This window comes from Streptomyces altiplanensis, assembly GCF_053591575.1.
The window spans coordinates 1-57,374 of sequence record NZ_JBSFUB010000004.1 but is presented as its reverse complement, the minus strand read 5'-3'; the positions used below and the strand labels follow the sequence as shown (position 1 = coordinate 57,374).

Sequence of the window (57,374 nt, the reverse complement as noted above, 5' to 3'; positions counted from 1 at the left end):
TGAGCGCGGCGAAGATCCTGAAGAAGTGGAAGGACGCCCCGGTCACGGCCGAGGGCAACCACGTCAACGGCAGGCCGGCCGACCTCGTGGCCGCCCACAACGCCGCGAACCCCGGCGACCTGCTCCGCGAGGGCGCCGGCTGGACCCCGGCCCTGCGCACCCGGGTCGACCGGCCGCAGGCCGTCCCGTCCCTGGTCACGCGCCGAGCGGGCGCGCCCCGAACCCACTGATGCACCCAACAGTCTGTCAGGAGCCGCAATGACGCACCCTCACAGCAAGCGGTCCAGAACCCGGGTCCTCGGCCTGTTCGTGGCCCTGGCCGCGGCCGTGGCCGGACTCCCCGCGACGGCGACGGCGGCAGCACCCGCCGGCGCCGCCGGCCCGGCGCCGTCCTCGCACCGCGCCTGGTCCGACACCCCGCACGGCTTCGCGTCCCTCGACGGGGGCACCACCGGCGGGCGGGGCGGCAAGGTCGTCACCGTCAGGAACCAGGCCGACCTGGCCAGGTACGCGGGCGCCGAGGAGCCCTACATCATCCGGGTGGCGGGCACGATCGCCGTCGAACCGTTCGGCTCGGACATCGACGTCGCCTCCGACAAGACCATCGTCGGTGTCGGGAACACCGCCGAGCTGGTCCACGGCGAGCTGCACCTGAACCCCGGCACCCACAACGTCATCATCCGCAACCTCACCATCCGGGACTCCTACGTCGAGGGCGACTGGGACGGCAAGACGACGGACTTCGACGGCATCCAGATGGACTCCGTCCACCACGTCTGGATCGACCACAACCGCTTCACGCACATGGGTGACGGACTGCTCGACGTACGCAAGGACAGTGAGTACATCACCGTCTCGTACAACCGCTTCGACCACCACAACAAGGCGTTCGGGATCGGCTGGACACCCCACGTCAAAACGCAGATCACCATCGACCACAACTGGTTCAGCGGCACCAAGCAGCGCAACCCGTCCGCCGACAACTGCGCCTACGCCCACCTCTACAACAACTACCTGTCCGCGCAGGTGGCGGACGGCGACCCGGTCTTCTCGTACGGGAACTGGGCGCGCGGCAGGACGAAGATGGTCATCGAGAACAGCTACTACGAGGACGTCCAGCACCCCTACCAGGCCGACGCCACGGCGGAACTGGTCCAGCGCGGGTCGGTCACCGAGAACACCACCGGCCGGCACGACGCCTGGGGTACGGCCTTCGAGCCGCGCGACTTCTACCCGTACCGGCTGGACCCGGCGGCGGCCGTCCCGGCGCTGGTGACGAAGTTCTCCGGGCCGCAGAAGTCGATCGGCACGGACACCGTGCTGCGCCTGAAGGCGGACGGCAGCGGCGACTACCCGACCCTGCAGGCCGCCGTCGACGCGGTCCCGGCCGGCAACGACGGCCGGGTGACCCTGTCCCTGGCGCCGGGTACGTACCGGCAGAAGGTGCGCGTCGGCAAGGAGCAGCACCGCATCACCTTCGCCGGCACCGGCAGGCACCGCGACGACACGCTGATCGTCTTCGACACCCCGTCGGGCGAGGCGAAGCCGGGCGGCGGGACCGTCGGGTCCTGGGGCAGTGCCACCGTCGTCGTCGAGGGCGACGACTTCACCGCGCGCAACCTGACCTTCTCCAACGACTTCGACGAGGCGGCCGTCGAGATCAACGGCGAGCAGGCACTCGCCGTGAAGACCACCGGCGACCGGCTGCTCTTCGAGAACACCGGTTTCCTCGGCAACCAGGACACGCTGATGACCGACACCCCGGTCCTCACCGAGACCGCGCGCGTCTACGTCAGGGACTCGTACATCGAGGGCGACGTCGACTTCATCTACGGACGGGCCACGACCGTCGTCGAGCGGTCCGTCATCAGGGCGCTGAGCCGCGGCTCCGCCACCAACAACGGTTACATCACCGCGGCCAGCACCTGGAAGGGCAACCCGTACGGCTTCCTGATCACCCGCAGCAGGATCGTCAGCGACGCACCGGCCCAGTCCTTCCACCTCGGCCGGCCGTGGCACCCCGGCGGGAACCCCGACGCCGTCGGCCAGGTGCTGATCCGCGAGACGGCGCTGCCTGCGGCGGTCAAGTCCGCCCCGTGGACCGACATGAGCGGGTTCCCGTGGCAGGAGGCCCGGTTCAGCGAGTACCGCAACCACGGCCCCGGCGCGGCGGTCACCCCGCAGCGTCCGCAGATGCCCGCCGGCGAGGCGGCCCGCCACCAGGTCTCCGACTACCTGGCGGGCCAGGACGGCTGGGCACCGCACCGCACCCGCGCGCGTACCGCCTGAGAGGGCCTGAGAGGGCCTGAGAGAGTCCGAAAATGCCCGGGCCGGCTTCGCGGCGCTCGCCGTGAAGCCGGCCCGGGCCGGTGGTGTTCCCGCCGTCAGGCCAGGCGGATCATGTTCCAGGACATCGGCTCCAGGGTGGCGCTCAGCGTGCCGCCCCGCAGCGTCGTTCCCGTGGCCTCGCGCGGGGTGACGCGATCGGGTTCGGCGAGGGTGTTGCGGGCCTCCGGGTCGGTGTCGGCCAGCACGCTGTGTTCGACGACCGAGGCCGGCGACAGCCCGTGCAGGGCCACTTCGAGCGGCAGCGACTCGCTCTGGCTGCGGTTGACCGCGAAGACGGTGACGGCGCCGTCGTCGCCGCGTACCGCCGTGGCGTGCAGCAGGGGCACCTCGCCGTACTTGCGCGTCTCGTACGTGGGTGAGTCGACCCGTACGTCGAGCACGCGGCCCCGCCCGTACCGGGACGCCTGCGCGAACGGGAAGAAGGTGGTCTGCTTCCAGGCCGGTCCGCCGGGTTCGGTCATGATCGGCGCGATGACGTTGACGAGCTGGGCGAGGCAGGCGACCGTCACCCGGTCGGCGTGGCGCAGCAGCGCGATCATCAGGGAGCCGAAGACGACGGCGTCGGTGACGGAGTAGTTGTCCTCCAGCAGCCGCGGCGCCTCGGGCCAGTCGAGCGGTTCGGCGTCGGCCTGCTCCTGGAAGCGCCTCATGTACCAGACGTTCCACTCGTCGAAGGAGAGGTTGATCTTCTTCGACGACTTGAGGCGGGCGCCGACGTGGTCGCAGGTGGCGACGACGCTCTCGATGAAGGACTCCATGTCGACGGCGGAGGCGAGGAAGGAGTCCCGGTCGCCGTCCAGCTCCTCGTAGTAGGCGTGCAGCGAGATGTAGTCGACGAGGTCGTACGTCTCGGCCAGTACCGTCGCCTCCCACTCGGCGAACGTCTCCATGGCCCGGCTGGAGCTGCCGCAGGCGACCAGCTCGACGTCCCGGTCGATCTGCCGCATCGCGCGCGCGGTCTCGGCGGCGAGCCGCCCGTACTCGGACGCGGTCTTGTGACCGGTCTGCCAGGGGCCGTCCATCTCGTTGCCCAGGCACCACAGCCGGATGCCGAAGGGGTCCTTGTCGCCGTGCGCGATGCGGCGCTCGGAGAGTTCGGTGCCGGCCGGGTGGTTGGCGTACTCCTGGAGCTCCAGCGCCTCGGCGACGCCGCGCGTGCCCAGGTTCAGGGCCATCATCGGCTCGGCCTGCGGGCCGATCTTCTTCAGGAAGGCGATGTACTCGCTGAGGCCGAAGCGGTTCGTCTCGGTGGAGCGCCAGGCCAGGTCGAGGCGGCGCGGCCGCTCGTCGGCCGGGCCGACGGAGTCCTCCCACTTGTAGCCGGAGACGAAGTTGCCGCCGGGGTAGCGGACGGCGGTGACGCCCAGTTCGCGGACCAGGCCGAGCACGTCGGCGCGCAGTCCGGCCTCGTCGGCGGTGGGGTGGCCGGGCTCGTAGATGCCGGTGTAGACGCAGCGGCCGAGGTGCTCGACGAACGAGCCGAACAGCCGGGGGTCGACGTCGCCGACGGCGAAGGCCGGGTCGAGGGTGAAGCGGGCGGCGGCGGGGTCCGCGGGGCGGGTCATGCGTGCGGTTCCTTTCATGGCTGTCATGGGGGGCACGGCGCTCATGGCGGCGTTACTGGCCGGCCAGACCGGTGTGGGCGACGCCGCGCACGATCTGGCGCTGGAAGAGCGCGAAGACGATCAGCAGCGGGAGCCCCGCGATGACGACGGAGGCCATCATCTGGGCGTACCGGAGCCCGTAGCTCGACTGGACGTTGACGAGTCCGACGGGGAGGGTCATGCCGCCCGGGTCGGTGGTCACCAGGAACGGCCAGAGGAAGTTGTTCCAGGTGGAGATGAACGTGAAGATCGCGACGGCCGCGAGGACCGGCCGGGACAGCGGCATGACGATGGTCCAGAAGACCCGCCAGCGCCCGGCGCCGTCGACGAAGGCGGCCTCCTCCAGCTCGCGCGGCACGCCGTCGAAGAACTTCACCAGGATGAACACCATGGCGGGTACGGCGACCTGGGGCAGGATCACGCCCCAGTACGTGTCGACGAGGCCGAGCTGGACCATCTCGGCGAAGAGGGGGGCGATCAGCACCTGCGGCGGCACCATGATTCCGGCGAGCACCAGTCCGTAGAGCGCTTTGCGCCCCCGGAAGTCGGTGCGGGAGAAGCCGTAGGCCGCCATCGCGCACAGGACGACGGTCAGCACGGTCGTCATCACCGAGATGTAGACGGAGTTGAACAGCCACTGGGTGAGGTCGCCGGACTTCCACACCTGCCGGTAGGCGTCGAAGGTGATGGTCGAGCCGATCCACTCCAGCGGTGTCTTCGTCGTCTCGCCCTCCGGCTTGAGGGAGGTGGCGACGGCCCAGGCGAGCGGCAGCACCCACACCACCACCAGGGCGAGGGCGGCGAGCAGCATCGCGGCGCGGCCCGGGGTCCAGCGGGCCCGGCGGCCCGTGGTGTCGGCCGGGGCGTGGGCGCTCATCGGGCGTTCTCCTCGCGTGTACGCCGGGACAGCCGCAGCTGCACCAGGGAGACGATCAGGATCAGGGCGAAGAAGATGTACGAGACGGCGGACGCGTAGCCGATCCGGTAGCCGGTGAATCCGGCCTGGTAGACGTACTGGAGGATCGGCCGGGTCGAGTCGTCGGGGCCCCCGCCGGTCATGATGTAGACCTGGTCGAAGATCTTCAGGGAGGCGAGCACCTGGAGGACGACGACCACGCCCGTGGTGCGGCTCAGCAGGGGCAGGGTGATGTGGCGCAGGCGGTGCCACGCCCCGGCGCCGTCGAGTTCGGCGGCCTCGTAGAGGTGCTGCGGGATGGCCTGGAGCGCGGCGAGGTAGAGCAGGAAGTTGAAGCCGACGGTCCACCACACGGTGGTGAGGACGATGGAGAGCATCGCGTAGCGCTCGTCGGTGAGCCAGCCGATCCCCGGGTTCAGTCCGACGGCGGCGAGTGCCTGGTCGGCGAAGCCGAAGTCGGACGGGAAGATCACCCAGAGGAAGAGCAGGCCGACGACTCCGGAGGGCAGCAGGAACGGCGCGAACCAGCTGAGCCGCCACAGCCACTGGACGATCCGGAGGTGGTGGGAGAGCAGGGCGAGGACCAGTCCGGTGACGACCAGGGGCACGGTGGACAGGACCGTGAACCAGACGGTGTTCCAGAGGGAGGACCAGACGTTCGGGTCCTGGAGGGCTTCGGCGTAGTTGTCGAAGCCGACGAATTCGCCTCCCGTACCGGCGATGTTGTCGCTGGTCATGCTCATGCCGATGCCGGAGAGCAGCGGCCACGCCAGGAAGAGGCCGTAGAAGAGGAGGAAGGGCGCGACGAAGACGAGCCCGTGCTCGCTCCAGTGGCGGCGTACGGTCATGGGCCTGGCGGCGGGCTCTGTCGCGGAGGCCCGCGCTCCGGCGGCCGGCGGCACGGTGGCCGGGTGGGTCACGCTCATGCCGCGCCTCCGAAGGGGTTGGGGGTCTCCAGCAGGGTGCGGACCCTGGCCTTGGCCTCGGTCAGGGCGTTCTCCGGCGTACGCGATCCGGTGAGGACGCCGGAGAAGACGGCGCCGAGTTCGATCCACATCATGGAGGCCGAGCCGGCGAACCAGGCGGGCTCGTCGAGTGCCACGTCGTCCACCACCGACCGGTAGGCGGACTGCGGGGTGAGCTTCAGGTAGTCCGGCCTCTCCAGGGTCGGCAGGTAGGCGGGTACGTGGCCGCCCTTGGCCCACTCGACGGTGTTCTTGAGCATCCAGGCGACGAAGGCGTGCGCCGCCTCGTTGGTCTTCCCGCCGCGCTCCTTCTGGTGGGGCAGGACGAAGGCGTGGCAGTCGGCCTGGGCGGTGGGGCGGCCGAAGAGGTTCGGTACGCGGGTCATCGAGAACGGCAGTTTGGTGGTGAGGAAGGAGCTGATCTCCCATTCGCCGTTGAGGTAGAAGCCGGTCTTCGCGTTGTTGAAGACGCCGATGGCGCCCGTGTAGTCGACCCGGCGGACGGCGAGGCCCTCCTCGACGAGCATGCGCATGTACTTCAGCGCGGTCAGCGCCTTGGCGTCGTCGACGGCGAGGGACTTCCCGTCGGGCGACAGCATGGTGCCGCCCTGCTGGGAGTAGAAGGTGGAGAAGAGCCGCCAGGGGCCGATGCAGTCGGCGCCGAGCGTCTCGGTGACCAGGGCCAGCTGCCCGGTGACCTTCTTGACGGCGCGCAGCGCGGCGGTGAACTGTTCGGCTCCCTCGATGGGCCGGAGGGTCTTGTCGGCGGCGAGCAGTCCGGCCTTCTCGCAGACCTCGGTGTTGTAGAAGAGCACCATGGGGTGGGTGTCGAGCGGGATCGCGTACTGCTTGCCGTCGACCGCGCCGCGCCGCCAGATGTCTTCGGGGAAGTCGTCCGCGTGGACGCCGTGCTCGGCCAGCAGGTCGAGGTCGAAGGGGTCGAGCAGCTTGCCGGGCCCGAAACCGGCGAGGCGGGCGAGGTGGAGCGCGGCGACTTCGGGGGCCCGGCCGCCCGCGCCCGCCATGCCGAGTTTGGTGTAGTAGGGGGCGCCCCACTGGAGGGTGGCGGATTCCAGGGCGATGTCCGGGTGCCCGGCCCGGAAGGCGTCGAGCATCACCTGCATGTTGACGCCGTCGCCGCCGCCGAAGAGGTGCCAGTAGCGGAGCCTGGTCTTTCCGTCGGCGACCGCCTGTGGCGCGGCGCATCCCGTCGCACCGGCCGCGAGAGTGCCGGCTGCGGCCAGTCCGCCCATCCCGGCAAGCACATTCCTGCGGCTCAGGAAAGGTCGTGCCATCCCCACCCCTAGTGTTCGGTATTTCGAATGGTGCTCGTAACTTCGAACGGGACCGTAGATTCAAACACCACGCACGTCAATGGAGTCGCACGGATTTTCTTCAAATCTCCGGACGCCGTTCGAAGTTACGAACAACCGGCCGCGATGCCCGCGGTGCGGGGAGGGCGTCTACGACGCCGCCGTCGCGGACCTTGCCGGAGGCCACGTCGTAACGCCGCGGTGAGCAGGGGAATCGGCGGTCGGCACCGTGGAACGGAGAGCCCGGGAAAAGCCGCAGGGCGCTGTGTGTACGGGCGGCCTCCGCCACGGCCTCTCCCGCTCGCCCGGCGAGCCGCGTACCGGTGACGAGCAGCGAGTTCCGGGCGAGAACGGCGAGCAGTACGGGGATGAGGCTTCCGCCCCAACGAGCCGGACAGCCACTCGCCCGCCAAGCCGTCGGGGGACGGCATGCCGATCGCTACGGCGGAGGCGGACGGCCCGCTCGGCCGCGACCTCCCTGAAACGCGGCACAGAAGAGGAACGCCGAGGTCCCGGGGGCGGGGTGGAATCCCCTGCCCCCGGGACCGCTCCCGTGCCTGTGCCCGCGCCCGCCTCTATGCCTGTGCTCGCGCCCGCTCCGTGTCCGTGTCCGTGTCCGTGTCCGTCAGAAGAAGACCCCGCAGCGCAGCAGTACGTTCGCGTACGGCCGTGCCTCCCCGGTCCGTACGATCAGGCGGGCCCCCGCCGACAGCGCCTTGAGTTCGTCGTGCGGGACCAGGGTGAGGTCCGGCAGACAGCCCTCCAGCAGCCGCGCCGCCGCCGGGTTCGCCTCCCGTACCTCGTGCGCCGCCGTCGCGCCCTCGATCACCAGCTCGGCCAGCAGTCCTTCCAGTACGTCGGCGAAGGACGGTATCCCGGCCCGGAAGGCCAGATCGACGACGCGCGGACCGGCCGGGACGGGCATGCCCGCGTCGCAGACGAGGACCCCGTCGCCGTGGCCCAGTTCGGCCAGTGCCCCCGCCAGGTGGCGGTTCAGAATGCCGGCCCTCTTCACAGCGCGGAGACCTCCTCGGCGGTCGGGAAGGACGCCTGCGCGCCCTCCCTGGTGACGGCGGCGGCGCCCACCCGTACCGCGAAGGCCGCGGCCTTCGCGAGGTCCTCGCCCAGGCTGAGCCGCCAGGCCAGGGCCGCGGTGAACGCGTCACCGGCACCGGTGGTGTCGACGGCGTCGACCCGGGGGCTCGGGACCCGTACGGCGGAAGCGTCCGTACCGCCCTCGGCGACCAGCGCGCCCTCCGCGCCCAGCGTGACGACCACCGACCGCGGGCCGAGCGCGAGCAGCGCCCGCGCCCAGTCCTCGGGGTCGTGCCCCGCCGCGTCGCCGAGCACGAACCTGGCCTCGTGCTCGTTGACGACCAGCGGATCGCAGGCGGCGAGCACGTCCGGGGGCAGCGGCGCGGGCGGCGACGGGTTCAGTACGAACCGGGCGCCGGCCGCCCGCGTACGCACCACCTCGGCCACGGTCTCCAGGGGGATCTCCAGCTGCGCCGAGACGACCCGGGCGCCGGCGAGGAGTTCCCCGGCGGCGCGGACGTCCCCGGGGGTCAGCCGTGCGTTGGCGCCGGGCGAGACGACGATGCTGTTGTCGCCCGACGGGTCCACGGTGATCAGCGCGACCCCGGTGGGCGCCCCGCCGACCAGGACGCCACTGGTTTCCACACCGGCCGCGCGCTGCGATTCCAGCAGCAGCCGCCCGTGGGCGTCGTCGCCGACCCGGGCGAGCAGCGCGGTCCTGGCACCGAGGCGGGCGGCGGCGACGGCCTGGTTGGCGCCCTTGCCGCCGGGGTGGACGGCCAGGTCGGAGCCGAGCACGGTCTCACCGGGCGCGGGGCGGCGCTCGACGCCGATCACCAGGTCGGCGTTGGCCGACCCCACGACCAGCAGGTCGTAGTCGTTCATGCTCTCCTGCTTTCGCTGTTCGTCGCGGTCACGATCGCGGACGACGTCACCGTCACCGTCATGAGAAGTCGGCGACGTTCTTCTCCGTCACGACCTTGACCGGCACCTTGACCATGCTGTCGATCTTCTTGCCCCGCGCGGCCTCGACCGCGTTCCGGACGGCGATCTTCCCGAGTTCCCTGGGCTGCTGGGCCACGGAAGCGTAGAGCGTGCCGGCCTCGACCGCCTTGAGACCGTCCGGCGTCCCGTCGAACCCGACGACGTCCACGGACTTGCCCGCCCTGCCGCCGAGCGCCTTGGCCGCGCCGAGCGCCATCTCGTCGTTCTCGGCGAAGACGCCGGTGATCCTGGGGTGGGACTGGAGCAGGTTGGTCATGACGTCCAGGCCCTTGGTGCGGTCGAAGTCGGCCGGCTGGGTGGCGACCACCTTGATTCCCGGGTACGCCCGGAGCCCCTCGGCGAAGCCCTTGCCGCGCTCGCGGCTGGCGGAGGTGCCCGCCGTGCCCTGGAGGACGACGATCTCGCCCTTGCCGCCGAGCTTCTCGGCCAGTGCCTTCGCCGCGAGCCTGCCGCCCGCGACGTTGTCGGAGGCGACGAGCGTGGCGGTGTCCGCCTTGTTGACGCCACGGTCGGCGGCGACCACCGGGATGCCGGCCTTGTTGGCCGCCCGCACGGCGGGGCCCGCCGCGTCGGAGTCGACCGGATTGACGATGATCGACTTCACGCCCTCGCCGGTGAAGTTCTGGAGCTGGTTGGCCTGCTGGGAGGCGTCGTTCTGCGCGTCCGTCACCGTGAGGTCGATGCCCGCCTTCCCGGCCTCCGCCTGCGCGCCCTCCTTCATCTGTACGAAGAAGGGGTTGTTGAGGGTGGAGAGCGACATGCTGACCTTGGTGGCCGTACCGGTGGAGCCGGAGTTGAAGAACGACACGGCACCGACGACGGCGGCCACGCACACGGCGGCGACCGCGAGTTTCACCGCGCCCTTGCGGCCGGACCCGGACGCACCGGCCCCGGACGAGGCCGCGGGGGCCGCCGATCCGCCGCCGGCCCGGCGCCGCAGCGTGTCCAGCAGGACCGCGAGCGCGATCACGACACCGATGACGACCTGCTGCCAGAAGGCCGAGACGGACAGCAGGTTGAGGCCGTTGCGGAGCACGGCGAGTATGAGCGCGCCGATCAGCGTGCCGGACGCCTTGCCGACGCCGCCCGCCAGGCTGGCGCCGCCGATGACGACCGCGGCGATCGCGTCGAGTTCGTACCCCTGCGCGGCCTGCGGCTGCGCGGAGACCAGGCGGGAGGCCAGGACGATGCCCGCGACGGCGGCGAAGAGGCCGGACAGGGCGTAGATGACGAGCTTCTGCCGCTTGACGCGCAGTCCGGAGAGCCGGGCCGCTTCCTCGTTGCCGCCGATCGCGTACATCGAGCGTCCGATGTACGTACGGCCGAGGACGAGCGCGGTCACGAGTCCCATCACGGCCATCACGAGGACCGGCACCGGAAGCCGGCCGCCGAGTGTGTCGCCCAGCACCGACACCGACTCGGGGAAGGCGATCGGGCTGCCCTGCGAGATGACCAGGGACAGTCCGCGGCCGATCGAGAGCATGGCCAGCGTGGCGATGAACGGCGGGAGTTTGCCGTACGAGACGAGGGCGCCGTTGACGAGGCCGCAGGCGATGCCCGTGGCGACGGCGAGGATCACCGCGATCCACACCGGGACGCCCTCGGACGTGGCCGTCCAGGCGAGCACGGTCGCCGAGAGCGCCGCCACCGACCCGACGGACAGGTCGATGCCCGCCGAGACGATGACGAAGGTGACGCCGAACGCGAGGATCGCGGTGACGGCGGCCTGCACTCCCACGTTGAGCAGGTTCTGGGTGGTGAGGAAGTCGCCGGAGAGCAGCGACATCGCCGCCACCAGGACCACCAGGGCGCTCAGCGCGCCGTTGTCGAGCAGGACGCGGCGGACCGTACTCGCGGCGCTCGCGCCCGTGTTGCTCTTGAGCGTGTCAGTGGCCACGGGGGCCCTCCACTTCGTTCTTCGCTGCGTTCGGGTTCGGGGCGCCGGCCGCCGGGGCGCCGACGGCGAGCGCCATCACCGCGTCCTGGGTCGCAACGCGTGCCGGGAGTTCGCCGGCGATCCGGCCCTGGGCCATGACCAGCACCCGGTCGCTCATGCCGAGGACCTCGGGCAGGTCGCTGGAGATCATCAGGACGGCGTGCCCGGAGGCGGTCAGTTCGTTGATCAGCTGGTAGATCTCGACCTTGGCGCCGACGTCGATGCCACGGGTCGGCTCGTCGAGGATCAGCACCCTCGTGTCGGCGAGCAGCCACTTCCCGATGACGACCTTCTGCTGGTTGCCGCCGGAGAGGGTGCGGACGTGCTGGCCGAGTCCCGCCATCCGTACGCCGAGCTGTTCGGCGATCCGGGCGGCGGCCGTGCGCTGCCCCTTGAGGTCCACGAGGCCGGCGCGGGTGGCCGAACGCAGCGTGACCAGGCCGAGGTTCTCCTCCACGGAGGCGTCGAGCACCAGGCCCTGGCCCTTGCGGTCCTCGGGCACGAGGCCGATCCCGGCGCCCATGGCGGCGTTCACGTCGCCCTTGGCCAGCCGCTCGCCACGCACCTCGACGCTCCCGGCGTCGTAGGGGTCGGCGCCGAAGACGGCGCGTACGACCTCGGTGCGTCCGGCGCCGACGAGCCCGGCGAGTCCGACGACCTCACCGGCGTGCACGTCGAAGCCGACGTCGTGGAACACACCGTCGCGGGTCAGCCCGCGCACGGAGAGCAGCGGCTCTCCCGTTTCCGGGCGTTCGCGCGGGTACTGCTGCTCGATGCTGCGCCCGACCATCAGCCGTACGAGCTCGTCCTCGGGCGTGGAGGCGGGCACCTGGTCGATGCTGCGGCCGTCGCGCAGGACGGTGACGCGGTCGCCGAGGGCCGCGATCTCCTCCAGGTGGTGCGTGATGAAGACGATGCCCACCCCGTCCTCGCGCAGCTGCCGCACGATCCGGAAGAGCTTGTCCACTTCCTCGCTGGTCAGTACGGCGGTCGGCTCGTCCATGATCAGGACGCGCGCGTCCAGGCTCAGCGCCTTGGCGATCTCCACCATCTGGAGCCGGGCGATGCCCAGTTCGCGCACCTTGGCCCTCGGCGAGACCCGCACGCCGACCCGCTTCAGCAGCTCCTCCGCGTCGGCCTCCATCCGCCTGCGGTCGATCATCCCGAAGCGCCGGGGCTGGCGGCCGAGGAAGATGTTCTCGGCGACGGTGAGCTCGGGCACCAGGTTGAACTCCTGGTAGATGGTGGCGATGCCGAGCCGCTCGGCGTCCTGCGCCCCGTGGATGCGGACCTCGCGCCCGTCGACCAGGACCCGTCCGCTGTCCGGGCGGTAGGCGCCGGACAGCATCTTGATCAGCGTGCTCTTGCCCGCCCCGTTCTCGCCGAGCAGGACGTGCACCTCGCCGCGCCGCAGGTCGAAGTCGACGGAGTCGAGCGCGACCACACCGGGGAAGGTCTTGCGTATGCCTTCGATGCGCAGCAACTCGCCTGGGCTGCTCACAGGTTGCTCCTCTGGCTCTCGTGCGGAGAATGCGAAGACCGCTCCTCGCCGCAGGACCGGCGTACGACGAGCCGGGCGGGAAGCGTGACGGACTGCGGCGGCCGGCCCTCGATGAGGTCGACCAGGGCCCGTACGGCGGCCCGGCCCAGCTCGCCGGTCGGCTGGGCGATCGCCGTGATCGGCGGATCGGTGTGGACGAACCACGGGATGTCGTCGAAGGCGGCGAGCCCGATGTCCTGCGGGACCCGCAGACCGCGCTCGCGGATCGCGTCCAGCGCGCCGAGCGCCATCAGGTTGTCGGCGGCGAAGACGACGTCGGGCGGCTCGGGCAGGGAGAGGAAGCGCGCGGTGGCGCGCCGTCCGCTGGCCGCCTGGAAGTCGCCCTGGCCGATGTAGGCGTCGGGCAGCGGCAGTCCGTGCTCGCGCAGCGCCTCACGGAACGCCTCGACGCGCTCGCTGCCGGTGGTGGTGGCCGCGGGCCCGGCGATGATCGCCAGCCTGCGGTGGCCGAGGCGGTGGAGGTGGCCGACGAGGTCGCGTACGGCGGGGCAGCCGTCGGCGCGCACGACGGGCACGTCCACACCCGGAATCCAGCGGTCGACGAAGACCATGGGGGTACCGCCGCGCGCGGCGTCGAGTATCTGCGGGGAGCCGCCGTCGGTGGGCGACACGAGGAGCCCGTCGATCCGGCGGTCGAGGAGCGTACGGACGTGGTGGTCCTGCAACTCGGGCCGCTCGTCGGCGTTTCCGATGATGACGCTGTAGCCGAGCGCGCGCGCCGCCTCCTCGACGGAGCGGGCGAGCGCGGTGAAGTACGGGTTGAGCACGTCGCTGATGACGAGCCCGAGGGTGCGCGTCTGGTCGGTGCGCAGCGACCGGGCCACGGCGTTGGGCCGGTAGCCGAGCGCGTCGACGGCGGCGAGGACGCGGGCCCGCGCGTCGGGGCTGACGGACGGGTGGCTGTTGAGGACGCGCGAGACCGTGGCGACGGACACTCCCGCCTCGGCCGCGACATCTTTGATGCTCGCCACTGCCGGACCACCTCCTTGTGGTTTCGGTGAACCTCGGTTCCGGGGGCCGCGGTCAGGGCCCGACCCCATGGAATCGATTACATGGCTGATTGGAAACGATTACACGCACCGGAAGCAATACCTCCACCCCACAGCGAGACCGGATCGTGACCGATTGCCGCTCAGATGAGCGACTCACCGCGCCGGACCCGGCCCCCGTGAACGTGCGGTCAGCCGACCAGCCCCACGACCGCCCAGGCGGTCTTCGCACCGGCCGGTTCGGGGACGAAGCCCCAGTTGACGGAGAGGGCGGAGACGAGGAGGAGTCCCCGGCCCTGCGCGTCGTCGCCGTCGCCGTCGGCGGGGACATCGGCGGGAACGGTCCCGGAAGGCGGCAGGAGATCACCACGGGGGTCCGTGACGTCGATCCGCAGTACGGACGCCCTGGGCGTGACCGGCACAAGGGTGAGTCCCAGCCGGAAACCACGTCCGGGCACGCGGCCGTGCAGGACGGCGTTCGCGGCGAGCTCCGCGACGACCAGCTCGGCGGCCCGTACGCAGTCGTTGTCCGGCGGCCACCCCCACGCGTCGAGCTGCTGGACGGCAAGCAGCCGCGCGAGGCGGGCGCCGCGTCGGGTGGCACTGAGCAGTTGCGTGAACCGCTGGGCGGAGACGGCCGTTCGAGCCGTGGTGATCTCGGAGTTCATGCAGCTCAGCGTGGCCGGACCGGGGAACCCCCGGCCAGGGCGCGGGGTGGTACGGGAGGCACGCGTACCGGCGTGGAGCACCGCGCGTACCACCGGTCGGGCCCGGGTGGGCCGACGGTGCACGTGGGGGTGATCTTCGTCCTTTGTTCACTGTGTGTGTGCGATCGCTCGTATTCTGGTGACGACAGCGGGCGGTACGGCGGGCCGGCGTACCGGTCGGGGCGAGGGTTGGTCGGGGCGGGTCGGACGGTGGACGCGATGGCGGCAGCGGATGCGCGGGCAGTGGTGGAAAGCCGGGATGCGGAGACGGGGGACGACCGGCTGCGGCCCGGCCCCGAGCCCGCCGACGAGGAGTACGGGGACGACGGGGACAGTGGCGGGGACCTGTTCCGGACGATCGGCCGCCAGGTGCGGCTGCTGCGGGAGCGGGCGGGCTGGACACAGCGGGAGCTGGGCGAACGCCTCGGATACGGGGAGGACCTGATCTCCTCCCTGGAACGCGGCAGGCGGACACCGCAGCCGGAGTTCCTGCGGGCGGCGGACGGCGTTCTCGGTGCGGGCGGGTTGCTGCGAGCTGCGGAGGAGGACGTCGTACGGGCGAAAGCGCGGGCACGGGTGCGGCATCCGGCCTGGTTCCGGGACTATGCGCGGCTGGAGCGCCAGGCTGTCGAGCTCTGCTACTACAGCAACCACACGATTCCGGGCCTGCTGCAGACCGAGGAGCACGCGCGTGCTCTCTACATCATGCGGAAGCCGCTTCTGGACGAGGAGACGATCGAGCAGCGGGTGGCCGCACGGCTCGCTCGGCAGGAGATTCTGACCACTTGGCCGGTTCCGATGGTGAGTTGCGTCGTCGAGGAAGCCGTCCTTCGACGGCCCATCGGCGACTGGGCCACACACGCAGGACAGTTGGAAGCGCTGCTCCGGCTCGGTGCTCTGCGCAGCATGGAACTGCAGGTGATGCCGACGGACCGGCGTGAACACGCCGGCATGGGTGGCCCGTTCATTCTGCTGACCCCGAAAGGCAAAGCACAGGTGGCGTACCTGGAGGTCCAGAACTCCAGCCAGCTGATCACCGACGCTGAGGAAGTTCGCATTCTGGCTGCACGGTACGGCAGTATCCGGTCTCAGGCCCTCACACCACGTGAGTCCTTGGCCTTGATTGAGAGCTTGCAGGGAGAGCGATGAACACCGACGCACACGGCACGGAAGAACTCGCTTGGTCCAAGAGCAGCTACAGCAGCAACGAAGGCGGCGAATGCGTGGAGGTCGCGGTGCGCGCCGGTGCCGTTCACGTCCGCGATTCCAAGGACCCGGCCAGTGCGCAGCTCACGGTGGCGGGGCCCTCGTGGACCGACTTCGTGCGCTTCGCCGCCCAGGCGTAGATTCCCCCTGTCAGCGGCGCCGTCTACTGTTCAACGCATGGCGCTGACGGACATAACCACCACCGAGATCCTGTGCGCGATCGAAGAGTTCGACCGCATGGGGCGGGAGTCCTTCCTCCACGGCCGCTTCCGCCCGGCACGCCGGTACCTGCTGGCGCACAACGGCAGGCAGTACGACTCGAAGGCGATCGTCGGAGTCGCGCACGGCTACCTGCCCGGCCGTACCGCACTCGCCGCCCGCGACTTCTCCGGCGGCGAAGCCCACGCGGTGGCCGTGCTGAGGAGGTGTGGTTTCGAGGTGGTGGAGCTGTCCTCACAGCCCGCGCACGGCGAGGACGGCATCTCGGTCGAGCACCTGGTCGGCCGTATAGAGAAGCTCAGAGTGCATCGTGTGGCGGGCCGGCCCGCCCTGTATCAGCCGATCACCCTGCTCTGGGCCGTCGGACGCGCCCGACACCGGCAAAGCCGTCTCCTGCCCTGGTCCGAGACCGACGACGCGCTCCGGGGCCTGCTCGTCCGGCACGGCGTACACGGCGAACGTCCCCGGCCCGACTACCCCGTCGCGGCGCTCTTCCACGCCGGGCTCTGGGAGCTGGAGGGTCATACGGGCCCCGTGCCCAAGGCCCACGGCGACGCGGCGCTCCGGCGCTGGTTCTCCGAACACCGGCCCGGCGGCGGACTCGTCGAACCGTTCCACGACCTCGTGCGGGACTCGGGTGACGCACGCCTGATGGTGGTCGACGCGATTCTCACCACGTACTTCGACGGGCTGGACCCCAGCGGGCTCCTGAGCGAAGTCGGGCTCGGCGAAGACGAGGCGGTCGGCGGTTCCGGCCCTGCCGGCGCGAGCAATTCGTCTCCGCTCGCCTCCCTCACCGCCGCCGCCCGGTACGAGCGGCTGTGCAACCACCTCGACCGCCGCGCAGGCGAGCCCGGGCGGCGGCAGCCCGTCCGCGCTTCTGCCGCTCCCTACCGGTCGGGCGTGGCCCGCCGGGCCGTTCTCGTCCGCAGTGAAGGCCGGTGCGAGAATCCCGGCTGTACCGGGCAGCCTGCCGACGTCACGGTGTCCGGAGGCCCCTTGCTTGAAGTCGATCATGTTCAGGACCTCGCTCTCGGCGGAGACGACCACCCTTCCCAGATGGTCGCCCTGTGTCCGAACTGCCACGCCATGAAGACGCGCGGCAGTTCCAGGGAAGCGCTCCGGGCGGTGCTGCTCGCTGTGGCGAAGGAACGCCATGCCCGGCCCGACCGGCTCTCCGCCGCCCGGGTGGCACAGACCGTCGATCACGGAGCGGCGCTGTGACGGCAGGAGGGACGCACCGGGTCCCGGCCGACATGTTCCGGTTCACCACCGGCGACCGGGCGCCGCTGCACTCCGCGATCCTCCAGGCCTTCGGCGACGCGAACGAGCGGCTGGTGACGGCGCTCGGACTGGACGACGTACGGGAGCGGCTGCGCGGCGTCGGCTGGTTCGACGCGCTGACCGACGACGATCTGACCCAGGCTCTGAAGCAGCTGCGGGAGTGGCAGTTGCTGGACGTGATCCAGGACCACGCGGAGAACTACCGCACCGCGCAGGAGTACGAGCGCCGCAACCTCCAGTACTCCCTGACCCGGCGCGGCGAGGCGGCGTTCGCCGGCGTGCAGCACGCTCTCACCGTCCTCGCGTCGACCGGCGCCCTCCAGACCGCCGTGCTGGACGCGATCGCGGACCGGATCGCGGAGCTGGACCGTCTGCTGGCGGACACCGGCTCCGGCGACCGGCGGGTCTTCAGCACCCTTCAGGAACTGGAAGGGCACCTCGACGCGCTGCGCGGCAACACCAAGCAGTTCAACGGGGAGCTGCAGCGGCTGCTGCGCACCGACGGCGCCGAGCTGTCGACGTTCCACGAGGTCAAGGGCGCCACCGTGGCCTACCTCCAGGAGTTCCTCACCAACCTCGACCAACGGGCCCACGCCGTCGCGGCGGCCGTCGCCCGGATCGAGGACCGCGGCCCGGAAACGCTGTGGCGGCGGGCGCTGCGCGGCGCCGAGCTTCCGCCGTCCGGCGGCGCCGACCCGGCCATCGAGTGGCTCGCGCGCCGCCGCGCCCGCTGGGAGGGGCTGCGTGCCTGGTTCCTGCCGGCCGACGGTTCGCCCGCCCGGGTGGAGCAGCTGCACCATGTGGCGCGCCGCGCCATCGTCACCCTGCTCCAGGTGCTCGACAGGATCACCGAGTCGCGGCGCCGCTCCACCGGTGCCGTGCAGGACTTCAGGGAGCTGGCGCGCTGGTTCGCCGCCGCGCCCACCGACCACGACCTGCACCGGCTGTGGTCGACGGCGTTCGGGCTCGGTCCGTCCCGCCACGCCCATCTCGCGCACACCGACCCCGAGTTGACGGCGGCCACCGAGAGCTGGCGCGACGCCCCGCCGGTCGAGGTGTCCGCGCTGCTGCGCACCAGTGGCCGTACGGAGCGTTTCACCCGCACCGGCCGGGTGCGCGACGTGGCGGAACTCAAGGCGGCGAGAGCCGAGCGGGCACGGGCGGAGCGCGCCGAGCTGGAGGCCGCCTGGAGTCTGCTGCGCACTCAGGCGCCGGTGCGGCTCTCGCACTTCGGCGCGCTGGACCACGAGGTCTTCGAGCGGCTGATGGATCTGCTCGGCCGCGCCCTGGCCGTCCGCCCGGACTCCACGGGGGTACGCCGGGCCGTGACCGGCGACGGCCGGGTGGAGGTGGTCCTGCGGCCACCCGCCGCCGGCGCCGCCCCGGCCGTACTGCGTACACCGCGCGGCACGCTGACCGGACCCGATTTCGTCGTCGAAGTACACACGGCCGGGACGGTTCCGGCCGAAGCGACCCTGGAGGAGGCGACCGGATGAGCAACTTCGCCAATCAGCTGGTCGTCGCCGAACGGGAGGAGCTGGCCCGCTGCATCCGGACACTGCTGGCCCGCCCGCTGCTCACCGAACGCTCCGACCCGGCGGCCTTCGACCTGGTGCGCCGGCGCCGGGACCCGCTGATCCACTGGTTCGACTACCACTGCGGCTGGACGCTGGTCGTCGAACCGCGGCTGGGTTACGCCCGGCTGCTGAAGGTCCGGGCGGACGCGGACGCGGACGCGACGCGGCCCGCCCGGCGGACCCGCCCGGGACGCGCCCCCTTCGACCGGCGGCGGTACGTCCTGCTCTGCGTCACCGCCGCCGAGCTGCTCTCCGTGCCGGTCACCACCATCGGGCTGCTGGCCGACCGGGTGGTCCAGGCGTCGGCCGCGGACGAGGCGCTGCCCGCCTTCGACACCGCGCAGCGTGCGCAGCGCGTGGCGTTCGTCGACGTACTGCGGCTGCTGGAGTCGTACGGCGCCCTGCAGACCGTCGACGGGACGACGGACAGCTTCGCCGACTCGGCCGAGGCGAAGGTGCTCTACCGGGTGGACGCCACCGTGCTGAGGCGGCTGCTCGCCGCGCCGTGCGGTCCTTCCCGTCTCGCCGTCCCGGCCGCCGGGACACCCGGCGGGTTCGAGGCACTGCTGACCGGTCTGGTGCGGGAACGGCGGTACGGACCCGCGGCCACTGAGGCCACGGACGCACCGGACGCCACGGAGGCTTCGGGGACCTGGGAGGACCCGGAGGACGCGGAGGACCCGGACGATCCGGAGACCGGCGCCCCGGAAGCCCACGCCTCGCCCGTACAGCGCGATCTGTGGCTGCGGCACTCGGTGCTGCGCCGCCTGTTCGACGACCCCGTCCTGCACCGGGACGACCTGACCGGAGCCCAGCTCCGCTACCTCACCTCCCCCACCGGCCGCCAGATCCTGCGGCGCGCCGCGGAGCAGGCGGGGTTCGTGCTGGAGGAGCGCGCCGAAGGGTTCCTGCTGGTCGACCCGGACGCCATCGCCACCGACAGCAAGTTCCCCGACGACGCGAGCCACGCCAAGGTCGCCGCCCTGCTGCTCCTCGACACGCTCATCGCCTCGCCCGCCGGGTGCACGCCCGAGCAACTGGCCGCCGAGGCAAAGAGCCTGCTGGGGCGTTTCCCCCGCTGGGGCAAGGCGTACCGCACGGAGGACGGGGCCTCGGCCCTGGCCTCGGACGCCGTACAGGTCCTGGCCGAATTCGGTCTGGTACGCAGCGAGGGCGGCCGCGTCGTCCCCCGGCCCGCCGCCGCCCGCTACCGGATCACCGGTGCCACTCTCAAGGAAGAACCCCCCGCATGACGGTCACCGCACTCCCCCGCCGCGCCTCCGCGGACTCCGAAGGCTCCGGAGCACGCGGCCGCACCCCCCGCTGGCAGCCGGCCCGCGCGGGCGTGCTCAACGTCTGGCGCTACTACGACGAGGTCTTCACCTTCCACCACGGCCGTCTGCTCCTGCGCGGCCCGAACGGCACGGGCAAGTCCAAGGCCCTGGAGGTGCTGCTGCCGTTCCTCTTCGACGCGAGCCTGCGCCCCCACCGGCTGTCCACCTTCGGCGGCTCCGAGCGCACCATGCACTGGAACCTGATGGGCGAGGGCGCCACCGGCCTCACCCGGGTGGGGTACGTCTGGCTGGAGTTCCGCACCGGACAGGAGCAGGGGCAAGGGCAAGGGGAGGACCCGGACGGCGGCGGCGACGCCTGGTTCACCGTCGGGGCACGGCTCCAGGCCGGCGAGCGGACCACGTCGGTGACCGCCGACTTCTTCACCACCCGCCGCCGTATCGGCGTCCCCGGCGGCTTCGGCCTGGTCAACGACGCGGGCCGGCCGCTGACCAGGGCCGCCCTCGCGCAGGCCCTGGCCGGGCAGGGCGAGGTGCACGCCTCGGCCTCCGAGTACCGCGACACCGTACGGCAGACCCTCTTCCCTGGACTGAACGAGCAGCGCTACGACGCGCTCATCACCGCGCTGCTGCAATTGCGCACGCCGAAGCTGTCCCAGCGCCTGGACCCCTCGCTCCTGTCCGAGCTGCTCTCCCGCGCCCTGCCCCCGCTCGACCGGGGCGAGATCTCCGAGCTGGCCGACGGCTTCGAGCGGCTCGACCGGCGGCGCGAGCACCTGTCCCGGCTGGAGGACGAGGTGCGGGCGGCGCAGGCCCTCGGCGCCCGGCAACGCGCGTACGCCCAGCGGGTGCTCCGCTCCGGCGCCGCCGCCGTGATCTCGGCGACGACCGAGATGGACCACCGCGCCCACGCGGCCCGGGAGAGCGAGGAGGCGTACCGGGCGGCCGTCGAGGAGCGGGGGCGGGCCGAGACGGAGCACGCCGAGACCGAGGCGCTCGCCGAGGAGCTGGCCTCCAGGATCGAGGGCCTCACGGAGTCCGACGCCTACCGCCAGGGCCGCGACCTCGACCGGCTGCGGCAGCAGGCGGCCGACGCCCGCCGGGACGCGCGGGAGCGGCGGGCCAAGGCGGACGCGGCCCGTGAAACGGCCGGCCAGGACGCCCTGCGCCGGGCGCGGGCCCAGGAGGCGGCCGACGCCCAGGAGGAGAAGGTCCGCAGCGCCGAGAGCGACACCTGGCAGGTCGCCCGGAGCGCCGGAATGACGGCGTCCTGCACGGAGGTGGCCGCCCTGCTCGCGGCGGGATCCGCGGACCGGGCCCGGCAGATCCTGCACGGTGCGGTGCGGGGGCGGCGGAGCCAGGTCGAGGAGGTGCGCGGGGCGCTGTCCGCGCACCGGGCCGCGACCGGCGAACGCACGACGGCCGAGGAGCGGCTGGAGGAGTGCCGGGCCGACCTGGCCGCCGCCTCGGAGCGGCGCGCGCAGCGGACGGCGCAGTACGAGCAGGCGGCCGCGGCCCAGGCCGAGCGGCTGCGCGTCTGGGCCCGGCAGTGCGCGGAGCTCGCCTTCGACGGCGGCGCCGTGGAGGAGCTGGCCGCCCACGCGACGGACGAACCCGGGGTGCTGGAGCTGACCGCCGCGGCCGTCCGCGCGGTCGAGCACGCCCTGACCGCCGCGGAGACCACCGCCACCTCCCGCCGCGCGGCCCTGCGGGCGCAGCGCGAGACACTGGCCGCCGAGGCCGGGGCGCTGGAGCAGACAGCCGAACTGCCGCCCCCGCCCCCGCCGTTCCGTACGGCCGACCGTTCCCGGCTGATGGGCGCCCCGCTGTGGAAGCTGGTGGCCTTCCGCGACGAGGTGCCGGCCGGCACACGCGCGGCGGTCGAGGCCGCGCTGGAGGCGAGTGGTCTGCTGGACGCCTGGGTCGCCCCGTACGGCGGTGCGTTCGCCCTCGGCCACGACACCTTCGCCGAGGCCGACTGGTCGGTGCCCGCCCCGGGCCGGTCCCTGGCCGAGGTGCTGCGGCCGGAGCCGGGGGCGCCGGTCGCGGCGGAACGCATCGGCCGGCTGCTGTCCGGCATCGCGTACGACGACACCCTGCCGCAGGCGCACGGCGCCGCGATCGGCGGGGACGGCACCTGGCGGCTGGCGAGCACGACAGGGAGCTGGGCCAAGGCGGAGGCCGCCCACATCGGCGCGTCCGCGCGCGCCCGCGCCCGCGAGCAGCGGCTGGCCCGGCAGGCGGCGCAGCTGACCGCCCTGGACCACGAGATCACCGGACTGGACACCGCCCTCACCGCTCTCGCCGGCCGCCGCGCCGCCCTGGAGGCCGACCGGCGCTCGCGCCCCGACCACCGGGCGGTCGTCGCGGCGGAGCGCGATCTCGACCGGGCGCAGGCCGACGCCGCCGCCCGGAACGACGCCGTACGGTCCGCCGTCGCGCGGCTGAGCCGGTGCGAGAGCGCGGCGCAGACCACCCGGGCCCTGCTCGACCGCACGGCGGCCGAGCACGGGCTGCCGGCCGATCCGTCGGCGCTGGACGCGGTGGCCGAGACGGTCCAGAGGCTGCGGGACACCGCCGACCAGTGGTTCTTCGCCCACCTCCAGCTGGCGTCGGAGCGGCGTACGGCGGAGGAGGCGAAGGCCCGCGCCGAGCGGTCAGGCGAGGCCGCCCGGGGGCTGGAGGCCGAGGCGGGCCGCTCGGAGTCGGGCGCCCGCGCGCTGGAGGCCCGGCTGGAGGAGATCGAGCACACCGTCGGTGCGGAGTACGAGGAGGTGCTCGCCCGCATCGAGGAGCTGCGCGCCTCGCACCGCACCGCCCTGTCCGGCCTGCGCGACCTGAACGCTCTGCTGCTGAAGGCCGCGGGCCGTATCGGCTCGCTGGACAGCGAGCGGGCCACGGCCGCGGCGCGGCGGGACGCGGCGGTGACCGCGCGCGACGCGGCCGCGGACCGCTTCCGCCGCCATCTGCGGCTGGGCTTCGCCGTCGACGCGGGAGCGGAGGCGGCGGCGGCGGCGGCGGCGGCGGGGAACGTGCGGGCCGACGAGGAGATCACGTCCACCCTGGAGGCGGCCCGCACGATCGGGGCACTGTGGCCGTCCGTGCCGTACGAGCCGAAGAACATCGCGGACGCCCTGGGCCGTCTCGCCGAGACCGTCCACATCAGCCGGCAGGCGCTGGGCGAGCGGGCCGATCTCTCGCTGGAGTCGGACGACGACGTCCAGGTGTTCTCGGCGGCGACGGACGGCATGCGGATGGGCGCCGCCGGGCTGCTGGCCTCCCTGACGGCCGAGCGGGACCGCAGCCAGGAGGAGATCACCGCCGACGAGCGCGAACTCTTCGACCGTACGCTCACGGGCAACACCCGGCGCCACCTGGCGGCCCGTATCCGCCAGGCCAACGAGCTGGTCGACGCGATGAACTCCCGCCTGGAGCGGGTGCGTACCGCCTCCCGGGTCGCGGTGCGCCTGGTGTGGCAGGTCGATCCGGCGCTGCCGCCCGGCACCAGGGCCGCCCGCGACCTGCTGCTGAAGGATCCGGCGCGGATGTCGGACGGCGACCGCGAGGCGCTGCACCGCTTCTTCCGCGACCGCGTCGAGGAGGCCAAGGCGTCCGACACGGCGAGGAACTGGGAGGAGCAGCTGACGCGGGTGCTGGACTACACCGCGTGGCACCGGTTCGTGGTGAAGCTGGACCGTGCGAACGGGCAGGGGTGGCAGCTGCTGACGAAGAAGCTGCACGGCGCGCTGTCGGGCGGGGAGAAGGCCATCGCCCTGCACCTGCCGCTGTTCGCCGCCGTGGCGGCGCACTACCAGGCGGTGCCGCGGGCGCCCCGGCTGATCCTGCTGGACGAGGTGTTCGTCGGCGTGGACGCGGCCAACCGGGGCCAGATCTTCGCGCTGCTGTGCTCGCTCGACCTCGACCTGATGCTCACCTCGGACCACGAGTGGTGCACCTACCGGGAACTCGACGGCATCGCCGTGCACCAGCTGATCACGGGCGGGGGCGGCGGGGCCGAGGGCGGGGGCGGCCCCGACGACGACGCCGTCACGACGGTCCGCTTCGTCTGGGACGGCACGGACCTGCGGTCCGACGAGGAGCCGCGGTGAGACACCCCGGGGCGGAACACTCTCCGGCGGGACACCCTGCGGCGAGATGTCCTGCGGCGGGGCACCCGCTGGACCGCCCCGGACCGGCGCCGCTGTGGCGGGCGTTCCACGACCGGCTGTCCACCGGGCAGCCGGTCGCACGGGTACGGACCGGACCACTGGACGAGGCCGCGCGGAGCGCCGTCGCCGACCTCCTGGGCCTGGACCGCCTCCCCGGCCCGCGCCCCGCCCTCTCCCTGACCCGGCTCGACCAGGCCCTCCGCGACAGCTGCGGCGAGGACACCCGCTCGGTGGTCACCGCGATCGTCGTCCCGGTCGGCGACCGGGCCGCCCTGTGGGAGTGGCTGGCCGCCCACCCGGTGGTCCTGGCGCAGCCCGCACTCGACACCTGGGACTTGTCCGGCCGATCATGTCGGGCTGCTCGGCTTTACGGCTCGGGGATGACTGGCTTTGGTCACCGGTTTCGGTTCTGGCTCCGGAAGTCGTGCCAGAACCCGTTCTCGCGGGCAGAGCCACTGCCTGTTGTTCGTGGTGTGCACGCGGGCGCGGGACGGGCTGTACGTGTCGTGGTCGGGCACGCCCAGCCCGTTCTTCACGGAAGCCGGGCTGACGGGCTGAACCGGAGGCTGAACCACCCGGGGGCTGCGTCAGAGGGCGCTGTATCGGAGAAAGGGTTCAGCGGGGCCACCGGGCGAGTCGCAGACCGCTCTCGAAGCGGCGCGGGGCGCCGGTGAGCGGGTCGGTGAACTCCAGGACCCGGGCCAGTAGTTGCAAGGGGCGTTGCCAGTCCTCCGGTGAATCGGCGAGGACCTCGGGGTAGCACGGGTCGTCCAGGATGGGCAGGCCCAGGGCGTTCATGTGCACGCGCAGCTGGTGGGTGCGGCCAGTGGTCGGCAGCAGGCGGTACCGGCCGAGACCGTCGCGCTCCTGGACCAGTTCGACGCGGCTCTCGCTGTTCGGCTCACCCGGCTCCTCACGGGCCGCGAGCACCCCGCGCTCCTTGACGATCCTGCTGTGCACGGTGCGCGGCAGCTCCACGGACGGGTCGTACGGTGCGATCGCCTCGTACTCCTTGCGGACCCGGCGGTCGCCGAACATCGTCTGGTAGGCACCCCGGTCCTGTGGCCGTACGACGAGGAGCAGCAGCCCCGCGGTGAGTCGGTCCAGTCGGTGCGCCGGCTGGAGCAGGGGCAGCTTCAGATCGCGGCGCAGCCGGGCCTGAACAGTGTCGATGACGTGGCTGCCGCGCGGCGTGGAGGCCAGGAAGTGCGGCTTGTCGACGACGACGAGGTGCTCGTCCCGGTGCACGATGCCGATCTCGAAGGGGACCGGCCGCTCGGCGGCGAAGCGGCGGTGGAACCAGAGGTGGCGCCCCGCGACGTACGGCTCGTCGGCGGTGACCGGCCCGTTCTCGCCGACGATCCGGCCCTCGCGGAACATGGCGTCGACCTGCTCGGCCCCGATGGCGCCGGCGTAGCGCTCGACGAAGTAGCCACGCGCGCTCGCCCACCGCCCACCCGGATCGGCGGGCAGCCTCAGCCGCACCGGGTCGACGCCGTCACGCTGAGGCAGGGGCGCCGGGGGCGGGGCTTTGTGTCTGCGTCTCACCGGGGAGACTGTACAAAAGGCGAACCGGCACCGATCACCCACAGGTGGCACCGCCGGCACAACGTTGTCGATGCGCCGCATCGCTGCACTGCGCCACTCCACGCGTTGAGCCTTTGCAGGTTCCTTGGGGCGGCCGCCCTGCTCACGGCCGCGTACGCTCGATCCGGTCCGCAGCTTCGGACCGACGGGGCGCAGCGCCGTTCAGGGGCGGGGAATACCGATCTCGTCGAAGCGGCGCATGAGCGCCGGCTTGCTCCGGTGGGTCTCCCGGAGCGCGGTGGTACGCCGCTCGTAGTCGGCCAGCTCCTCGGAGCTGCGCGCGGTGACGGCTCGGAGGTCGGCGAGGAGGGTGGCCGCCCGGTCGTAGGCGGTGGGCTTCTTCTGCCCGATCAGGCTATCGATCTCCCGCCAGATCTCGCCGGGATCCGCAGCGATCGCGTCCAGGTGCGCGGCGCGCTGTTTCTCGGCAGCCCGGCGTCGTGCCTGCTCGACGGCCTCGCGGGCCTGTTGTTCCCGCTCGTGTCGCCTGGTGCGGTGCCGGTGGGCGGCGTCAAGGAGCTCGGCGGCGCTGCGGCGCGTACGGGCGGCTGCCGGATCCACAGGTCTGTGGGCGGCACGGAATCGGGCCAGCAGACGCGGCCCGGCCAGGTGGCCTCCTCCCCGTACGACATCGACCAGCAGTGCGTCCTTGTCCCGGGCGGGCAGCGCCGCGATGAACGCCTCCAACGCCTCATTCTGTTCTGCCGATGACGTCTGCTCCATGGGCGCGGACGTGCGCACGGCGACGGCCAGCAGGTCCTCGTCCACCTGCAGGAAGTTCGTGAGCGCCCGTTGCGCTCCGGTCAACTCGCCGAGCCCGGCCGGTACCTGCGGCTCCAGCTCATGGATGTACTCCTCCTCGTCGTCTTCAGCCAGCTCCCACACCCGCAGGCCCGCCAGCCACGCCAGGTACAGCGGGCGCAGGTCCCCGACGGCGAGCTCGGCCCGCAGTCCGACGAATTCCGACAGCGAGAAAAACGACCCGGAATCCCACTCCTCGGCGTCCTCCGAGTTCAGCGAGAAGTCCAGCAGGGTGTACCCGCCCTTGGTCCGGACCGTCAAGGACTCCTCCAGCACGTACGGCTCGACCTCCTTCTTCGCGAGGAGCGCGGAGGGCAGACGCAGCAGCAGACGACGTGAGCCCCAGTTCGCGAAGTACAGGTGTGCGTCGTAGAGCTGCTCGACCATCTTGGTGGTGTCCCCGTGGAAGTCTCCGAAGTGGTACTCATTGACGAACCTCGTGGCGGTGATCTCAGCCCGCGTGGACAGCGCCCGCACCTGGGCCTGCTCGCCCTTCGTCAGCGGCCGGTCGACGGCCAGAAACTCGTAGTACTGGTACTCGCTCACTTACTCGCCACCCCTGCCGCTGTGGAAGATCGTTCCACCCATCTGCCCGCCACGTGTCGCGGCCGCCATTTTGAGCGATGCGTCCGACGAGGGCCGCGTCGTGATACTCGCCCCTCGCGTAGCCGAGGCAGCGCCGCGATCCGCGCAGAGGTCAAACTCACGCCGGGCGCCCCCTCATACAACGAAAAATCCCCACGATCTCGGAAAGATCATGGGGATTTCGGTGGTGTCCGAGGGGGGACTTGAACCCCCACGCCCGATAAAGGGCACTAGCACCTCAAGCTAGCGCGTCTGCCATTCCGCCACCCGGACCAGGTGGTCGGCCCCGGTTTCCCGCGGCGACATGGAAAACAATACCAGGGGTTCAGGGTGGCTTTCACCTGCGTATCCCGTGGTCAGTGGCTTGCGGTGGCCCGCTCGAATCGATCTCGCCGCCGTTCCGCCGCCGTGCGTACCGTGTGTCGCCGTCCGGGCACGCGTAGCGTTCGGGCGGTGACTTACGGATACGGATACGGATCCGGCGGGCGCGGGCACCGGCGGCCGCGGGCCCTGTCGCCGGTGCGTGAGCATCTGCGGGACACCTTCTGGTTCGCGCCGGGCCTGGGGCTGGTGTGCGCGTTCGCCCTGTGGTGGGCGGCGTCGGAGCTCGACGCGGAGCTCGTCGCGTACTTGCAGGGCGAGAAGGCGTACGACGAGGTCGGCGATCTGATCGGGATCGTCGAGGACGCGAAGACCATCGTCACCACGATCAGCTCGGCGATGATGACCTTCATCGGTGTGGTCTTCAGCATCTCGCTGGTGGCGGTGCAGATGGCGAGCGGGGGGTTCACGCCCCGGGTGGTGCGGATCTTCGTGCGGAGCCGGATCACCAAGCTCACGCTCACGGTGTTCCTGGCGACGTTCCTGTTCTCGCTGCTGGTGCTGACCCAGTACGACAGCGCGTCCGATCCGCGGCTGGTGACCACCGTGCCGCTCGTACAGAGCGTTCTGGTGATGCTCATGGTCGTACTGAGCCTGTTGCTGTTCATCGCGTACGTGTCGTCCACGCTGCGGCTGATGCAGGTCGGGCCCGTCGTCGACCATGTCGCCCGGGAGTCGTTCCGGATGCTGGGCAAGCAGGCAGCCGGGGCGCCCGGCCGGGAAGCGGGCCGGGAGGCGGATCAGGAGCCGCTCGGGGCCGAGAGCGGGCGGATCGCGCACCGGGGGCGGGCGGGTGTGCTGCGGGACGTGAACGTGGCGCGGCTGGTGCGGGCCGCCGGCCGGAAAGGTGTCGTCCTGCGGCTCATCCCCCGGATCGGGGATTTCGTCGTGCCCGGGACGCCCCTGCTGGCGGTGCACGGTGACGGGACGCCGTCGCGGCGGGCGCTGCGGTACACCGTCTCCGTCGGGGTGGAACGCACCTCCCACCAGGACCTCGGGTTCGGGCTGCGGCAGCTGTCCGACATCGCGCTGCGGGCGCTCTCGTCCGCCGTCAACGATCCGACGACCGCCGTGCAGTGCCTGGACCGGATCGTGCAGTTCCTCGCCGCGGTGGTGGAGCGGCCGCTCGGGACCGTGCACCACCGGGACGGCCGGGGTGCGGTGCGGCTGGTCCAGGACGTACCGGGGTGGGCCGATCTGGTGGATCTCGGGTTCGCCGAGATCAGGGGGTGCGCGGTCGGCAGCCCTCAGGTGACCCGGCGGCTGCTCGCCGGGATCGACGATCTGTTGCTGCTGGCGCCGGAGGACAGGAGGGAGCCGCTGCTGCGGCACCGCACGCTCCTCGTCCAGGCCGTGGAGCGGGCGGTGCCGGAGGCGGCGGAGCGGGCGTTCGCCCTGCTCCCCGATCACCAGGGGATCGGTTAGCGGGTCACGGCATCAGGTGGTAGTCCGGGAAGTCGCCGTGGAGGCGTTCGCCCCGCGGGCCCTCGGTCACCGAGCGACCTGGTCGGCCAGTTCCTTGACCGCCAGGGCCGAGGCCGGGGTGAGGCAGGCGACGCCGCCGTCGGTCGGGGGCTTGGCGATGACCGCGTTGCCGGCCAGGGCCTGCACCAGCATGGCGTGGACCAGGACGGACATCGGGTAGTTCCAGCTGGCGATGTTCGAGACCGGGCCGGAGAGGCGGGTGCGGTGGGCGAGCATGGGCTCGATGCCGTCGGCGTACCAGCGCACGCCGTCGATCGCGCGGTCGACGTCGGCCTGGGCGAGGCGCCACGGTTTGCCGATCTCCCAGACGAGGAGGAGGGCGAGCAGTTCGCGGTGCTCGGTGAGGGCGTCGAGCGCGGCGGCCACGCGGGCGCGGCGCTCGGGCGGCGGGACGTGGCGCCAGGCGCGGTGCTGGTCGGGGGAGGCGCGTACCGCCCGGTCGGCGGTGGGTGCGCCCAGGCGCGGCGGGCCCGCGACGGGGCTGCCGTCGACGGGCGAGGTGGCGGCGAGCGCGCGGCCGTCCGGAGTGCGGGGCCCGGGAGGATTCCGGGCCCCGCACTCCTGCCGCGCCGTGGGCGTCAGTCGCCGCAGCGGCCCTCGCGGAGCGAGTGCAGGTGCGCGCTGGACTTGCGGGCGAAGGCGAAGGACTCGGCGGGGTTGTCGTGCTCGGCCTGCCAGTGGTGGTAGGTGCGGCCGCGACGGGAGTGCCTGGTGACCGCCGACAGGAACTTCTTGTAGTCGATGTCGCCGTCGCCGACGTCGGTCATGCGGTAGCCGTCGCGGACGGTGTCGTCCTTGATGCCGTCCTTGACGTGGAACAGCGGGTAGCGCTCGGGCTGGTCGAGGACGTACTTCAGCGGGTCGAAGGGGGCGGGGGTGCCGTCCGCCCTCTTGCCGAAGCGGAACTGGCCGGCGTACGCCCAGTAGATGTCCATCTCCAGGTAGACGAGGTCGGGGTCGGTCTCGGCGAGCAGGACGTCGTAGAGGCGGACACCCGGCTTGTCGGTGGCGAAGGAGAACTCCTCGGCGTGGTTGTGCTGGTAGAACTTCATGCCGCGCTCACGGGCCGCCGCGCCGTAGGTGTTGAAGTCCTCGGCGGCGCGCTTCCAGCCGTCGACGGTGGAGCCGTAGCGGAACGGGCCGGACGCGGTGCCGATGTGCTTGAGACCGAGGGCCTGGGCGTCGTCCATGACCTGGGTGAGGCTGGTGGCGAAGGAGTACGCCTTGGGGTCGGACGAGTAGTAGTTGACGTGGCTGCCGATGGGGTTGAGGCCGTGGTCCCTGGCCAGCCGCCTGAGCTGGGCGAGGGTGATGGCGCCCGCGGACCCCTGGGTGTACCCGGCGAGTTCGATCTCGTCGTAGCCGTACTTCTCCAGTTCGGCGAAGACGGGGGCGAAGCCGAGGGTGGAGACCTTGTCGCGGAGGCTGTAGAGCTGGATGCCGAGGCGGCCGGGCGGCAGGACGGGGCGGCCCTTGCCATGGTCCTTGCCGCGGTCCTTGCTGTCGGCGGCGGCCGGGCCGATGCCGAGGAGGGCTGCCGCGGTGGCGCCCGCCGCGACGCCGAGGACGTTGCGGCGGCTGAGTCGGTGGGCGAGCTCGGGGTCGTGCGGAGTGCGGCTCATGGGTCTCACGGTGAACTCCCTTGGTCAGTGCAGTCCGGCAAGCTGAAGGAGCAGGGCTTTCACATCGGTGGCCGCGACGCGGCCCTCGACGGCGCGGGGGGTGGAGCACAGGATGAGCGGACCGTCCTCGTCGCGCTCGGGCAGGCGGCCGTGGCTGCCGCGGACGGGTGAGGGGTCGAGGGGTACGACCGCCATGCGGTAGCGCATGCCGAGCTTCTTGCGGGCGAGGGCCTTGGCCGCCTTGACGCGTACGTACGGGTCCTGGGGGTCCATGAAGAGCTCGACGGGGTCGTAGCCGGGTTTGCGGTGGATCTCGACGAGCTGGGCGAAGTCGGGTGCCTTCGCGTCGTCGAGCCAGTAGTAGTACGTGAACCAGGCGTCGGGTTCGGCCACGGCGATCAGTTCGCCGGAGCGCGGGTGGTCGAGGCCGTGCGCCTTCTTGCCCTCGTCGTCGAGGAGTTCACCGATCCCGTCGACGCCCTCGAGGACTTCGCGCACGGCTGTCATGTCCTCGGGCCTGCGGACGTAGACGTGCGCGAGCTGGTGGTCGGCGACGGCGAAGGCGCGGGAGGTCATGGGGTCGAGGTACTCCATGCCGTCCTGGGTGTGGACCTCGACGAGGCCGGCGCGGCGCAGGGCCCGGTTGATGTCGACGGGGCGGCTGACGCGGGTGATGCCGTACTCGGAGAGGGCGACGACCGTGCGGCCCTCGGCCTTCGCGTCGGCGAGCAGGGGCGCCAGGGCCGTGTCCAGGTCGGTGGCCGCCCGGTGGGAGCGGGGGTCGTCGGGGCCGTACCGCTGGAGGTCGTAGTCGAGGTGGGGGAGGTAGCAGAGCGCCAGGTCGACGGGGCGGGTGCGGAGGATGTGGCGGGTGGCGTCGATGATCCATCGGGAGGAGACGATGTCGGCGCCCGGACCCCAGAAGTGGAAGAGGGGGAACGTGCCGAACTCGTCGGTCAGTTCGTCGTGGAGCGCGGGGGGCCTGGTGTAGCAGTCGGGTTCCTTGCGGCCGTCGGCGTAGTAGACGGGGCGCGGGGTGACGGTGATGTCGGTGTCGGCGCCCATCGCGTACCACCAGCAGATGTTGGCGACGGTGTAGCCGGGGTGGACGCGGCGGGCGGCGTCCCAGATCTTGTCGCCTTCGACCAGCCCGTTGTGCTGGCGCCAGAGGAGGACCTCGCCGATGTCGCGGAAGTACCAGCCGTTGCCGACGATGCCGTGCTCGGCGGGGAGGGTGCCGGTGAGGAAGGTGGACTGGGCGGCGCAGGTGACGGCGGGAAGGACGGTGCCGAGGGCCGCCCCGGAGCCGGACTGCCCGAGGGCCTTGAGGTGCGGCATGTGGTCGAGGAGCCGGGGGGTGAGGCCGACGACGTCCAGGACCAGGAGCGGGGTGGGCTTCCGGGCGGGAGCGGGGCTCATGGCAGCTCCTTGAGGCCGAGGCCGGTCAGCAGGTCGCGGGCGAGGGTCAGTTCGGCGGCGATGCCGTCGGCCAGCTGGGTGCGGGTGCGGGGGCGCAGCTCGGGCGGGAGCGCCTGCCAGGTGTACGTCTCCACCTCCAGGTGGCGGGTGAGCGGCTCCGGGCCGCCGACGAGATGGGTGAGCGCGTCCTGGAGTACGGGGAGGGTGGAGGTGAGCGGCGGGGCGGGCGGGGCGTGCAGGGGTACGTGGAAGTGGGCGCGCCAGGGGGCGCCGTCGGGGAGGGCGCCGCCGGTGAGGGCCTCGTCGAGGTCGTCGGTGCCGCGCAGGCCGGCGGTGGTGCGTGTGCGGGTCTGGTGCAGGAAACGGGGTTCCGCGAAGGCGGCGAGGGCTTCGCGCACTTCGGGGAGGTGGGGTTCCTCGGCGTGCAGGGCGGCGGAGAGCTGCGCCTTGGGGAGGGTGACGCCGGCGGCGGTGAGCGCGCCGAGGGCGGTCGCCGGGTCCTCGAAGGAGGTGGCGAGGTGGCAGGTGTCGACGCAGACGCCGATGCGCGGGGCGGCCAGGTCGGTGAGCGGGCCGATGGCGTCGGCGGTGGTCTCGACGGTGCAGCCGGGCTCCGGTTCGAGGCCGATGCGGAGGGACTTGCCCGTCAGCTCCTCCAGGGCGTCGAGGCGCTCGGCGAGGGTGGTGAGGGCTGCGCGGGCGGTCTGGGCGCCGGCCGTGTCGAAGGGGGTGCGCCAGGCGATCGGGAGGGTGGAGACGGTGCCTTCGGTGACGTCGTCGGGCAGGAGGGCGGCGAGCAGGCGGGCGAGGTCGGTGGTGTGGGCGAGGCGCTCGGGGTCGGTCCAGTCCGGCTTGTAGACGCGGTACTTGACCTCTTCGGCGCCGAACCCCTCGTACGGGAAGCCGTTGAGGGTGACGACTTCCAGGCCGCGCCGGTCCAGTTCGGCGCGCAGGCCGCGCAGGGCCGCCGGGTCGGTGGTCAGGGCGCGCGCGGCGTCCCTCGCGAGCCACAGGCCGATGCCGAGGCGGTCGCGGCCGAGGCGTCTGCGGACGGGTTCGCAGTGGTCGCGGAGCTGGGCGAGTACGCCGTCGAGGGTCTCGGCGGGGTGGACGTTGGTGCAGTACGCGAGGTGGACGGTGGAGCCGTCCGGGTGGCGGAAGCGCATCGTTCACTCCCCGCCGCGGAGGATGGAGTTGCCTTCGTGGAGAGGTGCGGGGGCGCCGGGCACGTCGAGCTGGAGGCGGCCGCTGAGACCGTAGAAGGCGACCGGGTTGCGCCACAGGACCTGGTCCACGTCGTCCTCGCCGAAACCCGCGGCAAGCAGGGCGTCACCGACCCGGCGGGTCTTGAGGGGGTCGCTCTTCCCCCAGTCCGCGGCGGAGTTCACCAGCACCTTCTCCGTGCCGTACTCCTTGATCACCGCGACCATGCGCTCCTCGTCCATCTTGGTGTCGGGGTAGACGGAGAAGCCGAGCCAGCAGCCGCTGTCGGCGGCGGCCTTCACGGTTGTCTCGTTGAGGTGGTCGAGGAGGACACGGTCCGGGGGGAGGTCCGATTCACGGATGACGTCGACGGTGCGGCGCAGACCGGCGAGCTTGTCGCGGTGCGGGGTGTGGACGAGGGCGGGCAGCCCGTGGACGGCGGCCAGCTGGAGCTGGGCGGCCAGGGCGGTGTCCTCGGCGGGGGTCATCGAGTCGTAGCCGATCTCGCCGACCGCGACGACCCCGTCCTTGACGAGGTAACGGGGGAGCGCGTCGAGCACGGGCACGCAGCGGGGGTCGTTCGCCTCCTTGGGGTTGAGGGCGATCGTGCAGTGGTGGGCGATGCCGTACTGGGAGGCGCGGAAGGGCTCCCAGCCGAGGAGCGCGTCGAAGTAGTCGAAGAAGCTGGCCGGCGAGGTACGGGGCTGGCCGAGCCAGAAGGACGGCTCGACCACGGCGCGCACCCCGGCGGCGTACATCGCCTCGTAGTCGTCGGTGGTGCGGGAGGTCATGTGGATGTGGGGGTCGAAGATGCGCATCAGGACTCCTGGGTGGGGGCGGCCGTAAGAGCCAGGACACGGTCCAGGTCCTCCGGGACCGGGCGGCCGGCGGCGGTGCGCTCGGCGGCGTAGTCACGGAGCATCCGGGCCAGTTCGGCATCGCCGGCGGCCCGGCCGGCCAGGTCCGCGACGGCGCCGACGGAGACGCCGGTGAACAGGCACTTGAGGACGGCGTGCCGCCAGGCGTGCTGATCGAGATGGGCGGCGGCGTACCCGCCGACCGCGGCGGCGACCAGGCGTGTGTCGTTCGTCCGCAGCGCGTCCTCGACCAGCGGGAGCGCGGAACCGGCGGATACGTCGCTCAGGTGCGGCAGCGCGAGCAGGACCGCGCGGCGCTCGGCCGCGGTGCCGTGGGTGTAGAGCCGGGTGGCGGTGGCGTGGTCGGCCCGTACGGCGTGCAGGAGGAGGACGCGGGCGGCGTCGGCCAGGTCCTGGGCGCCCGGGCCGGGCGGGTTGGGTGGGCCGGGTGTGCCGGACGGGCCGGCCTGGGCCGGGTGGCAGTGGCGGCCTGCTTCGGCGAAGCGGGTCTCCCAGGTGGGTAGGGACCACTGGGGGCGGTCCGCCGGTCCGGGCGACCCGGCTTCCGCCTCGGCCTCCGCCTCCGCTTCGGCCAGGGCCTCGTGCAGCCAGGCGCGGTCCGCGCCGGCGAGTCGTTCTTCGAGTGCGGCCTGGAGGGCGGCGGGCGGTGCGCCGTCGGTCAGCCCGGTCAGCCCGGTCAGCATCGTGCGCCTCCTGTCGGGAGGGCCTGTCCGGTGGGCAGTGCCGTGCGGAGGAAGTCGAGGGAGCGTGCGGCCAGGTCGGGGCCGGCGTGCGAGTGGCGGGGCAGTTCGACGACCGTCAGGCCCTGGTAGCCGGTGGCCGCGAGTGCCTCCAGGACGGGCGGGAAGTCGATCTCGCCCTCGCCGAACGGCAGATGTTCGTGCACGCCGCGCCGCATGTCCTCGATCTGCACGTGCCGCAGCCAGGGCGCGGCCTCGCGTACGCAGTCGGCGGGCGAGGACGGTTCCAGGCACTGGCAGTGGCCGATGTCGAGGGTCAGGCCGAGGGGGGACGGGTCGCCGAGGGCGCGGCGCAGGTGGTGGAAGTCGGCGAGGGTGGCGAGGAGGTGCCCGGGTTCGGGCTCGACGGCGAGCGGTACGCCGGCGGTGGCGGCGGCGTCGATGACGGGGGCGAGCGACTCCGTCAGCCGCTGCCAGGCGGTGCCGGGCGGGGTGTCCGCCGGGGTGACGCCGCTGAAGCAGTGCACGGCGTGGGCGCCCAGGTCGGCGGCGACGCGTACCGCCGTGAGAAGCAGCCCGGTGCGGGCGGCGCGGCCTCCGGGGTCCGGGTCGAGCAGGGACGGGCCGTGCTTGCGGCGCGGGTCGAGGACGTACCGCGCACCGGTCTCGACGGTCACGCCCAGGCCCAGCCGCGACAGTCTGCGGGCGACCTGGCCGGTGCGGGCGGCGAGTCCGGGGGCGAGGGGGTCGAGGTGCATGTGGTCGAGGGTCAGGCCGACACCGTCGTAGCCGAGGCCGGCGAGGAGGGCGAGGGCGTCGTCCAGGCGGAGGTCGGTGAGGCCGTTGGTGCCGTAGCCGAAGCGGACGGGAGCGGGGACGGGGGCGGGAGCGGGGATGGGGGTGGGGGTGGGGGCGGGAGTGGGGACGGGGCTCATGTGGGGCTCACCTTTCGCGACAGCTTCCGGGCGACGGGTACGAGTCCCATGAGCGCCGCCCCGGCCCCGGCCGCGCCGCTGCGGGCCGCGAGCGCCGCCTGCAACGGGATCATGGCCCGGATCCCACCGCCCACAGCGCGCTGGGTGAGGGGCGGGGAGGGGTTGAGCGCGGCGTGGAGGAGGGGCTTGGCCGCGGTACGGAAGTAGGCGGCGGCCGCGAGGGCGGCGGGGGTCGCCAGGCGGGTGGCGAGGCGTACCGCTCCGTGGCGGGAGGCAGCAAAGGCGGGGGCGTACGGGGCGCGGCTCGTGGCGCCGGGGCGTTCGCGGGCGGCCAGGGTGGCCAGTACGGCGGTCGCCGCGAGGGCGGCGAGCGGCGCGGCCGTCGAGCCGCCCTGCGTCTCGCGGCGCGAGACCGCCGTGACGGCGTAGGTGTGCGCGCCGAGCACCGCGGCGGCGGTCAGGGTGTCCCGCGCACCGAGGTCGCGGGCCGCGCCCCCCGCGGGACCGGGGCGTGCCCGGCGGAGCCCGCTCCCCGCACCGGGGCTCCGCACCGGGCCCCGGCCCACGGACTCCCCCAGAGCCTCGGGAGCGGGGGAGGGTCCCCCTCGACGGGCTGGTTTTCCCGGGGGCGGCCCGGACCGGGCCGCGCCGCGAGAACCGGTCCCCGCCGGACCGGGCCCGTTCGCCCGCGTGGCCGTCGCGCCGAGGAGCAGGTCCAGGGCCCGGGCCGCCGCCATCGCGGCGGGGGCCGCCGGGGTGTGCTTCAGGCGCAGGTCGTACGCCCAGACCGTGGCGGCCAGCGGGACGGCCACCCCCAGGGCCGGCCGTCCCGCCCCGGCCGCCAGGGCGAGGCCCGCCGCCGTCAGCGCGCACGACGCCGCCAGGGCGGCCCGGGGGGTGACGCGGCCCGAGGGGATCGGGCGGTGCGGGCGGTCCACCGCGTCCTCGGCCCGGTCCGCCCAGTCGTTCAGGGCCATGCCCGCCTCGTACAGGCACACCGAAGCCCCGACGGCCAGCGCGGTGCCCCGGTTGGGGCGCACCCCGGCGGACGCCGCGCCCGCCACCGCGTCGCCCACCACGGTGAACAGCGCCGATACGCGCAGGAGTTCCGCCCACGCGGTGGTGCGCGTGGGCGTCATCGGGCCTCCCGCAGGCGGGCCCCGAAGGCCAGGAGCGCCTCGTACTGCTCCCCCAGCGCCGCCGGGCCGCCGTCCGGGTCCTTGAAGTAGAAGCCCAGCTCCGGCAGGGGGCCCGAGATGCCCGCCTCGTGGGCGCGGGCCAGCAGCCGGGCCAGGTCCAGGACCAGGGGCGCCGCGAGCGCCGAGTCGCACCCCTGCCACGTCGTCTGGAGCGTCATCCGTGATCCCAGGAACCCCTCGAAGGCGATGTGGTCCCAGGCCGTCTTCCAGTCGCCGAGCACCGGTACGTCGTCGATGTGGACCTCGCCCTGGGGAAGCGTGCCGAGGGTGTCGGTCAGGACGCGGTTCTTGCCCGCGTTCTTGGCCGCGGCCGCGGCCGGGTCGGCCAGCGCCGCACCGTCCCCGCCGCCGAGCAGGTTCGTGCCGGACCATGCCCGTACGGACAGGGCGCGCTGCATGAACATCGGGGCGAGTACGGAACGGAGCAGCGTCTGGCCCGTCTTGCCGTCGCGTCCCGCGTGGGGAAGGCCGCTGGCCGCGACGGCGCCTCGGAGGGCTTCGGCGCGCAGCCCGGTGGAGGGGGTGAAGTTGACGTACGGGCAGCCGGCCCGCAGCGCCGCCGCCGCGTAGAGGGAGCTCGGCGGAAGCGTGTGGTCCGCGGGTGCGGGTTCGGTGGAGGCGACGTTGACGACGACGACCCGGTCGAGCCGCCGCCGGTGTGCGAAGCCGAGCAGGTCCGCGGCGAACGCGGCGATGAGCTCCTCGTCGCCGCGCGTGTCGCCCGGCAGCGGGCCACCGGTCCGGATCTCCCGTTCCGCCGCGGCCAGTTCGCTGCGTACGGCCGAGGCCAGACCGTGCGGCAGGACGCCGCCCGCCTCCAGTTCCTCGGCCCGCTTGGGCAGGGGGCAGCTCGCCGTGTCGTGCCCGCCGAAGACGAGGGAGGAGAGCGGCGGAAGGCCGCTCCCGGCGAACGGCGGGGTCTCGGTGACCATGCCGTCCGCCGTGTGGAGTCCCGCGGTGAGCGCCGCGCAGCCCGCGACGGCGGTCGTGGCGACGGAACCGCGTGCTCCGACGAACCACACTCCGGTCCGTGCCGTGTGCGCCGTTGTGTCTTCGGATGGGGTGGTCACGGGCTGCCTCCCTGCCAGAGCGGTGAAGAGATGGGGAAGTACACGCGTGCCAGAAGGTGACGGGCGGGGGCTCGGCGTGCTCCCGCCCGCCACCGGTCCTGGCGGTCGTGCCGGTCCAGGAGCTAGGAGCCGTCTGCCGCCGGCAGCTCCTTGACCTTGATGTTGCGGAACGAGACGTCGTCGCCGGCACCGTGGTTCTGGATGCCGACGTGTCCCTGGGCCAGGCTCCGCGCGGGGTCGGTGTTGGTGAAGTCGTTGATCTTGGCTCCGTTGAGGAAGACGCGCAGCCGTTCTCCCTCGACCCTGATCTCGTACGTGTTCCACTCCCCCGGCGGGTTGAGCGCGGCGTCCCGTGCGGCGGTGTTCGCCGCCTTGAAGCCGTACACGGATCCGGTGGTCCGGTCCGGGGCGTCCGAGGCGTCGATCTGGATCTCGTACCCCTTGTCGACGGCCGACCACGGGTCGTCGGAGGCCGGGAAGCCCACGAAGATCCCGGAGTTGTCGTCACCGGTCATCTTCCAGTCGAGCTTCAGGGAGTAGGACGTGAGTTCCTTGGCCTGGTACCAGAGCAGACCCATGCCGCCGACGGAGTTCAGCGTGCGGTCGTCCTTGATCTCGAAGGAGCCGGGACCCGCCTGCTTCCACCCTTCGGAGGTCTCGCCGTTGAAGATCGGCCGGTAGCCCTTGGAGGGCTTGCAGTCGGCCTTGGCGATTCCGGCGGCGTAGAGCATTCCGCCCAGCAGGTGCTTGCGGAAGGCCGGTTCGGCGTACGACTCCTTGGTGTGGCCGCCGCCGGTGTAGAAGGAGCGTCCGCCCTCGTACGGCTGGCACCAGGCGATCGGGTGGTCGCCCTTCATGGTGCCGCCGGTGTAGGTGGTCTCGTCGAGGGTGGCCAGGACGCGGGCCTGCTCACGCGGGTTGGTGCGGTAGTTGTACCACTCGTCGGTGCGCTGCCAGCTGCTGTCCAGGTGTGCGGTGGCGGGGTGGTCGTGGTCCTCGACGCGCACGGTCGCCTTCTGGATCTGCGGGTGCGAGTGGAAGTGCGCGCCGACGAGTCCGCCGTAGAACTTCCAGTCGTACTCGGTGTCGGCGGCGGCGTGGATGCCCAGGTAGCCGCCGCCGTCGGCGACGTACTGCTCGAAGACCGTCTGCTGGTTGGCGTTCAGCACGTCACCGGTCGTCGAGAGGAAGGCGACCGCGTCGTAGCGGGCGAGGTTCTCGGGGGTGAACTGCTTCGCCTCCTCGGTGGCGTCCACGGCGAGGCCGCGCTGCGCGCCGAGCTCCTTGAGGGCCGTGATGCCCGCCCCGATGGAGTCGTGGCGGAAGCCGGCGGTCTTGGAGAAGACGAGGATCCGCTTCTTGGGTGTGGCGTCGCCCTTCGCCGTGGAGAGGGTGAAGTCGTCGATGTCGTAGAGGGCTCCGGCGCCGCCCTTGAAGACGAGGTAGAGGGTGGTGGTCCCGGCCGGGGGCCGCTTGATGGTGGTGGTGACGTCCTGGAAGGTCTCCCAGCCGCCGGTCACCGGCACGACGGTCGATCCGACGAGCCTGCCGTCGGGCGATCCGGTGCGGACTTCGAGCGTGCCGCCCGCGCCGCCGGACGAGATCCGCGCGGTGAGGGAGGTGGCGTCGCCGATCCGGTAGGGCTCAAAGGCGATCCAGTCGCCGTTCTCGATGTCGCCGACGGCCTTGCCGCCGTGTGCGGGCGTCTTGTTGAGGACGGTGACGCCCGAAGACTTCGAGAAGTGCTCGGCCTGGCGGTGCTTGGGCTGGGTGACGGCCTGGTCGTGGGTGGTCAGCGGCGCCTGGCCGCCGGCGCCCTTGTCCGTGTACTCCGCGTCGAACGCGCCGAAGATGTTGGCGTTCGGGTCGTGCTCGCCGTCGGCGGTGGTCTTGATGGTTCCGGTGCAGCCGAACGCCTCGGTGATCTTGTGGCCGTGGCTGTCGTGGCCGAGGAAGTGCGACACCTTGACCTTCGAGCAGTCGATCGCGCCGTCCTCCGCGTCGGTGACCTTCACCCTGAACGGCACCTCGTCGCCGAAGGTGAAGAGCTGGCCGTCACCGGGCAGTTCGAGGGTCACCTTGGGCGCGGTGTTCCCCACGACGACCTGCACGCTCGCCGATCCGGTCCGCCCCGTGGCGTCCTTGGCGGTGACGGTCGCGGTGTACGTGCCGTTCTTCTTGTAGGTGTACGTGGGGTTGGCCGACGTCGACGTACCGCCGTCGCCGAAGGCCCAGGAGTACTTCAGGGCGTCGCCGTCGGAGTCCGTCGTCCCGGCCGACGAGAACTTCACGCGCAGCGGGGCCTGGCCCGACGTCCTGTCCGCCGCGGCTTCCGCGACCGGCGAGTGGCCGCCGGTGGCGTTCTCGATGCGGTAGAGGCCGGAGTGCTCGTCGCCGCCGAACCATGCGGTGCCGTAGTCGAGGACGTAGAGCGCGCCGTCGGGGCCGAAGGCGGAGTCCATGACCTGGGTACCGGTCCACGGGACGGGGTTGATGGACTGTACGGCGCCGTCGGCGTCCTGCTCGATGCGCTTGATCCAGCGCCGGCCGAACTCGGTCGCGAAGAAGTCGCCGTCGTACGCCTCGGGGAACTTCACCGGGGAGTCGAGGTCCTTGTCGTACCGGTAGACGGGGCCGCCCATCGGGGACTCGGACCCGGTGCCGAACTCGGGGACCGATCCGCCGTCGTACGGGATCCATGCCTCCTGGGCGGGCGGCAGGTCGGTCAGACCGGTGTTGTGCGGCGAGGTGTTCTTGAGCGCGGCGCAGTCGAACTTCGCTCCGGACTCCTTGGTCGCGAAGTCGTAGTCGACATAGGCCTCGTTCTTGCCGGTGCAGAAGGGCCAGCCGAAGTTTCCGGGCTTGGTGACGCGGGCGAACTCGACCTGTCCCGCCGGGCCGCGCTTGGGGTCGGCGGCTCCGGCGTCGGGGCCGTAGTCACCGACGTACAGCACACCGGTGGCCTGGTCGACGCTGAAGCGGAAGGGGTTGCGGAAGCCCATGGCGTAGATCTCGGGGCGCGTCCTGTCGGTGCCGGGAGCGAAGAGGTTGCCTTCGGGAACCGTGTACGAGCCGTCCTCGTTCACCTTGATACGGAGGATCTTCCCGCGCAGGTCGTTCGTGTTGCCCGAGGTCCGGCGCGCGTCGTACGCCGGGTTGCGGTCCGGACGCTCGTCCATGGGGGTGAAGCCGTCGGAGGCGAAGGGGTTGGAGTCGTCGCCGGTCGACAGGTAGAGGTTGCCCTGCGCGTCGAAGTCGATGTCGCCGCCGACGTGGCAGCAGATGCCACGGGTGGCGGGTACGTCGAGGATCTTCTTCTCGCTGGCGTTGTCGAGGGTGCCGTCGGCCTTGAGTACGAAGCGTGAGAGCCGGTTGACGCCGTCGAACTTCGCGAAGTCGGCGGCGGTGCCCTCGTTGGGGGCGTCGCCCGCCGGGGTGTCCATCGGGGGCGCGTAGTAGAGGTAGATCTGCCGGTTCTCGCTGAACCCCGGGTCGATGCCGATGCCCTGGAGGCCCTCTTCGTCGTGCGAGTAGACCGGGATCGTGCCGACGACGCGGGTGTTGCCCGCGCTGTCGGTCATCCGCAGCTCGCCGTCGCGCGAGGTGTGCAGCACGCTGCGGTCGGGGAGCACCGCGAGCGACATGGGTTCGCCCGTCTCGGGCTCGCCCTTGGCGAGGGTGACCTGCTGGAAGTCCTCGGCGGCGGCCGCGGCGGACGCGGCGGCGCCGCTGTCCGGTGCGGGCATTTCGGCAGCGGTGGCGGTGAGGGTCAGTGAGGTGGCGGCGAGGAGGCCGCCGGTGAGGAGTGCGAGGGTCTTTCGGGCCGATCCGGCTCTGAGCCGTTTCCTGTGCACGAGTGTCCTCCGGGAGTGGGCCGGGCGGTGCTCGTCCTGCACCACGCCGGGCGGGGAAGCTCTCTGTCGCGGGAAGTGGAACCGGAGTGCGCCGTCACACCGGACCCATTCATGTCCTGTACACCTCAGGGACGGTAGCCCCGTTCGTCCGGAACGGAAAGGCCTTGCACAGCAAGTAAGTTGAACTTTCTCCCGCCGCAGGACAAAGCCGTATCCGGGCAGCCTGGACCTGCCCTCGGGCGCCGGAGGGACTGGAGGGTGCCGCGACGCGGCAATCTCAGCCCCTCCGGTGATCGAGGAGCGGGGCCCGGGGCAGCGACCCGTGCGTAAAACCTAGTCGCCGCCCCCGAACGCGGCGTCGAACGAGGCCGACGGCGGGTCGAAGTCGTAGCGCTTCAGCGTGGCGAGCGCTTCCGGGGCTCCGGTGAGGCGGTCCATGCCGGCGTCTTCCCACTCCACCGAGACCGGTCCCTCGTACCCGATCGAGCGCAGCATCCGGAAGACGTCCTCCCACGGGACGTCGCCGTGTCCGGCGGAGACGAAGTCCCAGCCGCGGCGCGGGTCGCCCCAGGGCAGGTGGGAGCCGAGGCGGCCGTTGCGGCCGTCGAGGCGTTTGCGGGCCTCCTTGCAGTCCACGTGGTAGATCCGGTCGCGGAAGTCGTAGAGGAAGCCGACCGGGTCCAGGTCCTGCCACACGAAGTGGCTCGGGTCGAAGTTCAGCCCGAAGGCCGGCCGGTGCCCGACCGCCTCCAGCGCCCGCTTCGTCGTCCAGTAGTCGTACGCGATCTCGCTGGGGTGCACCTCGTGGGCGAAGCGCACCCCCTCCGCGTCGAAGACGTCCAGGACCGGGTTCCAGCGCTCGGCGAAGTCCTCGTACCCCCGCTCGATCATGTGCGGCGGCACCGGCGGGAACATCGCCACCAGGTGCCAGATCGACGATCCGGTGAAACCGACGACCGTACGGACCCCGAAGGCCGCCGCGGCGCGCGCGGTGTCGGCCATCTCCGCCGCGGCCCGCTGCCGCACCCCCTCGGGCTCGCCGTCGCCCCAGATCCGTGCCGGCAGGATCGCCCGGTGGCGCTCGTCGATGGGCGCGTCGCAGACCGCCTGGCCCACCAGGTGGTTGGAGACGGCCCAGCACGTGAGTCCGTACTTGTCCAGCAGGGCGTGGCGCCCGTCGAGGTAGCCGGGCTCGTTCAGGGCCCTGTCGACCTCGAAGTGGTCGCCCCAGCAGGCGAGTTCGAGCCCGTCGTAACCGAAGTCGCGGGCGAGCCGGCAGACCTCTTCCAGGGGCAGGTCGGCCCACTGGCCGGTGAAGAGCGTGAAGGGACGTGGCATACGGAGACGACCTCCTACAGGGGTACGGGTGTGTAGACGGCGTTCTTCTCTGCGCTCTCCTCCACCGCCGCCAGCACCCGCTGCACCTGCAGCCCGTCCGCGAAGGACGGCCGCGGTTCGGTGCCGGTGGCGATGGCGTGCACCAGATCGCGCGCCTGGTGCACGAAGGTGTGCTCGTACCCCAGGGCGTGACCGGGCGGCCACCACCCCTCCAGGTACGGGTGCCCGGGCTCGGTCACCAGGATCCGGCGGAACCCGGCGGTGACCGCCGGCTCGGTGTGGTCGTGGAAGGACAGTTCGTTCAGCCGCTCCAGGTCGAAGGCCAGCGAACCGCGCTCACCGTTGAGTTCGATGCTGAGCGCGTTCTTGCGCCCCGCGGCCGTCCGCGTCGCCTCGAAGGAGGCCAGCGCCCCCGAGGCGAGGCGCCCCGTGAACAGCGCCGCGTCGTCGACGGTCACCTCACCGCGCCGCGCCTCGGCGCCCCCGGCCCCCGAGAGCCCCGCCGTGGCCCCGGCGGGCAGGGGCCTGGACCGTACGAAGGTCTCGGTCAGCGCGGACACCCCCACCAGCGGCTCCCCCGCCAGGAACTGCGCGAGGTCCACGATGTGCGCGCCCAGGTCGCCGAGCGCGCCCGAGCCCGCGTGCTGCCGCTGGAGCCGCCAGGTCAGCGGGAACTCCGGGTCGACGAGCCAGTCCTGGAGGTAGGTGACGCGTACGTGCCGCAGCGCCCCGAGCCTGCCCTCCGCGATCATCCGGCGGGCGTACGTCATGGCGGGCACCCGGCGGTAGTTGAAGCCGACCATCGCCACCTGGCCACGGGCCCGGGCGCGTCCGGCGGCGGCCGTCATGGTCTCGGCCTCGGCGACCGAGTTGGCCAGCGGCTTCTCGCACAGCACGTGCTTGCCCGCCTCCAGGGCGGCGACGGCGATCTCCGCGTGGCTGTCGCCCGGGGTGCAGATGTCGACGATCTGCACGTCGTCCCGGGCGATCAGGGCCCGCCAGTCGGTCTCGGCGGCGGCCCACCCGTGCTGGTCCGCCGCCGCCCGTACGGCCGTACGGTCGCGTCCGCAGACGGCCGCGAGGACCGGCCGCGCCGGCAGGTCGAAGACGCGGCCCGCGGTGCGCCAGCCCTGGGAGTGGGCCGCTCCCATGAACGCGTATCCGACCATGCCGACGCCGAGCGTCGGCGGCGCGCCGGACACGGCCCCGGCTGTCGCCTGCGCACCTGTCTCCGTCTCTTCCTTACCGGCCATACGGATTCCTCCTCGAACTCGTCACTCGCACGGTGGGGGCTGGCGGCGCGGCCCGGTCAGCTGAAGCCGGTCGGCAGGTACTGGTCGACGTTGTCCTTGGTGACGACGGCCGAGTAGAGGGTGATCGACGCCGGGATCTCCAGCTCCGACATGCCGCCCACACCCTTGCCCTGGCCGAGCGCGCGGGCCAGGTCGATGGCGGAGGCGGCCATGGTGGGCGGGTAGAGGACGGTGGCCTTCAGCACGCTGTTGTCCGCCTTGATGGCGTCCATCGCGGCCTTCGCCCCGGCCCCGCCGACCATCAGGAAGTCGTCGCGCCCGGCCTGCTGGATGGCGCGCAGGGCGCCCACGCCCTGGTCGTCGTCGTGGTTCCACAGCGCGTCGAACTGCTTCTGCGCCTGGAGCAGCTGGGCCATCTTGGCCTGGCCCGACTCGACGGTGAAGTCGGCCGCCTGGCGGGCGACGCGCTCGATGTTGGGGTAGTTCTTGAGGGCGTCCGCGAAGCCCTGGCTGCGCTGCTTGGTCAGCTCCAGGTTGTCGAGGCCGGCCAGCTCCACCACCTTGGCGTTCTTCTTGTCCTTGAGCTGCTCGCCGATGTAGTTGCCGGCGTTGAGCCCCATGCCGTAGTTGTCGCCGCCGATCCAGCAGCGGTACGCCTGCGGCGACGCGAAGATCCGGTCCAGGTTGATGACGGGGATGCCCGCCTTCATCGCCTGGAGACCGGCCTGGGTGAGGGCCTTGCCGTCGGCCGGCAGGATCACCAGGACGTCGACCTTCTTGTTGATCAGCGTCTGGACCTGGCCGATCTGCGCCGCGGTGTCGTTCGACCCCTCGGTGATCTCCAGGGTCACCTCGGAGTACTTCCCGGCGCGCGACTTGGCGTTCTCGTTGATGGCGTTGAGCCAGCCGTGGTCGGCCTGCGGGCCCGCGAACCCGATGGTGACCGGCTTGCCGGGCTTGTCGCCGGTGGCCGCCGGCTCGTTGCCGGCGGCCGGCTCCTTCTTCTTCGGCTCGTTGCTGGTGCAGGCGGTGAGCAGGGCGCCGGCGGACACGGCCGCGGTGCCGAAGAGGAGTCCTCTGCGACTGGTTTGTGGCATGACGGTTCCAACCCTTCAGGTCAGGTCGTACGAGTACGGGCGGAGCAGGGGGCGGGGTCAGGCCTCGCCGTGGCGCGCGGTGCGGCGCTGGACCAGTACGGCGGCGACGATGATCGCGCCCTTGGCGATCTGCTGTACGTCGCTCTGCAGGTTGTTGAGCGCGAAGATGTTGGTGATGGTGGTGAAGACGAGGACGCCGAGCACGGAGCCGACGATCGTGCCCCGGCCGCCGCTGAGCAGCGTCCCGCCGATGATCGCCGCCGCGATGGCGTCGAGTTCGTACAGGTTGCCGTTGGTGTTCTGCCCCGAGCCGGACAGGACGATCAGCAGGAAGGCAGCGATGCCGCAGCACAGTCCGGACAGCAGGTAGAGGTAGAGACGCTGGCGCCGTACGTCGATGCCGGCGAGCCTGGCCGCCTCCGCGTTGCCGCCGACCGCGACCGTGCGCCGGCCGAAGGTGGTGCGGTTGAGCAGCAGCCAGCCGACGACGGTGACGAGGGCGAACACCCAGACCAGCGGCGGTACGCCGAGCACGTACGAGTCGGGAATGCCCAGGTCGAGCACCGATTCGACGGTGACGATCTGCGTCTTGCCGTCGGTGATCTGCAGGGCGAGGCCGCGGGCCGACGCCAGCATGGCGAGCGTCGCGATGAACGGCACCATCCCGCCGTACGCGATGAGCAGTCCGTTGACGAGCCCGCAGGCGAGCCCGACGACCACCGCCGTGAAGAGGATGCCCGCGAAGCCGTACTCCTGGGTCGCCAGCGTCGTCGCCCACACCGAGGCGAGCGCCACGATCGCGCCCACCGACAGGTCGATGCCGCCGCTGGTGATGACGAAGGTCATGCCGACGGTGACGACGCCGATGACGGACGCCTGGGTGAGGACGAGCTGGAGGTTGCTGCTGTCCAGGAACTGGTCGGGCTTGGTGATGCCGCCGACGAGGACGAGGACGGCGAGTACGCCGAGCAGCGACAGGTTGCGTACGTCGAGGCGCAGCCCGAGCTTGTGCCGGGCCGGCCGCTGGGTGGGCGGCTTGGCCGGGGTGGCGGCCGGTCCGTCCTGCTGCTGCGCCGGCGAGACGGGCTGCGTCATGGCGTCGAGCTCCCTTCCATCACGAGGTCGAGTACGCGGTGTTCGTCGAGTTCGCGGGCGGGCGCGGTGTGGACGACGCGCCCTTCCTTGAGGACGAGCACCCGGTCGGCGAGCCCCAGGACTTCCGGGACTTCGCTGGATACGAGAAGTACGGCGAGGCCTTCGTCGGCCAGCCTGCGGATCACGGCGTACAGCTCGGCACGCGCCCCGACGTCGACGCCGCGCGTCGGTTCGTCGAGCAGCAGCACCCGGCAGCCGCGCAGCAGCCAGCGGGCGAGTACGGCTTTCTGCTGGTTGCCGCCGGAGAGGGTGCGGACGGGGGCGTCGGGGTTGTCGGGGCGCAGGGACAGTTCACGGGTGGCGGCCTGCGCGGCCCCGCGTTCGGCCGTACGGTCGAGCCAGCCGCCGCGCGAGAAGCGGGACAGGGTCGACACGGACACGTTGCGGGTGACGGATTCGAGCATCAGCAGGCCCTGGGCCTTGCGTTCCTCGGGGGCGAGCCCGATGCCGGCGCGGACGGCGGCGCGGACACTGCCGGGGCGCAGGGGCTGCCCGTCGACGAGGACGCGGCCGGCGCTGGGCCGGCGCGCCCCGTAGATCGTCTCCAGTACCTCGGAGCGCCCGGAGCCGACGAGACCGGCGAGGCCGACGATCTCACCCGGGCGGACGTCGAGGTCGAGAGCCGCGAACTCCCCTTCCCTGGCGAGCCCTTCGACCCGCAGCACGGGTCCGGCGGCCGGGTCCCCGCCCGCGGCCGCCACCCGCTCGGGGAAGACGTACCCGACGTCGCGGCCGGTCATCAGGGAGACGACCTCGCGGGTCGGGGTCGTCTTGGCGGGCAGTCCGACCGCGACCGCGCGGCCGTCCTTGAGCACGGTCACGCGGTCGCCGATGCGCCGGATCTCCTCCAGCCGGTGGGAGATGTAGACGACGGCGACGCCGTCCGCGGTGAGCGCCGCGACGATGCGGAAGAGGTTCTCGACCTCGTCGGGGTCGAGGGCGGCGGACGGCTCGTCCATCACGATGAGCCGTACGTCGTGGGAGAGCGCCCGTGCCATGGAGACGATCTGCTGCTGGGCGGCGGAGAGCGAGCCGACGAGGGAGCCGGAGTCGATCTCCTGGTGGCCGAGGCGCTTGAGCAGGGCGGTCGCGGACGCGCGGGCTTCCTTGCCCCGTACGACGAAGCCCGCGGTGGTCGGTTCGTGGCCGAGGAAGATGTTCTCCGCGACCGACAGTCCCTCCACCAGGTCGAGTTCCTGGTAGATGGTGGCGATGCCGAGGCGCATGGCGGCGATGGGCGACCTGAGGGTGACCTGGGCGCCCTGCCAGGTGATCTCGCCGCCGTCGGGCTGGTGCACGCCCGCGAGCACCTTGATGAGGGTGGACTTGCCGGCGCCGTTCTGGCCGAGCAGGCAGTGGACCTCGCCCGCCTGGACCTCCAGGTCGACGCCGTCGAGGGCGCGGACGCCGGGGAAGGACTTGGTGATGCCGGACATCGTGAGAAGAAGGGGTGGGGCTGCTTGCGGTGGTGCCATGACGGTTCCCCTCGGCTGGTGCGGCGGCCGGTGAGCGAGCAGGGCAGGAGCAGGGCAGGACGGATCTGGGCAGGACGGATCTGGGCACGGCGAAGCCGCCCGTGTGCGGTGGTGCTGTGCGGGTCGTACGGGGTCGTACGGGCGCCGGCCGGGATCAGGCAGGCGAGAACAGGTGGTCGCTGATGAGCCTGGCCGCGCCGATCACGCCGGCGGCGGGCCCCAGTTCGCCCAGGACGATGGGCAGGTTGCCGGTCGCCAGGGGCAGCGACTGGCGGTAGACCTGGGTGCGGACGCTGGCGAGCAGGGTGTGGCCGAGGCCGGTCACCCCGCCGCCGATCACCACGAGGCCGGGGTTGAAGAAGCTGACGAGTCCGGCGATGACCTGGCCGACGCGGTTGCCGCCCTCGCGGATGAGGTCGATCGAGGCGGCGTCGCCGGCCGCCGCGGCCGCGGCGACGTCGACGGCCGTGAGCCGCCCCGCCGCTTCGAGCCGCGCGGCCAGTTCGGGTGAGCTGCCGGAGCGGGCCGCGTCCTCGGCGTCGCGGGCGAGCGCGGCGCCGCTGAAGTGGGCTTCCAGGCACCCCTTGTTGCCGCAGGCGCAGGCGCGGCCTTCCGGTTCGACCTGGATGTGGCCGATGTCGCCGGCGCTGCCGGTCGTACCGCGGTAGACCTCGCCGCCGACGACGATGCCGCAGCCGATACCGGTGCCGATCTTGACGCAGAGGAAGTCGCCGACGGAGCGTGCGACGCCGGCGTGCTGCTCCCCCATCGCCATCAGGTTCACGTCGTTGTCGACCATGACGGGGCAGCCCAGTTCCTGGCTGAGCGCCTCGCGTACGGGAAAGCCGTCCCAGCCGGGCATGATCGGCGGCGCGACCGGCACGCCCTCCGGGAAGCGGACCGGGCCCGGTACCCCGATGCCCGCCCCGTCGAAGCCCTCGGCGAGGCCGGACGCCCTGAGCTTGGCGGCCAGGGCGAGGGCCTGTTCGAAGATGGCGACCGGGCCTTCCCGCACGTCCATGGGGTGGTTGAGGTGGCCGAGCACCTCCAGCTCCGCGTTGGTGACGGCCACGTCGATCGAGGTGGCGCCGATGTCGATGCCGAGGAAGCGCAGGCCGGGCGCGAGCCGGATGTTGTGCGAGCGGCGGCCGCCGCGCGAGGCGGCGAGGCCGTCGGCCACGACCAGGCCGGTGTCGAGCAGCCGGTCCACCTCGACGGCGAGTTTCGAACGGGAGAGGTCGACCTGGTCGCCCAGCTGGGCACGGGAGTTGGGTCCGCCGTCACGCAGCAGACGGAGCAGTCGCGCCTGATGCGCGTTCGCGGGTCGCGCCGTCATCCGCCTCACGTGCCCCTCCCTGCCTGTCGGCCGTTCTCCGTCGGGCTTTGGAGGGGAACGTAGCAGCGGGTGCCGGGAGTGGGAAGAAGTTGAGCAGGAATCCGCCTCAACTTTCTCCACACCGAGGACAAAGCCGGTTTCCCGGGCAGCACACGGGGCCCGGGGGTCGCGCCCCGGGCCCCGGTCCTCCGGCGTGGGGCTATCGGGCCTCGCGCTGGTGGTAGGTCGTGCGGGTGTGCTCGGTGTGCGCCCGCATGACCTCGGTGGCGCGCCGCTCGTCGCGGTCGGAGATCGCGGCGATCAGCGCGCGGTGCTCGGTCCAGGACTGCCTGCCGCGCTGCCGGGCGACGGGGGTGTAGTACCAGCGGACGCGCCGGCCCACCTGCGCCGCCAGTTCGCTGAGGACGGCGTTGCCCGCCAGCTCCATGACCTTGGCGTGGAACTGGGCGTTGAGCGACACGGCGAGGTCCACGTCGTCGTCGGCGACGGCCTGCTCGCCCCGGGCGCACACCTCTTCGAGCGCGGCGATGCCGGCGGACCCCGCGTTGGCGGCGGCGAGTCTGGCCGCCTCCGCCTCGAGGAGCGTACGGACGGAGAGGAGCTGGTCGGCCTCCTCCTCGGTGGGCTCGTGCACGAACGCGCCCTGCGCGGGCCGCAGATCGACCCACCCCTCGGTGTTGAGCCGCTGCAACGCCTCGCGCACCGGCTGCCTGGACACCCCCAGGTGTCCGGCGAGTTCGCTCTCGATCAGGTGCTGGCCGGGCCGCAGGGCCCGGGTCGTGATGAGTTCGAGCAGCGCCTCGTACACGCGCTCGCGGAGCGGCCCCGGCCTCTCCAGCTTGGGTACGGTCCCTTGCGGCAGTCCTGCGGACAACATCGCGGTCCCCTTCTGGCCAACATCGGCGAGCGGTAATTGGCTATCGTCTACAGTCTACCGAGTGCAATCTTCGCCATGCCGAGATCCTCGCCACCCCGGCTGCGCGCCGGTCGTTGCCACGGCGGCCCACGGCCTCGAATCTGGCAGCACCCACCGCACGGAACGAGGTGCATCCATGCCCGCAGACCGCATCAGCCGCCGCACCGGCCGCCGCCCCCTGAGGACCGCCATCACCACCCTCGGGGCGGCCGCGCTCGCCCTGACGCTCACCGCCGCGAGCGAGGCCCGGTCCGCCGCTCCCGCTTCCGCGCCGCCCGGCTTCCTCGCCGCCCGGGACCTGCCGCAGGCCGAGGGGATCTCCTGGTCGGCGGGGAGGGTGACCGGTGGCGCGCCGGACCCGCGGCCGTTCTGCCTGGAGAGGGTGGTGCCCGTCGGCGACAGCACCTGGCACCGCGGTTTCAGCACGGAGCTGGACACCTGGGCGGTGCAGGTCACGGTGCGGGCGAAGGACGCCGCGGCGGCCGGCCGCCTCGCCGCGGCCGTCGGGAAGGCCGCCGCGGACTGCGCGGCGGACTGGCTGCGCGCCACGCCCGGCGGCACCGCGTCCTGGCAGGACTACGGCCCGGTCTCGGTCGAGGAAGGGGCGCACGTCTACGGCGTCCACACGTCGGTGCCGGATTCCGAGCCGGGCGTTCACCTGATCGGCGTGGGCAGGGACGGCCGCACCGTGACGCTCGTGCAGTGGGCACGGACGGGCGACCTGAGCGACGCGCCGGTGCCCGCGTTCAAGCGGACGGCCCGCACGGCGGTCGCGGAGCTGCACTGACACCGCTCGTCCGTGGCGCGGCGCGCCCGGTCCCCGACGGCGCCGGGGGCCGGGCGCGGCGCGCCACGGGCGTCACGGGCAGCGGATGACCTGGCCCGCGTACGAGAGGTTCCCGCCGAAGCCGAAGAGCAGCACCGGCGCGCCGGACTCGATCTCACCGCGCTCGACGAGTTTGGACAGGGCCATCGGGATACTGGCCGCCGAGGTGTTGCCCGACTCGACGACATCGCGGGCGATCACGGCGTTGACCGCGCCGATCTTCTGCGCGACGGGCTCGATGATCCGCAGGTTCGCCTGGTGCAGGACGACCGCCGCCAGTTCCTCCGGCGTCACCCCGGCCCGCTCGCACACCTTGCGGGCGATGGGCGGCAGCTGGGTGGTGGCCCAGCGGTAGACGGACTGGCCCTCCTGGGCGAAGCGCGGGGGCGTGCCCTCGATCCGTACGGCGTGGCCCATCTCCGGCACCGAGCCCCAGAGCACCGGGCCGATCCCCGGCTCCTCGTCCTCGGCGCACGCCTCGACGACCGCGGCGCCCGCGCCGTCGCCGACGAGTACGCAGGTGGTGCGGTCGGTCCAGTCGGCGATCTCGGCCATCTTGTCGGCGCCGATGACCAGGGCGCGGGCGGAGGAACCGGCCCGTACCGCGTGGTCGGCCGTCGCGAGGGCGTGGGTGAAGCCCGAGCAGACGACGTTGAGGTCCATCGTGGCGGGCGACGGCATGCCGAGGCGGGCCGCGACGCGGGCGGCCATGTTCGGGGAGCGGTTGATCGCGGTGGAGGTGGCGACCAGGACGAGATCGATGTCGGCGGGGGTGAGACCCGCGGCGGCAAGGGCCTTGGCGCCGGCGTGCGCGGCGAGCTCGTCGACGGGCTCGTCGGGTCCGGCGACGTGGCGGGTCCTGATGCCCACCCGGCTGGTGATCCACTCGTCACTGGTGTCGACCATGGCCGCCAGATCGTCGTTCGTGAGCACCTTGGCAGGCTGATAGTGCCCGAGCGCGACGACTCGTGAGCCGGTCATTGGCGGTTCCACCCCTCTTTGCGGACAGTCGGAACGGTCCAGTCTTCTTTGTGACTCACCGGTACGAGGGCAGGTGAACCGACAGGATTCGCTCCCGACTCTTTGGAGCTTCCTGCTGACCACGGCCTGTCCACGACCCTTGACCCCCTAAAAGCATACTGTAGACAATATTCTGTCGACTCTTCCCGCTCCCCCTCACTCGGTCCCTCAGCCGATCGGAGAGCCCCGTGAAAGCCGCAGTTGTCGGCGCCGGAGCCATCGGCGCGTATGTCGGGGCCGCGCTCCACGATGCGCGAGACCCTGGAGGTCGCGGCCGCCGTCGGCTGCCGCCCCGGGATCTCCGTGGAGCGGCGCATCGCGGGCGCCGAGCGCGTCGGTGACCACCAGACGTCCACCCTCCAGGACCTGGAGAAGGGCAAACCGCTCGAACTCGATGTGCTGCTCGCCGCCGTCGTCGAACTGGCCCGCCTCACCGGCACGTCCGTACCGACCCTGCGCGCCGTGCACGCACTGGCCGACCTGCCGGCGAAAACCTCCTCCTCCACCGGGAGCGCACCGTGAAGAAGAAAGACAGACAGCCCGAGCAGTACGCGCGGCTGACACAGCCGCTCGTACGCGACCCGGGCGGCGTGCTGCGACGCGCGAGCGGGCCGCGGCCGGGTTCCGGCGGGCGGCCCGGACGTACGGGCCGCCCGCCTTCGCCATGCTGTCGTGCGCCCGCGCGACCAACGAGATGAACCACGTCGCCCAGAAGTTCACGCAGGTGGTGGTGGGCACCAACAACGTCGACTCCTGCAACCGGACGTGCCACGCGCCGAGCGTGGCCGGCCTCTCGGCGGCCTTCGGCTCGGGCGGCGGAACCTCCTCGTACGAAGAGGTGGAGCACACCGACCTGATCGTGATGTGGGGCTCCAACGCGCGCTTCGCGCCCCCGATCTTCTTCCAGCACGTCCTGAAGGGCATCAGGAACGGCGCGCGCATGTACGCCGTCGATCCGCGCCGCACCTCGACCGCCGAATGGGCGGAGGGCTGGCTCGGCCTCAACGTCGGGACGGACATCCCGCTGGCCCACGCGATCGGGCGGGAGATCATCCACGCGGGCCTGGTGAACCACGCCTTCGTGGAGCGCGCCACGAGCGGTTTCGCGCAGTACGCCGAACTGGTCGAGGTGTGGCCCCTGTCGGCGGCGGAGAAGGTGACCGGCGGCCGCGATCCGCGAGCTCGCGCACGCGTACGCGACCGCCGGGCGGGCGCAGCTGTGCTGGACGCTGGGCATCACCGAGCACCACAACGGCACCGACAACGTCCGGGCCCTCATCAACCTGTCGCTGCTCACCGGTCATGTCGGGCGGTACGGCGCCGGGTGCAGCCGGTGCGCGGCCAGAACAACGTGCAGGGCGGCGGCGACATGGGCGCCATACCCAACCGGCTGCCCGGCTTCCAGGACATCCTCGACCCGGCGGACACGCGGGCGGCGGGGACCTGGGACGAGGAGTCCCAGACGGAGACGACGACGGTGTGCGCGTACTGCGGCGTCGGCTGCAACCCCACACTGCACGTGCAGGACAATGAGATCGTCAAGGTCACCTCGCCGCACGACAACCCGGTGACCCACGGCAACCTGTGCATCAAGGGCCGGTTCGGCTACCAGCACGTACAACAGCGCTGATCATGAAGATCACGAAGAAGTGAGTGGGACTGATCACCATGGGACGGGTCACCGAGCGCCGCCGCGTCATCCGCGTCAGGGACGGGGCGGTGAGCGCCCGGCCGGACACGCTGGTCGCCGAGGAGCCACTGGAGATCCGGCTGAACGGCAAGCCGCTCGCGATCACCATGCGGACGCCGGGCGACGACTTCGCGCTCGCGGCGGGGTTCCTGGTGAGCGAGGGGGTGCTGGCGGCCGCCGACGACGTGCAGTCGATCGTGTACTGCGCGGGGGCGACGGCGGAGGGTGTGAACACGTACAACGTCGTGGACGTGAGGCTCGCGCCCGGTGTCCCCGTCCCGGACATCACCCTGGAGCGCAACGTCTACACGACGTCGTCGTGCGGGCTGTGCGGCAAGGCCAGTCTCGACGCGGTACGCACGACCGCGCGCTTCCCGATCGCCGACACTCCCCCGGTCCGGCTGACGCCCGAGCTGCTCGCCGGCCTCCCCGACCGGCTGCGGGCGGCGCAGCAGGTGTTCGACAGGACCGGGGGGCTGCACGCCGCCGCGCTCTTCTCGGAGACGGGTGAGCTGCTCGACGTACGGGAGGACGTGGGCCGCCACAACGCGGTCGACAAGCTGGTGGGCCGGGCGCTCCGGGACGGCCGGCTGCCGCTGTCCCGTGCGGTTCTCCTGGTCTCCGGGCGGGCGTCCTTCGAGCTGGCGCAGAAGGCGGTGATGGCGGGGATTCCGGTACTGGCGGCGGTCTCGGCGCCTTCCTCCCTGGCCGTGGACCTGGCGGCCGAGACGGGCCTGACACTGGTCGGTTTCCTGCGCGGGCCGAACATGAACGTGTACGCGGGCGACGAGCGCATCGCCCTGCACTCCGGGGTCTGACGCGCCCCGCGACACGGGATACGGGCCCGGCCGGCGAGGAGCGCCCCCTGCGCCGGCCGGGCCTCTCCGTGGTGGCGCGGTCAGCGCCGCCCGCGCCGGGCCCGCTGCCGGGCCTGGGCCGGGGGCGGGATGAACTGGAGCGCGAGGGTGGCCGGGGGCTTCGCGACACCGGGGCCGCCGGCCGCGACCCAGGCCAGGATGTCGTCCGTGCAGTCGTCGTCCAGCGCCCAGCCGATCCACGCCGCGCGCCCGCCTCTGCGGCGGCCCTCGGTGGAGGGCTGGACGACCACGACGTTGGCCTGACCGCACGGGCCGAGGCAGTCGCTGGTACGCACGGCGAGCGTCCCGCCGGACGCGGCGGCCGCGTCGCGCAGACGGCGCAGCTGGCCCTCGTGGTCCGTACCGGGGTTCTTGCGGGCGTCGCCGCAGCAGCAGCCGCGGCACACGGTGAGGGCGCAGGGGCGGGGGCCGAGGGGACGTATCGCGGAAGTCACTCGACGATCTTGCCAGGCGCGGGGTGGGCACGGGTGCAAGTGCGGGCACGGATGCAGGCGCGGGTGCAGGCGCGGGCGCACGTGCGGGTAGGCCGGGGCGGAGGCGGGGCGCTCACCCCGCCACCGGTACGGAGGGCGCGGACGGTGCCGCCTCCGCGCCCTCCCCCGCCGCGTCCCGCGACCGCCGTTTCGCGATCACCGCGCACACCATCAGCTGCATCTGGTGGAACAGCATCAGCGGCAGTACGGCCAGGCTCGCCTCCGCCCCGAACAGCACGCTCGCCATGGGAAGCCCCGCCGCCAGCGACTTCTTCGACCCGGCGAACTGGATCGCGATCCGGTCCGCCCGCCCGAAGCCGAGCCGCTTCGCCCCGTACCAGCTCAGCGCCAGCATCGCCGCGAGCAGCACCGCCTCCACCCCCACCAGCGCGCCGAGCCGGCCCGGGCTCACCTGGTGCCAGATGCCCTCGGTCACGCCCTGGCTGAACGCGGTGTAGACGACGAGCAGGATCGAGCCGCGGTCCACATACCCGAGCACCTTCTTGTGCCGCACCAGGAAACCGCCGACCCACCGGCGCAGGAGCTGGCCCGCCACGAACGGCACCAGCAGCTGGAGCACGATCCTGAACAGCGAGTCCGCCGAGAAGCCGCCCGCGCCGCCGCCGATCAGCAGCGCGGCGAGCAGCGGGGTCAGGAAGATCCCGACGAGGCTGGAGAAGGAGCCCGCGCAGATCGCCGCCGGCACGTTGCCGCGTGCGATCGAGGTGAAGGCGATCGAGGACTGGATGGTCGAGGGGACCAGGCAGAGGAAGAGGAGGCCGCCGTACAGCTGAGGGGTGAGGACGTACGGGACGAGGCCCCCCGCCGCGAGGCCGAGCAGCGGGAAGAGCGCGAACGTGCAGGCCAGGACCGTCAGATGCAGGCGCCAGTGCCGGAGTCCGTCGAGTGCCTCACGGGTGGAGAGCCGCGCGCCGTACAGGAAGAACAGCAGCGCGACGGCCCCCGTCGAGACCCCGCCCACGGCGTCGGCGGCCGTGCCGGACGCCGGCAGCAGTGCCGCGAGGACGACCGTTCCGATCAGCGTGAGGACGTAGGGATCGAAAGGCAGCCAGGACGGCAACTGCAACGTGCGGCGGCTCATGTGCTCCACTTGCTCTCGGTCCGGTACGTGCCCTCTCCATGGTCCGCCTGATCCGGGCGATCGGGAATCCCGTACACCGAACTCACTGCCATCACGATCGGTGATGACCGGCGGCGGTGACCGCGCTACCGTCGCTCCATGTACGACCCGACCCAGCTCCGCACCTTCCTGGCGGTCGCCCAGACCCTGAGCTTCACCCGGGCCGCCCGGCGCCTCGGCCTGCGCCAGTCCACGGTGAGCCAGCACGTACGCCGGCTGGAGGAGGCGACGGGGCGCCGGCTGTTCACCCGCGACACGCACCGGGTGGAGCTGACGGTGGACGGCGAGGCGATGCTCGGTTTCGCCCGTACGATCCTGCGCGCCCACGAGCGGGCCGCGGCCTTCTTCACCGGGACCCGGCTGCGGGGGCGGCTGCGCTTCGGCGCGTCGGAGGACTTCGTCCTGACCCGGCTGCCCGAAATCCTGGAGTCGTTCCGCCGGGACCACCCCGAGGTCGACCTGGAACTGACCGTCGAGCTGTCCGGCACCCTGCACCGGCGGCTGGAGGCGGACCGGCTCGATCTGGTCCTGGCCAAGCGGCGGCCCGGCGACACCCACGGCGAGCTGGTGTGGCAGTCGACGCTGACGTGGATCGGCGCGCCGTCCCTGCGCCTCGATCCCGGCCGCCCGGTGCCGCTGATCGTCTTCCCGCCGCCCGGCATCACCCGGGCCCGCGCCCTGGAAGTGCTGGAGGAGGACAGCCGCCCCTGGCGCATCGCCTGTACGAGCGGCAGCCTCAGCGGCCTGATCGCGGCGGCCCGCGCGGGACTCGGCGTCATGCCCCACACCCGGGACCTGATCCCGCCGGGCCTGGCCCCCGTACCGGCGAAGGCGGGCCTGCCGGAGCTCGGCGGCGTGGACTTCGTCCTGCTGCACGGCCGCAGGCAGGCCGCCGCCCAGGAGGCGGCGGACGCGCTGGCGGCGGCGATCCTGGCGGGCGGCGACCGGCT

The 57,374-nt window shown here is 72.3% G+C and carries 43 protein-coding genes, 1 tRNA gene and 4 pseudogenes (1 of these 48 running past the window's edge); 15 read left to right on the top strand and 33 right to left on the bottom strand.

Going from position 1 to position 57,374, the window contains the following annotated elements; translation table 11 throughout:
• Both ACWD0Y_RS02765 and ACWD0Y_RS02760 read left to right on the top strand, forming a co-directional pair.
• Window positions 1-230, top strand: the 3' end of a protein-coding gene (locus tag ACWD0Y_RS02765) for a pectate lyase family protein (RefSeq protein WP_450258683.1). Its footprint begins 1,084 nt before the window's first position; only the last 230 of its 1,314 coding nucleotides appear in the window; its start codon lies off the left edge, out of view; its stop codon occupies window positions 228-230.
• 28 nt (window positions 231-258) lie between these two features.
• On the top strand, window positions 259-2,289 hold the full coding sequence (locus tag ACWD0Y_RS02760) for a pectinesterase family protein (protein ID WP_450258682.1): 2,031 nt from the start codon (window positions 259-261) through the stop codon (window positions 2,287-2,289).
• Between the two features lie 95 nt (window positions 2,290-2,384).
• Here ACWD0Y_RS02760 and arfA read toward each other — a convergent pair whose 3' ends face one another.
• The 10 genes from arfA to ACWD0Y_RS02710 all read right to left on the bottom strand — a co-directional run bounded on the left by arfA (window position 2,385) and on the right by ACWD0Y_RS02710 (window position 14,341).
• Window positions 2,385-3,914, bottom strand: a complete 1,530-nt coding sequence (arfA, locus tag ACWD0Y_RS02755; RefSeq protein ID WP_450258681.1) for an arabinosylfuranosidase ArfA — start codon at window positions 3,912-3,914, stop codon at window positions 2,385-2,387.
• A gap of 52 nt (window positions 3,915-3,966) precedes the next feature.
• Entirely contained in the window at window positions 3,967-4,830 is an 864-nt protein-coding gene (locus tag ACWD0Y_RS02750) for a carbohydrate ABC transporter permease (RefSeq protein ID WP_093797951.1), read from the bottom strand.
• On the bottom strand, window positions 4,827-5,795 hold the full coding sequence (locus ACWD0Y_RS02745) for a carbohydrate ABC transporter permease (RefSeq protein WP_450258680.1): 969 nt from the start codon (window positions 5,793-5,795) through the stop codon (window positions 4,827-4,829). The genes ACWD0Y_RS02750 and ACWD0Y_RS02745 overlap by 4 nt, the downstream gene beginning before the upstream one ends.
• The gene (locus ACWD0Y_RS02740; RefSeq protein WP_450258679.1) at window positions 5,792-7,129 is read right to left on the bottom strand and encodes an extracellular solute-binding protein; all 1,338 of its coding nucleotides are present in this window, start codon (window positions 7,127-7,129) and stop codon (window positions 5,792-5,794) included. The genes ACWD0Y_RS02745 and ACWD0Y_RS02740 overlap by 4 nt, the downstream gene beginning before the upstream one ends.
• A 643-nt stretch (window positions 7,130-7,772) precedes the next feature.
• Window positions 7,773-8,162 (bottom strand): D-ribose pyranase, encoded by a 390-nt coding sequence (gene rbsD / locus ACWD0Y_RS02735; RefSeq protein ID WP_450258678.1) that lies wholly within the window; start codon window positions 8,160-8,162, stop codon window positions 7,773-7,775.
• Entirely contained in the window at window positions 8,159-9,067 is a 909-nt protein-coding gene (locus ACWD0Y_RS02730) for a ribokinase (protein WP_450258677.1), read from the bottom strand. The genes rbsD and ACWD0Y_RS02730 overlap by 4 nt, the downstream gene beginning before the upstream one ends.
• A gap of 58 nt (window positions 9,068-9,125) precedes the next feature.
• The gene (locus ACWD0Y_RS02725; RefSeq protein ID WP_450258676.1) at window positions 9,126-11,084 is read right to left on the bottom strand and encodes an ABC transporter permease/substrate-binding protein; all 1,959 of its coding nucleotides are present in this window, start codon (window positions 11,082-11,084) and stop codon (window positions 9,126-9,128) included.
• Window positions 11,074-12,624, bottom strand: coding sequence for a sugar ABC transporter ATP-binding protein (locus ACWD0Y_RS02720; RefSeq protein ID WP_450258675.1), 1,551 nt, complete (start codon window positions 12,622-12,624; stop codon window positions 11,074-11,076). Before ACWD0Y_RS02720 ends, ACWD0Y_RS02725 begins: the two co-directional genes overlap by 11 nt.
• Window positions 12,621-13,655, bottom strand: coding sequence for a LacI family DNA-binding transcriptional regulator (locus ACWD0Y_RS02715; protein ID WP_450258674.1), 1,035 nt, complete (start codon window positions 13,653-13,655; stop codon window positions 12,621-12,623). Before ACWD0Y_RS02715 ends, ACWD0Y_RS02720 begins: the two co-directional genes overlap by 4 nt.
• A gap of 209 nt (window positions 13,656-13,864) precedes the next feature.
• Complete coding sequence (locus tag ACWD0Y_RS02710; protein WP_450258673.1) at window positions 13,865-14,341, bottom strand: ATP-binding protein; 477 nt, start codon at window positions 14,339-14,341, stop codon at window positions 13,865-13,867.
• A 258-nt stretch (window positions 14,342-14,599) separates the two neighbouring features.
• Between ACWD0Y_RS02710 and ACWD0Y_RS02705 the strand changes: the two genes are divergently transcribed.
• The 7 genes and pseudogenes from ACWD0Y_RS02705 to ACWD0Y_RS02675 all read left to right on the top strand — a co-directional run.
• On the top strand, window positions 14,600-15,529 hold the full coding sequence (locus tag ACWD0Y_RS02705) for a helix-turn-helix domain-containing protein (RefSeq protein WP_450258672.1): 930 nt from the start codon (window positions 14,600-14,602) through the stop codon (window positions 15,527-15,529).
• Window positions 15,526-15,726, top strand: a complete 201-nt coding sequence (locus tag ACWD0Y_RS02700) for a DUF397 domain-containing protein (protein ID WP_450258671.1) — start codon at window positions 15,526-15,528, stop codon at window positions 15,724-15,726. Before ACWD0Y_RS02705 ends, ACWD0Y_RS02700 begins: the two co-directional genes overlap by 4 nt.
• Window positions 15,727-15,763: 37 nt before the next feature.
• Window positions 15,764-17,029, top strand: coding sequence for an HNH endonuclease signature motif containing protein (locus ACWD0Y_RS02695; protein WP_450258670.1), 1,266 nt, complete (start codon window positions 15,764-15,766; stop codon window positions 17,027-17,029).
• On the top strand, window positions 17,026-18,585 hold the full coding sequence (locus ACWD0Y_RS02690) for a TIGR02677 family protein (RefSeq protein ID WP_450258669.1): 1,560 nt from the start codon (window positions 17,026-17,028) through the stop codon (window positions 18,583-18,585). Before ACWD0Y_RS02695 ends, ACWD0Y_RS02690 begins: the two co-directional genes overlap by 4 nt.
• Window positions 18,582-19,919 carry a TIGR02678 family protein gene (locus tag ACWD0Y_RS02685; protein ID WP_450258668.1) on the top strand — a complete coding sequence of 446 codons (1,338 nt, stop codon included), beginning with the start codon at window positions 18,582-18,584 and terminating at the stop codon, window positions 19,917-19,919. The genes ACWD0Y_RS02690 and ACWD0Y_RS02685 overlap by 4 nt, the downstream gene beginning before the upstream one ends.
• Window positions 19,916-24,067 (top strand): TIGR02680 family protein, encoded by a 4,152-nt coding sequence (locus ACWD0Y_RS02680; RefSeq protein ID WP_450258667.1) that lies wholly within the window; start codon window positions 19,916-19,918, stop codon window positions 24,065-24,067. The genes ACWD0Y_RS02685 and ACWD0Y_RS02680 overlap by 4 nt, the downstream gene beginning before the upstream one ends.
• Window positions 24,068-24,583: 516 nt before the next feature.
• A pseudogene (locus ACWD0Y_RS02675) lies at window positions 24,584-24,685 on the top strand (DNA helicase); the annotation flags it as partial.
• Between the two features lie 57 nt (window positions 24,686-24,742).
• Here the strand turns inward: ACWD0Y_RS02675 and ACWD0Y_RS02670 are convergent.
• The 3 genes from ACWD0Y_RS02670 to ACWD0Y_RS02660 form a co-directional block, all read right to left on the bottom strand.
• Complete coding sequence (locus ACWD0Y_RS02670) at window positions 24,743-25,675, bottom strand: pseudouridine synthase (RefSeq protein WP_450258666.1); 933 nt, start codon at window positions 25,673-25,675, stop codon at window positions 24,743-24,745.
• Between the two features lie 201 nt (window positions 25,676-25,876).
• Complete coding sequence (locus tag ACWD0Y_RS02665; RefSeq protein WP_450258665.1) at window positions 25,877-27,061, bottom strand: hypothetical protein; 1,185 nt, start codon at window positions 27,059-27,061, stop codon at window positions 25,877-25,879.
• 224 nt (window positions 27,062-27,285) lie between these two features.
• A tRNA-Leu gene (locus tag ACWD0Y_RS02660) sits at window positions 27,286-27,373 on the bottom strand.
• A gap of 180 nt (window positions 27,374-27,553) precedes the next feature.
• On the opposite strand from ACWD0Y_RS02660, the gene ACWD0Y_RS02655 reads away from it, so the two are divergent.
• Complete coding sequence (locus ACWD0Y_RS02655) at window positions 27,554-28,906, top strand: DUF2254 domain-containing protein (protein ID WP_450258664.1); 1,353 nt, start codon at window positions 27,554-27,556, stop codon at window positions 28,904-28,906.
• Window positions 28,907-28,996: 90 nt separating this feature from the next.
• Here the strand turns inward: ACWD0Y_RS02655 and ACWD0Y_RS02650 are convergent.
• The 17 genes and pseudogenes from ACWD0Y_RS02650 to ACWD0Y_RS02570 form a co-directional block, all read right to left on the bottom strand.
• Window positions 28,997-29,644: pseudogene (locus ACWD0Y_RS02650) on the bottom strand (aldehyde dehydrogenase family protein); the annotation flags it as partial.
• Window positions 29,545-30,588, bottom strand: coding sequence for a sugar phosphate isomerase/epimerase family protein (locus ACWD0Y_RS02645; protein WP_450258663.1), 1,044 nt, complete (start codon window positions 30,586-30,588; stop codon window positions 29,545-29,547). The pseudogene ACWD0Y_RS02650 and the gene ACWD0Y_RS02645, both read right to left, overlap by 100 nt.
• Window positions 30,589-30,612: 24 nt before the next feature.
• Complete coding sequence (locus ACWD0Y_RS02640) at window positions 30,613-32,007, bottom strand: alkaline phosphatase family protein (protein ID WP_450258662.1); 1,395 nt, start codon at window positions 32,005-32,007, stop codon at window positions 30,613-30,615.
• Window positions 32,004-33,173 carry a metabolite traffic protein EboE gene (gene eboE, locus ACWD0Y_RS02635; protein ID WP_450258661.1) on the bottom strand — a complete coding sequence of 390 codons (1,170 nt, stop codon included), beginning with the start codon at window positions 33,171-33,173 and terminating at the stop codon, window positions 32,004-32,006. Before eboE ends, ACWD0Y_RS02640 begins: the two co-directional genes overlap by 4 nt.
• A gap of 3 nt (window positions 33,174-33,176) precedes the next feature.
• A complete protein-coding gene (locus tag ACWD0Y_RS02630; protein ID WP_450258660.1) occupies window positions 33,177-34,028 on the bottom strand; it encodes a TatD family hydrolase in 852 nt (283 codons plus the stop codon).
• On the bottom strand, window positions 34,028-34,771 hold the full coding sequence (locus ACWD0Y_RS02625; RefSeq protein WP_450258659.1) for an EboA domain-containing protein: 744 nt from the start codon (window positions 34,769-34,771) through the stop codon (window positions 34,028-34,030). Before ACWD0Y_RS02625 ends, ACWD0Y_RS02630 begins: the two co-directional genes overlap by 1 nt.
• Complete coding sequence (locus ACWD0Y_RS02620) at window positions 34,765-35,703, bottom strand: sugar phosphate isomerase/epimerase family protein (protein WP_450258658.1); 939 nt, start codon at window positions 35,701-35,703, stop codon at window positions 34,765-34,767. Before ACWD0Y_RS02620 ends, ACWD0Y_RS02625 begins: the two co-directional genes overlap by 7 nt.
• Window positions 35,700-36,842, bottom strand: a complete 1,143-nt coding sequence (locus ACWD0Y_RS02615) for an SCO3242 family prenyltransferase (RefSeq protein WP_450258657.1) — start codon at window positions 36,840-36,842, stop codon at window positions 35,700-35,702. Before ACWD0Y_RS02615 ends, ACWD0Y_RS02620 begins: the two co-directional genes overlap by 4 nt.
• Complete coding sequence (locus ACWD0Y_RS02610; protein WP_450258656.1) at window positions 36,839-37,972, bottom strand: inositol-3-phosphate synthase; 1,134 nt, start codon at window positions 37,970-37,972, stop codon at window positions 36,839-36,841. The genes ACWD0Y_RS02615 and ACWD0Y_RS02610 overlap by 4 nt, the downstream gene beginning before the upstream one ends.
• Window positions 37,973-38,094: 122 nt before the next feature.
• A complete protein-coding gene (locus tag ACWD0Y_RS02605) occupies window positions 38,095-41,826 on the bottom strand; it encodes a ThuA domain-containing protein (protein WP_450258655.1) in 3,732 nt (1,243 codons plus the stop codon).
• Between the two features lie 333 nt (window positions 41,827-42,159).
• On the bottom strand, window positions 42,160-43,164 hold the full coding sequence (locus ACWD0Y_RS02600) for a sugar phosphate isomerase/epimerase family protein (protein WP_450258654.1): 1,005 nt from the start codon (window positions 43,162-43,164) through the stop codon (window positions 42,160-42,162).
• A gap of 14 nt (window positions 43,165-43,178) precedes the next feature.
• A complete protein-coding gene (locus ACWD0Y_RS02595) occupies window positions 43,179-44,417 on the bottom strand; it encodes a Gfo/Idh/MocA family protein (protein ID WP_450258653.1) in 1,239 nt (412 codons plus the stop codon).
• Between the two features lie 56 nt (window positions 44,418-44,473).
• Window positions 44,474-45,514, bottom strand: a complete 1,041-nt coding sequence (locus ACWD0Y_RS02590; protein WP_450258652.1) for a substrate-binding domain-containing protein — start codon at window positions 45,512-45,514, stop codon at window positions 44,474-44,476.
• A gap of 57 nt (window positions 45,515-45,571) precedes the next feature.
• Window positions 45,572-46,609, bottom strand: coding sequence for an ABC transporter permease (locus tag ACWD0Y_RS02585; protein WP_450258651.1), 1,038 nt, complete (start codon window positions 46,607-46,609; stop codon window positions 45,572-45,574).
• The gene (locus ACWD0Y_RS02580; RefSeq protein WP_450258650.1) at window positions 46,606-48,105 is read right to left on the bottom strand and encodes a sugar ABC transporter ATP-binding protein; all 1,500 of its coding nucleotides are present in this window, start codon (window positions 48,103-48,105) and stop codon (window positions 46,606-46,608) included. Before ACWD0Y_RS02580 ends, ACWD0Y_RS02585 begins: the two co-directional genes overlap by 4 nt.
• Window positions 48,106-48,298: 193 nt before the next feature.
• Window positions 48,299-49,480, bottom strand: coding sequence for an ROK family protein (locus ACWD0Y_RS02575; protein ID WP_450258649.1), 1,182 nt, complete (start codon window positions 49,478-49,480; stop codon window positions 48,299-48,301).
• 199 nt (window positions 49,481-49,679) lie between these two features.
• On the bottom strand, window positions 49,680-50,357 hold the full coding sequence (locus tag ACWD0Y_RS02570) for a GntR family transcriptional regulator (RefSeq protein WP_450258648.1): 678 nt from the start codon (window positions 50,355-50,357) through the stop codon (window positions 49,680-49,682).
• Window positions 50,358-50,532: 175 nt separating this feature from the next.
• On the opposite strand from ACWD0Y_RS02570, the gene ACWD0Y_RS02565 reads away from it, so the two are divergent.
• On the top strand, window positions 50,533-51,183 hold the full coding sequence (locus ACWD0Y_RS02565; protein ID WP_450258647.1) for a hypothetical protein: 651 nt from the start codon (window positions 50,533-50,535) through the stop codon (window positions 51,181-51,183).
• A 72-nt stretch (window positions 51,184-51,255) separates the two neighbouring features.
• On the opposite strand, the gene ACWD0Y_RS02560 is transcribed toward ACWD0Y_RS02565, so the two are convergent.
• Window positions 51,256-52,203 (bottom strand): beta-ketoacyl-ACP synthase III, encoded by a 948-nt coding sequence (locus tag ACWD0Y_RS02560; protein WP_450258646.1) that lies wholly within the window; start codon window positions 52,201-52,203, stop codon window positions 51,256-51,258.
• A gap of 288 nt (window positions 52,204-52,491) precedes the next feature.
• Here ACWD0Y_RS02560 and ACWD0Y_RS02555 point away from each other — a divergent pair.
• The 3 genes and pseudogenes from ACWD0Y_RS02555 to fdhD form a co-directional block, all read left to right on the top strand.
• Window positions 52,492-52,764: pseudogene (locus ACWD0Y_RS02555) on the top strand (ketopantoate reductase C-terminal domain-containing protein); the annotation flags it as partial.
• Window positions 52,761-53,872, top strand: a pseudogene (locus ACWD0Y_RS02550) (molybdopterin-dependent oxidoreductase). The pseudogenes ACWD0Y_RS02555 and ACWD0Y_RS02550, both read left to right, overlap by 4 nt.
• Before the next feature lie 38 nt (window positions 53,873-53,910).
• Window positions 53,911-54,750: a formate dehydrogenase accessory sulfurtransferase FdhD gene (gene fdhD / locus ACWD0Y_RS02545; protein ID WP_450258771.1), complete on the top strand. Its 840-nt coding sequence runs from the start codon at window positions 53,911-53,913 to the stop codon at window positions 54,748-54,750.
• Between the two features lie 80 nt (window positions 54,751-54,830).
• Here fdhD and ACWD0Y_RS02540 read toward each other — a convergent pair whose 3' ends face one another.
• Together ACWD0Y_RS02540 and ACWD0Y_RS02535 are read right to left on the bottom strand one after the other, a co-directional pair.
• Complete coding sequence (locus tag ACWD0Y_RS02540) at window positions 54,831-55,244, bottom strand: (2Fe-2S) ferredoxin domain-containing protein (protein ID WP_450258645.1); 414 nt, start codon at window positions 55,242-55,244, stop codon at window positions 54,831-54,833.
• A gap of 112 nt (window positions 55,245-55,356) precedes the next feature.
• The gene (locus ACWD0Y_RS02535) at window positions 55,357-56,385 is read right to left on the bottom strand and encodes a bile acid:sodium symporter family protein (protein ID WP_450258644.1); all 1,029 of its coding nucleotides are present in this window, start codon (window positions 56,383-56,385) and stop codon (window positions 55,357-55,359) included.
• Between the two features lie 138 nt (window positions 56,386-56,523).
• Between ACWD0Y_RS02535 and ACWD0Y_RS02530 the strand changes: the two genes are divergently transcribed.
• Window positions 56,524-57,374: LysR substrate-binding domain-containing protein (locus ACWD0Y_RS02530; protein WP_450258643.1), on the top strand; the 851-nt coding region annotated here is incomplete at its 3' end.

What these genes read in the sequence shown, in the direction of transcription:
- ACWD0Y_RS02760 (WP_450258682.1), top strand. Translation starts at nt 259, where the DNA reads ATGACGCACCCTCACAGCAAGCGGTCCAGAACCCGGGTCCTCGGCCTG.
- arfA (WP_450258681.1), bottom strand. Translation starts at nt 3,914, where the DNA reads ATGACCCGCCCCGCGGACCCCGCCGCCGCCCGCTTCACCCTCGACCCG.
- ACWD0Y_RS02750 (WP_093797951.1), bottom strand. Translation starts at nt 4,830, where the DNA reads ATGAGCGCCCACGCCCCGGCCGACACCACGGGCCGCCGGGCCCGCTGG.
- ACWD0Y_RS02745 (WP_450258680.1), bottom strand. Translation starts at nt 5,795, where the DNA reads ATGAGCGTGACCCACCCGGCCACCGTGCCGCCGGCCGCCGGAGCGCGG.
- ACWD0Y_RS02740 (WP_450258679.1), bottom strand. Translation starts at nt 7,129, where the DNA reads ATGGCACGACCTTTCCTGAGCCGCAGGAATGTGCTTGCCGGGATGGGC.
- ACWD0Y_RS02730 (WP_450258677.1), bottom strand. Translation starts at nt 9,067, where the DNA reads ATGAACGACTACGACCTGCTGGTCGTGGGGTCGGCCAACGCCGACCTG.
- ACWD0Y_RS02710 (WP_450258673.1), bottom strand. Translation starts at nt 14,341, where the DNA reads ATGAACTCCGAGATCACCACGGCTCGAACGGCCGTCTCCGCCCAGCGG.
- ACWD0Y_RS02705 (WP_450258672.1), top strand. Translation starts at nt 14,600, where the DNA reads ATGGCGGCAGCGGATGCGCGGGCAGTGGTGGAAAGCCGGGATGCGGAG.
- ACWD0Y_RS02700 (WP_450258671.1), top strand. Translation starts at nt 15,526, where the DNA reads ATGAACACCGACGCACACGGCACGGAAGAACTCGCTTGGTCCAAGAGC.
- ACWD0Y_RS02695 (WP_450258670.1), top strand. Translation starts at nt 15,764, where the DNA reads ATGGCGCTGACGGACATAACCACCACCGAGATCCTGTGCGCGATCGAA.
- ACWD0Y_RS02685 (WP_450258668.1), top strand. Translation starts at nt 18,582, where the DNA reads ATGAGCAACTTCGCCAATCAGCTGGTCGTCGCCGAACGGGAGGAGCTG.
- ACWD0Y_RS02680 (WP_450258667.1), top strand. Translation starts at nt 19,916, where the DNA reads ATGACGGTCACCGCACTCCCCCGCCGCGCCTCCGCGGACTCCGAAGGC.
- ACWD0Y_RS02645 (WP_450258663.1), bottom strand. Translation starts at nt 30,588, where the DNA reads ATGAGCCGCACTCCGCACGACCCCGAGCTCGCCCACCGACTCAGCCGC.
- ACWD0Y_RS02640 (WP_450258662.1), bottom strand. Translation starts at nt 32,007, where the DNA reads ATGAGCCCCGCTCCCGCCCGGAAGCCCACCCCGCTCCTGGTCCTGGAC.
- eboE (WP_450258661.1), bottom strand. Translation starts at nt 33,173, where the DNA reads ATGCGCTTCCGCCACCCGGACGGCTCCACCGTCCACCTCGCGTACTGC.
- ACWD0Y_RS02630 (WP_450258660.1), bottom strand. Translation starts at nt 34,028, where the DNA reads ATGCGCATCTTCGACCCCCACATCCACATGACCTCCCGCACCACCGAC.
- ACWD0Y_RS02625 (WP_450258659.1), bottom strand. Translation starts at nt 34,771, where the DNA reads ATGCTGACCGGGCTGACCGGGCTGACCGACGGCGCACCGCCCGCCGCC.
- ACWD0Y_RS02620 (WP_450258658.1), bottom strand. Translation starts at nt 35,703, where the DNA reads ATGAGCCCCGTCCCCACTCCCGCCCCCACCCCCACCCCCATCCCCGCT.
- ACWD0Y_RS02615 (WP_450258657.1), bottom strand. Translation starts at nt 36,842, where the DNA reads ATGACGCCCACGCGCACCACCGCGTGGGCGGAACTCCTGCGCGTATCG.
- ACWD0Y_RS02600 (WP_450258654.1), bottom strand. Translation starts at nt 43,164, where the DNA reads ATGCCACGTCCCTTCACGCTCTTCACCGGCCAGTGGGCCGACCTGCCC.
- ACWD0Y_RS02595 (WP_450258653.1), bottom strand. Translation starts at nt 44,417, where the DNA reads ATGGCCGGTAAGGAAGAGACGGAGACAGGTGCGCAGGCGACAGCCGGG.
- ACWD0Y_RS02590 (WP_450258652.1), bottom strand. Translation starts at nt 45,514, where the DNA reads ATGCCACAAACCAGTCGCAGAGGACTCCTCTTCGGCACCGCGGCCGTG.
- ACWD0Y_RS02585 (WP_450258651.1), bottom strand. Translation starts at nt 46,609, where the DNA reads ATGACGCAGCCCGTCTCGCCGGCGCAGCAGCAGGACGGACCGGCCGCC.
- ACWD0Y_RS02580 (WP_450258650.1), bottom strand. Translation starts at nt 48,105, where the DNA reads ATGTCCGGCATCACCAAGTCCTTCCCCGGCGTCCGCGCCCTCGACGGC.
- ACWD0Y_RS02575 (WP_450258649.1), bottom strand. Translation starts at nt 49,480, where the DNA reads ATGACGGCGCGACCCGCGAACGCGCATCAGGCGCGACTGCTCCGTCTG.
- ACWD0Y_RS02570 (WP_450258648.1), bottom strand. Translation starts at nt 50,357, where the DNA reads ATGTTGTCCGCAGGACTGCCGCAAGGGACCGTACCCAAGCTGGAGAGG.
- ACWD0Y_RS02565 (WP_450258647.1), top strand. Translation starts at nt 50,533, where the DNA reads ATGCCCGCAGACCGCATCAGCCGCCGCACCGGCCGCCGCCCCCTGAGG.
- ACWD0Y_RS02560 (WP_450258646.1), bottom strand. Translation starts at nt 52,203, where the DNA reads ATGACCGGCTCACGAGTCGTCGCGCTCGGGCACTATCAGCCTGCCAAG.
- fdhD (WP_450258771.1), top strand. Translation starts at nt 53,911, where the DNA reads ATGGGACGGGTCACCGAGCGCCGCCGCGTCATCCGCGTCAGGGACGGG.
- ACWD0Y_RS02535 (WP_450258644.1), bottom strand. Translation starts at nt 56,385, where the DNA reads ATGAGCCGCCGCACGTTGCAGTTGCCGTCCTGGCTGCCTTTCGATCCC.